Source organism: Mariprofundus sp. KV, assembly GCF_013387475.1.
GTDB lineage: Bacteria > Pseudomonadota > Zetaproteobacteria > Mariprofundales > Mariprofundaceae > Mariprofundus.
The window spans coordinates 173014-230684 of the sequence record NZ_VWNB01000002.1 but is presented as its reverse complement, the minus strand read 5'-3'; the positions used below and the strand labels follow the sequence as shown (position 1 = coordinate 230684).

51 protein-coding genes (2 of these 51 only partly in view) are annotated in these 57671 nt (G+C 51.1%); 21 read left to right on the top strand and 30 right to left on the bottom strand.

Features of this window, described 5'->3' with window-relative positions; translation table 11 throughout:
- The 9 genes from F3F93_RS02755 to F3F93_RS02715 all read left to right on the top strand — a co-directional run.
- A protein-coding gene (locus tag F3F93_RS02755) for an ATP-binding protein (RefSeq protein ID WP_176957620.1) crosses the window boundary here: on the top strand, positions 1-99 show its end. It extends 1749 nt beyond the left edge of the window; only the last 99 of its 1848 coding nucleotides appear in the window; its start codon lies off the left edge, out of view; its stop codon occupies positions 97-99.
- Between the two features lie 267 nt (positions 100-366).
- Complete coding sequence (locus tag F3F93_RS02750; protein WP_176957619.1) at positions 367-543, top strand: hypothetical protein; 177 nt, start codon at positions 367-369, stop codon at positions 541-543.
- Between the two features lie 244 nt (positions 544-787).
- Positions 788-1444 (top strand): RNA 2',3'-cyclic phosphodiesterase, encoded by a 657-nt coding sequence (gene thpR / locus F3F93_RS02745; RefSeq protein ID WP_347239173.1) that lies wholly within the window; start codon positions 788-790, stop codon positions 1442-1444.
- Complete coding sequence (recA, locus tag F3F93_RS02740) at positions 1437-2444, top strand: recombinase RecA (RefSeq protein ID WP_176957618.1); 1008 nt, start codon at positions 1437-1439, stop codon at positions 2442-2444. The genes thpR and recA overlap by 8 nt, the downstream gene beginning before the upstream one ends.
- A complete protein-coding gene (locus tag F3F93_RS02735) occupies positions 2422-2892 on the top strand; it encodes a regulatory protein RecX (protein WP_176957617.1) in 471 nt (156 codons plus the stop codon). Before recA ends, F3F93_RS02735 begins: the two co-directional genes overlap by 23 nt.
- A 55-nt stretch (positions 2893-2947) precedes the next feature.
- Positions 2948-5563, top strand: coding sequence for an alanine--tRNA ligase (gene alaS, locus F3F93_RS02730; RefSeq protein ID WP_176957616.1), 2616 nt, complete (start codon positions 2948-2950; stop codon positions 5561-5563).
- 54 nt (positions 5564-5617) lie between these two features.
- Positions 5618-7000 (top strand): DNA recombination protein RmuC, encoded by a 1383-nt coding sequence (gene rmuC / locus F3F93_RS02725; RefSeq protein ID WP_241696909.1) that lies wholly within the window; start codon positions 5618-5620, stop codon positions 6998-7000.
- Positions 6997-7491: a paraquat-inducible protein A gene (locus F3F93_RS02720; RefSeq protein WP_176957615.1), complete on the top strand. Its 495-nt coding sequence runs from the start codon at positions 6997-6999 to the stop codon at positions 7489-7491. Before rmuC ends, F3F93_RS02720 begins: the two co-directional genes overlap by 4 nt.
- 11 nt (positions 7492-7502) lie before the next feature.
- The gene (locus tag F3F93_RS02715) at positions 7503-7832 is read left to right on the top strand and encodes an ASCH domain-containing protein (RefSeq protein ID WP_176957614.1); all 330 of its coding nucleotides are present in this window, start codon (positions 7503-7505) and stop codon (positions 7830-7832) included.
- A 1-nt stretch (position 7833) separates the two neighbouring features.
- Here F3F93_RS02715 and F3F93_RS02710 read toward each other — a convergent pair whose 3' ends face one another.
- The 5 genes from F3F93_RS02710 to F3F93_RS02690 all read right to left on the bottom strand — a co-directional run bounded on the left by F3F93_RS02710 (position 7834) and on the right by F3F93_RS02690 (position 12292).
- A complete protein-coding gene (locus F3F93_RS02710; RefSeq protein ID WP_176957613.1) occupies positions 7834-8205 on the bottom strand; it encodes a YbaN family protein in 372 nt (123 codons plus the stop codon).
- 389 nt (positions 8206-8594) lie between these two features.
- Positions 8595-9047, bottom strand: a complete 453-nt coding sequence (locus tag F3F93_RS02705) for a peptidylprolyl isomerase (protein WP_176957612.1) — start codon at positions 9045-9047, stop codon at positions 8595-8597.
- A gap of 29 nt (positions 9048-9076) precedes the next feature.
- Positions 9077-10216, bottom strand: a complete 1140-nt coding sequence (locus F3F93_RS02700; RefSeq protein WP_176957611.1) for a sodium ion-translocating decarboxylase subunit beta — start codon at positions 10214-10216, stop codon at positions 9077-9079.
- 35 nt (positions 10217-10251) lie between these two features.
- Positions 10252-12033, bottom strand: a complete 1782-nt coding sequence (oadA, locus tag F3F93_RS02695; RefSeq protein ID WP_176957610.1) for a sodium-extruding oxaloacetate decarboxylase subunit alpha — start codon at positions 12031-12033, stop codon at positions 10252-10254.
- Positions 12034-12064: 31 nt separating this feature from the next.
- Positions 12065-12292 (bottom strand): OadG family transporter subunit, encoded by a 228-nt coding sequence (locus F3F93_RS02690; RefSeq protein ID WP_176957609.1) that lies wholly within the window; start codon positions 12290-12292, stop codon positions 12065-12067.
- 229 nt (positions 12293-12521) lie between these two features.
- Here F3F93_RS02690 and rraA point away from each other — a divergent pair, with 229 nt between their 5' ends.
- Together rraA and F3F93_RS02680 are read left to right on the top strand one after the other, a co-directional pair.
- Positions 12522-12998, top strand: coding sequence for a ribonuclease E activity regulator RraA (gene rraA, locus F3F93_RS02685; protein WP_176957608.1), 477 nt, complete (start codon positions 12522-12524; stop codon positions 12996-12998).
- 126 nt (positions 12999-13124) lie between these two features.
- A complete protein-coding gene (locus tag F3F93_RS02680) occupies positions 13125-14879 on the top strand; it encodes a Na/Pi symporter (RefSeq protein WP_241696908.1) in 1755 nt (584 codons plus the stop codon).
- Positions 14880-14884: 5 nt separating this feature from the next.
- Here the strand turns inward: F3F93_RS02680 and F3F93_RS02675 are convergent, their stop codons facing one another.
- Entirely contained in the window at positions 14885-15295 is a 411-nt protein-coding gene (locus F3F93_RS02675; protein ID WP_176957607.1) for a hypothetical protein, read from the bottom strand.
- Positions 15292-16230, bottom strand: a complete 939-nt coding sequence (locus F3F93_RS02670; protein ID WP_176957606.1) for a LysR substrate-binding domain-containing protein — start codon at positions 16228-16230, stop codon at positions 15292-15294. The genes F3F93_RS02675 and F3F93_RS02670 overlap by 4 nt, the downstream gene beginning before the upstream one ends.
- 172 nt (positions 16231-16402) lie before the next feature.
- Between F3F93_RS02670 and F3F93_RS02665 the strand changes: the two genes are divergently transcribed.
- From F3F93_RS02665 to F3F93_RS02655, 3 genes are all read left to right on the top strand, one after another.
- Positions 16403-17818, top strand: coding sequence for a ribulose-bisphosphate carboxylase (locus F3F93_RS02665; RefSeq protein WP_176957605.1), 1416 nt, complete (start codon positions 16403-16405; stop codon positions 17816-17818).
- A gap of 769 nt (positions 17819-18587) precedes the next feature.
- Complete coding sequence (locus F3F93_RS02660) at positions 18588-24122, top strand: transporter substrate-binding domain-containing protein (RefSeq protein WP_176957604.1); 5535 nt, start codon at positions 18588-18590, stop codon at positions 24120-24122.
- Complete coding sequence (locus F3F93_RS02655; RefSeq protein ID WP_176957603.1) at positions 24115-26133, top strand: response regulator; 2019 nt, start codon at positions 24115-24117, stop codon at positions 26131-26133. Before F3F93_RS02660 ends, F3F93_RS02655 begins: the two co-directional genes overlap by 8 nt.
- A 76-nt stretch (positions 26134-26209) precedes the next feature.
- Here F3F93_RS02655 and ppdK read toward each other — a convergent pair whose 3' ends face one another.
- Positions 26210-28969 (bottom strand): pyruvate, phosphate dikinase, encoded by a 2760-nt coding sequence (gene ppdK, locus F3F93_RS02650; protein WP_176957602.1) that lies wholly within the window; start codon positions 28967-28969, stop codon positions 26210-26212.
- 399 nt (positions 28970-29368) lie between these two features.
- Between ppdK and F3F93_RS02645 the strand changes: the two genes are divergently transcribed.
- From F3F93_RS02645 to F3F93_RS02635, 3 genes are all read left to right on the top strand, one after another.
- Entirely contained in the window at positions 29369-29626 is a 258-nt protein-coding gene (locus tag F3F93_RS02645; protein WP_176957601.1) for a hypothetical protein, read from the top strand.
- Between the two features lie 147 nt (positions 29627-29773).
- Positions 29774-30163, top strand: coding sequence for a PilZ domain-containing protein (locus F3F93_RS02640; protein ID WP_176957600.1), 390 nt, complete (start codon positions 29774-29776; stop codon positions 30161-30163).
- Positions 30163-31233, top strand: coding sequence for an adenylate/guanylate cyclase domain-containing protein (locus F3F93_RS02635; RefSeq protein ID WP_176957599.1), 1071 nt, complete (start codon positions 30163-30165; stop codon positions 31231-31233). Before F3F93_RS02640 ends, F3F93_RS02635 begins: the two co-directional genes overlap by 1 nt.
- A gap of 49 nt (positions 31234-31282) precedes the next feature.
- Here F3F93_RS02635 and F3F93_RS02630 read toward each other — a convergent pair whose 3' ends face one another.
- From F3F93_RS02630 to F3F93_RS02620, 3 genes are read right to left on the bottom strand one after another with little or no spacing between them, the layout of a single operon-like run.
- Positions 31283-32155, bottom strand: a complete 873-nt coding sequence (locus F3F93_RS02630) for a hypothetical protein (RefSeq protein ID WP_176957598.1) — start codon at positions 32153-32155, stop codon at positions 31283-31285.
- A gap of 17 nt (positions 32156-32172) precedes the next feature.
- Positions 32173-32988: a metal ABC transporter permease gene (locus tag F3F93_RS02625; RefSeq protein WP_176957597.1), complete on the bottom strand. Its 816-nt coding sequence runs from the start codon at positions 32986-32988 to the stop codon at positions 32173-32175.
- Positions 32985-33920, bottom strand: a complete 936-nt coding sequence (locus F3F93_RS02620; RefSeq protein ID WP_176957596.1) for a metal ABC transporter substrate-binding protein — start codon at positions 33918-33920, stop codon at positions 32985-32987. Before F3F93_RS02620 ends, F3F93_RS02625 begins: the two co-directional genes overlap by 4 nt.
- Positions 33921-34127: 207 nt before the next feature.
- Between F3F93_RS02620 and F3F93_RS02615 the strand changes: the two genes are divergently transcribed.
- From F3F93_RS02615 to F3F93_RS02605, 3 genes are all read left to right on the top strand, one after another.
- Complete coding sequence (locus F3F93_RS02615) at positions 34128-34931, top strand: CbbQ/NirQ/NorQ/GpvN family protein (RefSeq protein WP_176957595.1); 804 nt, start codon at positions 34128-34130, stop codon at positions 34929-34931.
- A gap of 51 nt (positions 34932-34982) precedes the next feature.
- On the top strand, positions 34983-37253 hold the full coding sequence (locus tag F3F93_RS02610; protein WP_176957594.1) for a nitric oxide reductase activation protein NorD: 2271 nt from the start codon (positions 34983-34985) through the stop codon (positions 37251-37253).
- 272 nt (positions 37254-37525) lie between these two features.
- Positions 37526-39700, top strand: coding sequence for a glutamine synthetase III (locus F3F93_RS02605; RefSeq protein WP_176957593.1), 2175 nt, complete (start codon positions 37526-37528; stop codon positions 39698-39700).
- Positions 39701-39762: 62 nt separating this feature from the next.
- On the opposite strand, the gene F3F93_RS02600 is transcribed toward F3F93_RS02605, so the two are convergent.
- The 3 genes from F3F93_RS02600 to F3F93_RS02590 form a co-directional block, all read right to left on the bottom strand.
- Positions 39763-43230, bottom strand: a complete 3468-nt coding sequence (locus tag F3F93_RS02600) for a hypothetical protein (RefSeq protein WP_176957592.1) — start codon at positions 43228-43230, stop codon at positions 39763-39765.
- Between the two features lie 254 nt (positions 43231-43484).
- Positions 43485-43754 (bottom strand): VF530 family protein, encoded by a 270-nt coding sequence (locus tag F3F93_RS02595; RefSeq protein ID WP_176957591.1) that lies wholly within the window; start codon positions 43752-43754, stop codon positions 43485-43487.
- Positions 43755-43878: 124 nt separating this feature from the next.
- Positions 43879-44553 carry a hypothetical protein gene (locus F3F93_RS02590; protein ID WP_176957590.1) on the bottom strand — a complete coding sequence of 225 codons (675 nt, stop codon included), beginning with the start codon at positions 44551-44553 and terminating at the stop codon, positions 43879-43881.
- Between the two features lie 198 nt (positions 44554-44751).
- Here F3F93_RS02590 and F3F93_RS02585 point away from each other — a divergent pair, with 198 nt between their 5' ends.
- Positions 44752-45351 carry a class I SAM-dependent methyltransferase gene (locus F3F93_RS02585; protein ID WP_176957589.1) on the top strand — a complete coding sequence of 200 codons (600 nt, stop codon included), beginning with the start codon at positions 44752-44754 and terminating at the stop codon, positions 45349-45351.
- Between the two features lie 12 nt (positions 45352-45363).
- Here F3F93_RS02585 and F3F93_RS02580 read toward each other — a convergent pair whose 3' ends face one another.
- The 16 genes from F3F93_RS02580 to rlmN form a co-directional block, all read right to left on the bottom strand.
- The gene (locus tag F3F93_RS02580) at positions 45364-45672 is read right to left on the bottom strand and encodes a hypothetical protein (protein ID WP_241696907.1); all 309 of its coding nucleotides are present in this window, start codon (positions 45670-45672) and stop codon (positions 45364-45366) included.
- A 99-nt stretch (positions 45673-45771) separates the two neighbouring features.
- On the bottom strand, positions 45772-46491 hold the full coding sequence (locus F3F93_RS02575; RefSeq protein WP_176957588.1) for a SprT family zinc-dependent metalloprotease: 720 nt from the start codon (positions 46489-46491) through the stop codon (positions 45772-45774).
- The gene (locus tag F3F93_RS02570; RefSeq protein ID WP_176957587.1) at positions 46475-47320 is read right to left on the bottom strand and encodes an Hsp33 family molecular chaperone HslO; all 846 of its coding nucleotides are present in this window, start codon (positions 47318-47320) and stop codon (positions 46475-46477) included. Before F3F93_RS02570 ends, F3F93_RS02575 begins: the two co-directional genes overlap by 17 nt.
- The gene (locus F3F93_RS02565) at positions 47317-47958 is read right to left on the bottom strand and encodes an HAD family hydrolase (protein WP_347239172.1); all 642 of its coding nucleotides are present in this window, start codon (positions 47956-47958) and stop codon (positions 47317-47319) included. The genes F3F93_RS02570 and F3F93_RS02565 overlap by 4 nt, the downstream gene beginning before the upstream one ends.
- On the bottom strand, positions 47955-48806 hold the full coding sequence (locus F3F93_RS02560; RefSeq protein WP_176957586.1) for an aminotransferase class IV: 852 nt from the start codon (positions 48804-48806) through the stop codon (positions 47955-47957). The genes F3F93_RS02565 and F3F93_RS02560 overlap by 4 nt, the downstream gene beginning before the upstream one ends.
- Before the next feature lie 2 nt (positions 48807-48808).
- Entirely contained in the window at positions 48809-50026 is a 1218-nt protein-coding gene (locus tag F3F93_RS02555) for a D-alanyl-D-alanine carboxypeptidase family protein (RefSeq protein WP_241696905.1), read from the bottom strand.
- Positions 50020-50898, bottom strand: a complete 879-nt coding sequence (locus F3F93_RS02550) for an RluA family pseudouridine synthase (protein WP_176957585.1) — start codon at positions 50896-50898, stop codon at positions 50020-50022. The genes F3F93_RS02555 and F3F93_RS02550 overlap by 7 nt, the downstream gene beginning before the upstream one ends.
- Positions 50898-51431 carry an LOG family protein gene (locus tag F3F93_RS02545; RefSeq protein ID WP_176957584.1) on the bottom strand — a complete coding sequence of 178 codons (534 nt, stop codon included), beginning with the start codon at positions 51429-51431 and terminating at the stop codon, positions 50898-50900. The genes F3F93_RS02550 and F3F93_RS02545 overlap by 1 nt, the downstream gene beginning before the upstream one ends.
- 1 nt (position 51432) lies before the next feature.
- Positions 51433-52212: a septal ring lytic transglycosylase RlpA family protein gene (locus F3F93_RS12535; RefSeq protein ID WP_176957583.1), complete on the bottom strand. Its 780-nt coding sequence runs from the start codon at positions 52210-52212 to the stop codon at positions 51433-51435.
- Positions 52213-52250: 38 nt separating this feature from the next.
- Complete coding sequence (locus F3F93_RS02535) at positions 52251-53312, bottom strand: lytic murein transglycosylase (protein ID WP_176957582.1); 1062 nt, start codon at positions 53310-53312, stop codon at positions 52251-52253.
- Between the two features lie 95 nt (positions 53313-53407).
- On the bottom strand, positions 53408-53929 hold the full coding sequence (locus F3F93_RS02530) for a hypothetical protein (protein WP_176957581.1): 522 nt from the start codon (positions 53927-53929) through the stop codon (positions 53408-53410).
- 84 nt (positions 53930-54013) lie between these two features.
- Positions 54014-54691 carry an rRNA adenine N-6-methyltransferase family protein gene (locus F3F93_RS02525; RefSeq protein WP_176957580.1) on the bottom strand — a complete coding sequence of 226 codons (678 nt, stop codon included), beginning with the start codon at positions 54689-54691 and terminating at the stop codon, positions 54014-54016.
- 80 nt (positions 54692-54771) lie between these two features.
- Entirely contained in the window at positions 54772-55683 is a 912-nt protein-coding gene (locus F3F93_RS02520; RefSeq protein WP_176957579.1) for a helix-turn-helix domain-containing protein, read from the bottom strand.
- Positions 55684-55685: 2 nt separating this feature from the next.
- Positions 55686-56468, bottom strand: a complete 783-nt coding sequence (locus F3F93_RS02515; RefSeq protein ID WP_241696904.1) for a tetratricopeptide repeat protein — start codon at positions 56466-56468, stop codon at positions 55686-55688.
- Positions 56465-57328: an S-methyl-5'-thioadenosine phosphorylase gene (mtnP, locus tag F3F93_RS02510; RefSeq protein WP_241696903.1), complete on the bottom strand. Its 864-nt coding sequence runs from the start codon at positions 57326-57328 to the stop codon at positions 56465-56467. The genes F3F93_RS02515 and mtnP overlap by 4 nt, the downstream gene beginning before the upstream one ends.
- 11 nt (positions 57329-57339) lie before the next feature.
- Positions 57340-57671: the 3' portion of a 23S rRNA (adenine(2503)-C(2))-methyltransferase RlmN gene (rlmN, locus tag F3F93_RS02505; RefSeq protein WP_176957577.1), read on the bottom strand. Its footprint extends 763 nt past the window's final position; the window shows 332 of its 1095 coding nt (coding positions 764-1095); its start codon lies beyond the right edge, outside the window; the stop codon is at positions 57340-57342.

Sequence of the window (57671 nt, the reverse complement as noted above, 5' to 3'; positions counted from 1 at the left end):
CAATCGACTTGTGAAATGGTTAGCGAATGGGAAAGTGTCCTGAACAAGCCGCTTATTGTTGATGAGTTGTGCAGGGCGATTCGCGACAAACTCTCTTGAACCATCTTTAGTAATATTAAGGATGCTCTGAATAACTACATCCGTGTAGATATTCAGCACGCAAATGAAAAAGCAGCCCAGGCTGCCTTCTCTGCCGCTTCGCGGCATTCACCTTGTGTTATTGTTTCTTTGCTCACAACATCAAGCACTTAGCGTGCATGATTTTAAATCTTCTGCGTGTGACTGGACTCACATCCGGCTCATTCTCGATCACTATGATTCGCTCTGTGAGCAGGTGATCTGGTGGTCGCCGGCAAGGAGGTCAACATGGGTTTTCTTAACAATATGATGGATAGCATTGCAATCAACAGCCTTAAGTATGAGAGCCAGGTGGTGGCTGCAACTGCAATTTGCCAGATATTCGGTGATGAACCTGCAGATGCCCATGGTTATGAAGATAGTTCCGGAGCGTGTTTTTACGCATCTTATCAGGTGATGGTTTAATCGCGATTTCGAACAACAGAGAGGAGATCAAATGAGTTTTCGCAAAAAAACAGTAATGATTCAGATGGACGACCGAAGTGATGCTGTATTTCAGCGCGCCTATAACGGTGTGATGTATGATGTGCCGGAGTGGCTGAACGGCGGCTTCTAAACGCCATCAACACATAAATCGTTAATTGGCTGCACAGTTGATGCAGTCTGATAGCAGAGTGACAGGGCAGGAGTGTAAACTTCTGCCTTTTTTGTGGCTCGAAATAAGTGGGTGTTTTATCTGACACTCTTCTATGATTCCGCTATGCGCCTGTTTGCCGGAATTGAGATCCCCACGCCTGTCAAAGATCAGATCATGCTCTGGTGGGCAGGGGTGGGTGGCGCACTGGATCCCGATTTGTGGCGACCAGTGTCACCGCACCTGTGGCATCTGACGCTGGCTTTTTATGGTGAGGTCTCCGGTTTTGAGGCCGACAATATTGCCGAAGAACTGCTCCGGTGCACATCTGATGTGGCGCCTCTCAGACTGAAAACGGCTGCATCCGGCCTGTTTCCCAAGCCATCAAAAGCACGCGTGTTCTGGGTGGGCGTTGAGGAAGACTCCGATTGCAATAGCCTTAAACATCTTGCCCGTTGTTGCAGACGGGCTGGGCATGCTACGGTTCGCAAACGCACTGCCAGAGAGGCGGCTTTTCAACCCCATATTACGGTTGCCAGATCCATCACGCACCATGAGGCTGTAGATCTGCAGCGGCTGCAGATGATGGCGGATGTGCCAGAGGTGAGCTGGCGTGCGGACAGGATTAACCTGTACCAGTCCATTTTAGGCCCGAAGGGGCCACAATACCGGCGGCTGGAAAGATTTGAATTGAACAGTTCGGGATTTCGAACGAGGGGAAAATATGTCTGATAAAAGTAAAGCACTGGAATCCGCACTGAGCCAGATTGAACGTCAGTTCGGTAAAGGCACGGTGATGCGTCTGGGTGATAATGCCAAGGTGCCTGTCGAGGTGATTCCAAGTGGCTCTCTGGCACTCGATGTTGCACTCGGTATCGGTGGTTACCCACGCGGTCGTGTCATTGAGATCTACGGGCCTGAGTCATCAGGTAAGACCACGATGGCGCTGCACGCCATTGCTGAAGCGCAGCGTATGGGTGGTTCGGCTGCCTTTGTTGATGCAGAGCATGCCCTGGACCCCAATTATGCTGAAAAGCTTGGTGTGGATGTGGATAACCTTCTGGTTTCACAGCCTGATTCCGGCGAACAGGCGCTGGAGGTGGTGGATATGCTGACCCGCTCAGGTGCGCTTGATGTGATCGTGGTCGACTCCGTAGCGGCCCTGACGCCGAAATCGGAGCTGGAAGGTGACATGGGCGATTCGCACATGGGCCTGCATGCACGCCTGATGAGTCAGGCGTTGCGTAAACTCACCGGCTCGATTTCGCGCTCTAAGACAACAATCATTTTCATCAATCAGATTCGTATGAAGATCGGTGTGATGTTCGGCAATCCGGAAACCACCACCGGTGGTAATGCGCTGAAGTTTTACGCCTCAGTGAGGCTTGATGTGCGCCGTACCGGTTCGATCAAGAAGGGTGATGAGATCCTCGGTAATGAGACGCGTGTGAAGGTTGTGAAAAACAAGATGGCACCTCCGTTCAAAAAAGCTGAGTTCTCGATCATGTACGGTGAGGGTGTGTCCCATGCCGGTGAAGTACTTGATATGGGCGTGCAGTACGGCTTCGTGAATAAGAGCGGAGCCTGGTATGCCAAGGATAATGAGAAGATTGGACAGGGCCGGGATAACACCATCAATTTCCTTAAGGCCAACCCTGAGATTCTGGCTGAGATTGAGAACAAGGTGCGCAGCGAGCTCGGTTTGATTGATGAGGTTGCAGGCGCTGAATAAAGAGCAGCTGGCAGCATACAGTTATGCTGTCCGATTATTGAGTCAGCGTGAGTTTAATACCCGTGAGATGCGTGAGCGTCTTGCCGCTCGCGATTATGATGAAGCGATCGTTGACGTGGTTATCAGGCAACTTAAGTCTGACAACTACCTGAGTGAACAGCGTTATGCCGAGGCTTTTCTGCGCTCGCGCATGAAACGGGGCGAAGCCCCATGGCTGGCGGCGCAGAAGGCCAGACAGAAAGGGGCTGAATCCTCTGCACTGCAGGCAGCGCTTGCTGAGCTTAGTGAGGATTACGATGATGAGCAGGCCTGTCGTGAACTGCTGGATCAGCGTGATCCGGGTGGTATAAGGTTTGAAGAGGAGCGGGTCTGGCAGCGTCAGGCCCGTTTTTTGCGGAATAAGGGGCATAACAGTGCTACGATTCTGCGCGTACTAAAACAGCGATGATGAAGAGCCAAGGCTTTGCACACAGCTGTTATTTGAATAAGGCGGAGGATTCCCGGTGAAAACGTCCGAGATTCGACAGAAATTTTTAGATTACTTTGCATCCAAAGGGCACGAGGTCGTGGCTTCAAGCTCACTGGTACCGCATGGTGATCCTACCCTGATGTTTACCAATGCAGGCATGGTTCCGTTTAAACATGTTTTTCTCGGTAATGAGTCCCGCCCCTATGTGACTGCCGCCTCGAGTCAGAAGTGTGTGCGTGCCGGTGGTAAACACAACGATCTGGAAAATGTCGGCCATACTGCCCGCCACCACACCTTTTTTGAGATGCTTGGTAACTTCTCCTTCGGCGACTATTTCAAGCATGATTCAATTCGCTATGCCTGGGAGTTCCTGACTGTTGAGATGAAGCTTGATGCCGATCGCCTGTTTGTCACCGTCTTTGAAGAGGATGATGAGGCTTACGATATCTGGGTGAATGAGATCGGTGTGCCTGTCGACAAAATTGCCCGTATCGGTGCCAAGGATAACTTCTGGTCGATGGGTGATACCGGCCCCTGTGGCCCATGTTCCGAGATATTCTTTGATCACGGTGCAGATGTCTGGGGTGGCCCTCCGGGCACACCGGAAGAGGATGGCGACCGTTTTATCGAGATATGGAATCTCGTCTTTATGCAGTATGACCGCAATGAAGCGGGGGAGTTGACGCCACTGCCTAAACCATCGGTGGATACCGGCATGGGACTGGAGCGCATCACTGCAGTGATGCAGGGCGTTCACAACAACTACGATATCGATCTGTTCAAAGCCCTGATTGCTGCTGCATGCAGAGAGACCGGTGTTCAGTTCGGAGCCAATGCAGAGGCTGACGTATCCCTGCGTGTTCTGGCCGATCATCTGCGCTCTGTGGCGTTTTTGCTTGCTGACGGTGTGTTACCCAGCAATGAGGGGCGCGGCTTCGTGCTGAGGCGAATTCTGCGCCGTGCCTGTCGTCATGGCCGCCTGCTTGGTAAGCAGGAAGCATTTATCTACAAACTTGTTGATGCACTGGTTCGTGAGATGGGCAACCACTATGTCGAACTGCGCGAAAGCCAGGGCAATATTGAGCAGGTGATTCGTATTGAGGAAGAGCGTTTTATCAAAACGCTGGATAAGGGTTTGAAGTTGGTGGAGCAGGCCGTAGCCGATGCAGGCGAGGGTGGTGTAATTCCGGGCAAAACCCTGTTTACCTTATACGATACCTTCGGTTTTCCGACCGATCTGACTGCCGATATTCTTAAAGGTTCGAATATTGCTCTTGATATGGCCGGTTTTGAAACCTGCATGGATGAGCAGCGTACGCGAGCGCGTGCGGCATGGGGCGGGAGTGGCGAAGCGAGTCTGCCCAAGGCGCTGTTTGAGTTGCGCGAGAAACATGGCCCGACCGAGTTCCTCGGTTATACCACCCTCAATGCCGAAGGTGTGATTACCGGCCTGATCAGAGATGGTGAAGCTGTTGAATCGATCGTTGAGGGCGAAGAGGCGTGGTTGATCTGTAATCAGACCCCGTTTTATGGCGAGTCCGGCGGTCAGGTGGGTGATACCGGTTTGATCATCTCTGCAGAGGCGGAGTTTGTGGTCACCGATACCAAGAAACTTCTCTCCGATCTGTTCGTGCATGTGGGCAGGGTGAGCCGTGGTTCATTTGCTGTTCAGCGTGTCGGGCAACTCTCTGTAGGCGGTGAGCGCCGTGATGCGATTCGTCGCAATCACACGGCAACACATCTGATGCATGCAGTGTTGCGAGATGTTCTGGGTGAGCATGTGAAACAGGCGGGTTCGCTTGTTAATCCTGAAAGATTACGTTTTGATTTCAATCACTTCCAGCCTGTTTCTAAAGAAGATTTGAAGAGGATTGAGGCGGCGGTGAATGCGGCAGTCTGGGCCAATGATCCTGTTGAGACCAAGTTGATGACACAGGATGAGGCGGTTGCTTCCGGTGCTATGGCACTGTTTGGCGAGAAGTATGGTGATGAGGTGCGTGTGGTCTCTGCAGGCTTCTCTACCGAGCTTTGTGGTGGTACGCATGTCAAACGTAGCGGTGATATCGGCCTGTTCCGTATTCTTTCGGAAACCGGTATTGCAGCAGGTGTGCGCCGTATTGAAGCGGTGACAGGACCAGCAGCCTATCAGAGTTTGATTGCCGATATTGATACGCTGAATGAGGCGGCCGGTGCATTAAAGGTACGTCCATTTGAGGCTGCTGATGCGGTTGCAAATCTGCAGAGCAAACTCAAAGAGAGTGAGAAAGAGCTGACCAGCCTGCGTGCCAAACAGTCTACCGGACTGCTCGATGATCTGATTACAACAGCTGTTGAGGTTAATGGTGTGAAGTTGCTGGCTGCTGAAGTGAGTGGCGTGAAGGATATGCGCGACTTCATGGATAAAGCCAAGGGTAAGATGAAATCCGGTGTGCTGGTGTTCGGTATGAAAAATGGCCCGAAGGTACAGCTGGTGGCCGGTGTTACGGCTGATCTGGTTGGCACGTACAATGCAGGCAATATTGTCCGTGAAGTGGCGATCATCTGTGGTGGTAAAGGCGGCGGTAAACCCGACATGGCGATGGCCGGTGGTACCGAGCCTGATAAACTGAAAGAGGCGCTGGCGGCTGTTTCAGGGCTTTTGAAAGGGTAACCATTGATTGATTGGGGAGTAGTTAACGAGCCTGTAGTCATTGGGCTACTTATTTTGACTGCACTACTCCTGCTTGGCTGGCTGCTTACCTGTCATAATCAGAACAGGAAGATCAACGAACTTGAAGCGGATTTGGCTTCGAAGGAGCTGCTGGTGGGCTCCCACATTCAGGAGTCCACTGAACTGAAGATGAACCGTGTTCAGCTCTCAGAACAGCTGCGCAACTCAGAGATGCATATTGCTGATCTTGAGCAGAGGCTGGCAGCGAGCAGTGCCGCTGTTGATGGGTTGAACCGGGAAATCTCCGACGCCAAAGCCAATATCCGTGAGCTTGAAACGCGCAGTAGCGAGGAGCGAAAAGCTGCTGCTGAGAAGCTGGCACTTCTTGAAGATGCGAAGAGTAAACTCGGTAACGAATTCAAAATTCTGGCTAACCAGATTTTTGAGGAGCGCGGTAAAACCTTCTCCGAACAGAACCGCAACAGTATCGATGAAGTGCTCAAGCCGATGCGTGAACAGCTCAGTGAGTTCCGCAAGCGCGTGGATGATGTCCACCTGACCGATTCCAAAGATCGCGCCTCCCTGAAAGAGCATCTGGCGCAACTGGAGAAGCTTAATCGCCAAATGAGTGAGGATGCCGTTGGTCTGACTCAGGCGCTCAAAGGTGAGAGTAAAGCGCAGGGTAACTGGGGTGAGATGATTCTCGAGCGGATACTGGAGACGTCCGGTTTGCGTGAAGGTCACGAGTTTCTGCGTGAGGATTCCACTACGATTGATGTGAACAGACGTCTGCGCCCGGATGTGATTGTTCGTATGCCCGGTGAGAAGCACATCATTATCGACTCCAAGGTCTCACTGACCGATTATGAGAGGGCGATCTCCGCTTCTGACACAAGTGAGCGAAGCAGGCATATAAAGGCTCTTGTGGGCAGCATGAAGAGCCATATCAAGGGGCTTGCTGATAAACATTATGCACATCTTCCCGGCCTGAATTCACCTGATTATGTGTTGATGTTTATGCCCATTGAAGGTGCCTACATGATGGCCATCGAGGCAGACCAGGGCGTATTCGAAGCGGCCTTTGAGAAGGGAGTGGCTGTGGTAACCCCCTCAACGCTCTATGCAACACTTAAGCTGGTTGAGCAGCTCTGGAGAGCGGAAAAGCAGAGTGAGAATATGGTGAGGTTGATTGATCGTGCCGGAAAGTTACATGACAAGATGGCCTCGTTTGTGGAGTCGTTTGAAGAGATCGGCATGCGTCTGGATCAGGCCCAGAAGGCCTTTGACACATCACTGAATCGTATCAAAACCGGCCCGGGCAATGTGATTAGCCAGATTGATACGTTGGGTAAGCTGGCAGGCAAGACCAAAAAAGAGCTGCCCAAACATCTGACTGAAACAGCAGCACTGCAGGATCAGCCAGAAGAGCAGTTGTGAACTCAGGCGCTTCTTCTCAAAGTGATTTGCCCGGATACCTGCTATGGCTTACGTCGTCACTGCTGTTGCTGGCCGGTATGGCTCTGCCGATGTTCTCCTTTCATAAGTTCTACATCTTTGATGACACCTTTTCTCTACTCGGCGGTGTGATCTATCTGCTTGAGGAGGGGGAGCTGTTTCTGTTTCTGATTCTCTTTGCATTCAGTATTGCACTGCCGATCTACAAAATGGTGCTCTCATTTCTACTGGTGAGTAACAGTATCAAGAATACGGAACGCAAACTAACAATTGTGAATCGTCTGGCTATTGTCGGAAAGTGGTCGATGACAGATGTGTTTGTGATTGCCATTCTGGCGGCTACGGTAAAACTGGGTTTGATCGCCACTCTTGAAGTGCATGCGGGGCTATTTGTCTTTGGCACAGGTGTTATCACCAGTATGCTGCTTGTACATCGCTTGTTAAAAGATTATGCATTAAGGCCCGTCTCATAGGTGGTTAAAATTTGAGTGGATTTCCTGAGAAAACATGTGAAACAGATCGACTTGTAAGGCATCCGAAGTTGGTGTCTGCTGCATTGGCAGACAGTAAAACCGAGCAGAGACGTGATGGCATATATGCCTATCCGGGTGAAGTGTTTGAGCTTGATGGTGTGCCATTTATTGTGACTGATCTGAAACGACAAAAGCTTGGTGACATGAGTGATGCGGATGCAAAAGCTGAAGGTTATGAATCATTTGAAGCTTATAAATCGCTGATTCTGAGGATGCATAAAGGTATGCAGTGGCAAAGTGATGCTCAGGTTTGGGTACACTGTTTTCAGCGTAAGGTCTAAATTATTCTGACTGCTCTACATCGCATAGTTTCATGCGCAGCAGGTAGGTGACGGTAAAGAGGATCAGGGCTGCACCAAAGGCGATGAGATAGGGGTTGGCTAGAGTAAATGCCACGGAGTAACCACCAAACAGAATCACCGACAGCAGTGCAATGCGCCTTGAATTACAGGAGATGCACTGGTGCTGCTGCCAGTTTCTGATCATCGGGCCGAAGGTTCGGTTGGCCAACAACCAGCGATGCCAGCGTTCGGAAGATTTTGCAAAGCAGCCTGCGGCCAGAAGGATGAATGGCGTGGTGGGTAGCAAGGGAAGAAAAGCACCGATAAAACCGAGTCCGAGAAAGAGAAAGCCCAATGCCTTGTAGAGTATCATGTGGGAATTATATTCGTTCTGAATATATAACCATATAGTTGATTGTTTATCGCACTCAAATACAGAAAAGCCCTCCGGCTTTTATTTAGAAGCAATCGGAGGGCTTTGTTTTTAGTTGTTAATTAACGTGGCTGTAAGGAGGAGATCCCGATTGATCTCTAGTTTTTCATCTCGCCTCAGACGTTTATTCATGGCTCTTTTCAGACGTCTTTTCTCCTGAGTATGCCAACTGTGAAGTTGTTTCCAGCCTACGGTGATCAGTGTGGTCTCCTCAGGGGAGGTGCGTTGGTGTCTACCTAGCATAAGCGTTCTCCTTATTGTGAGATCTACTCTCCAAGCAGGAATATTTATACCAGAATTGATCGTTTTTTGCAACCAGAAATGAGCTGTTATGAGACTGGAATCTCTTCCTCTTGTCCCTCTTCGACAGTAATGATCTCGACATCAAAGTTGAGGGTTTCACCGGCCATGGGGTGATTGGCATCAACGATAATATCCGACTCATTCACCTGCATCACGGTTACCAGCTCGATGCCACGCCCTGAATCAGCCTGAAAACGCATGCCGGGTACGATCTCACCATCAAAATGGAAGACGCTGCGTGGAATCGACTGGATCAGTTCATCGCTGCGCAGGCCATATCCCTCTTCAGGTTTGATGCTGACAGTGATCCGTTCACCGGCAGTTTTACCATGCAATGCTCTTTCAAGACCGGGGACCAGTGCTTCTGTACCGTGGGTATAGGTAAGGGGGGCACCATCACGTGAGGATTCAATGATATCGCCACCCGGGTGGGTTAACGTATAGTGAATTGATACGACTGCATTGGCAGATATTGGCATCTCAGAACGGTTCTGTGACTGAAGAGCGGTTAACCGCCGACAATGGCCAGCAGGATACCGGCGGCAACAGCGGAGCCGATGACACCTGCCACATTCGGGCCCATAGCATGCATCAGCAGGAAGTTGTGATGATCCGCTTCCAGACCAACCTTGTTCACAACACGTGCAGCCATTGGTACAGCAGACACACCTGCAGCACCGATCAGTGGATTGATTTTGCCGCCACTTAAGCGGCACATCAGTTTACCCATCAGGATGCCTGCAGCAGTGCCCACAGCAAAGGCCAGCATGCCGAGAATCAGAATACCCAGCGTCTCGACATTGAGGAACTTATCAGCTGAGAGTTTGGAGCCAACAGCCAGACCAAGGAAGATGGTGGTGATGTTGATAATCTCATTTTGTGATGCATTTGACAGACGATCCACAACGCCACATTCACGCAGCAGGTTACCGAAGGTGAGCATGCCGATCAGTGGTGCTGCAGTAGGAAGGAAGATCACGCAGAGCAGCAGCACGGTGAGTGGGAAGACGATCTTCTCTGTGCGGCTGACAGGGCGCAGCTGTTTCATTTTAATTTTACGCTCGGCCTCTGTGGTCAGCAGCTTCATGATCGGAGGCTGAATCAGTGGTACCAGTGCCATATAGGAGTAGGCGGCAACTGCAATTGCGCCAAGCAGATCAGGGGCAAGGCGGGAGGCAAGGAAGATGGCCGTTGGTCCGTCGGCACCACCGATAATGCCGATAGCGGCAGCATCAGCGAGACTGAACTCAAAGCCGGGTATGGCATTGAGTGCCAGGGCACCAAGCAGGGTGGTGAAGATGCCGAACTGGGCGGCAGCACCGAGCATCAGCGTTCTCGGCATGGCGATCAGGGCACCAAAGTCGGTGAGGGCACCGACACCCATAAAGATCAGTAGCGGGAAGATGCCGGTTTCAATGCCGACATGGTAGATCATGCCAAGCATGCCTTCAGGGCCTGAAATAGCTGCTACCGGAATATTACTCAGGACAGCACCAAAACCGATTGGTACCAGCAGCAGGGGCTCGAATTTCCTGACAATGGCAAGGTAGAGCAGTAGCAGGCCAACGCCGATCATCAGCAGCTGCCCCCATTCAAAGTTGGCAATGCCGGTGGTGACCCAGAGTTTGTCTAACAGTTCATTCTGCATAATGACTTCTTATCTCGCTTTGCTTATCGGAATTATCAGGCAATGGTGACCAGTGCTTGACCAACATCTACAGCATCACCCTCTCTGACTTCAACACTGATGATGGTACCGCTGTGGGTAGAGCGTACCTCGGTCTCCATCTTCATCGCTTCCATGATCAGAATGACATCGCCATCTTTAACCTGCTGGTTGGGGGTGACATTCACCTTGAAGATGTTGCCGGCCATAGGGGCGCCGACTGCGGTAGCTGGTGTGTTCACTGCCGGTGTGGCAGCAGGTGCTGGTGCAGAGGGTGCGCTCGCTGCCGGACTCAATGAGGTGACTTCACCATCCGGAGAGACCACAACACTGTAATCCTTGCCATTTACCGTGATGTTATAACGCTCAGCGACGGTAGGCGTGGCAGGTTTGGCAGCTTGCTCTTTCTCCAGCCATGGCTCCGGTTCAAAGGCTTCCGGGTTATCACGGTTTTTCAGGTACTTCAGGCCAACCTGAGGGAAGAGGGCATAGATCAGTACATCTTCGATCAACTTATCGGAGAGTTCAAAGCCTTTCTCATTGGCTATGGCACAGAGCTCAACGGTCAGACGATCCATCTCATCAGCGATCAGGTCAGCAGGACGGCAGGTGATCGGTTTGCCACCATCAAGCACCTGAATCTGAAGCTCTTTGTTCACATCTGCAGGTGTTTTACCGTACTCACCTTTGAGTACACCGGCAGTCTCTTTGGTGATGGTCTGGTAACGACCACCGGTAAGCACATTAAATACAGCCTGGGTGCCGACAATCTGCGAGGTAGGGGTTACCAGTGGCAGGAAGCCGAGGTCTTCGCGAACCTTGGGAATCTCTTTTAGCACCTCATCAAAGCGGTCGGAAGCGTTCTGCTGCTGCAGCTGGCTCTCAAGGTTGGTGAGCATGCCGCCGGGCACCTGGGCAACCAGAATGCGAGAGTCGATGCCGCGAAGGGAGCCTTCAAAGCTCTCATATTTAAGGCGAATCTCTCTTAAGTCACCGGCAATCTCTTCCAGCAGTTTCAGATCAAGGCCTGTTGCGCGTTTTTCATCTTCCAGGATGGCAACGACAGATTCAGTCGCAGAGTGACCATAGGTGTGGCTCATCGATGAGATGCTGGTATCAGCAACATCCAGGCCGGCCTCAACCGCTTTCAAGATCGTAGAGGTGCTCATGCCGGTTGTGGCATGGCAGTGCAGGGAGATTGGAATAGAGACAGACTGTTTCAGGCGTTTGACTATCTCTTCAGCGACATAAGGTTTGAGCAGGCCAGCCATATCCTTGATGCAGATCGAGTGGCAGCCCATATCTTCCAGCTGTTTGCCCATATCAATCCACATATCAAGCGTATGTACCGGGCTAACGGTATAGGAGATGGTGCCCTGAGCATGCTTACCTACATTCAGCGTGGCTTTTACGGCTGTTTCCAGATTGCGCATATCATTCATGGCATCAAAGATGCGGAATACATCCATGCCATTTTTGGCGGCGCGCTCAACAAAGGCATTTACAACATCATCGGCATAGTGACGATAACCGAGAATATTCTGGCCTCTGAACAGCATCTGTTTACGGGTATTAGGCATCGCCTGGCTTAAGATGCGCAGGCGCTCCCAGGGATCTTCACCGAGAAAGCGGATGCAGGAGTCAAAGGTGGCACCACCCCACATCTCCACAGACCAGAAACCAACACGGTCCAGCTTCTCTGCGATAGGTAGCATGTCGTCAATGCGCATACGTGTGGCAAGCAGTGACTGATGGCCGTCACGCAGGACGAGTTCTGTTATTCCCAGTGGTTGATTCATCTGAAAACTTCTCCTAAATATCCTATTCGGCTTATCGGTGGTGATCGGCGCGATAGCGCTTTACAGCTTCTGTAACCACTTCAATCAAATCTTCGTCATTACCTGTAGCGGAACTGGCAGCAGCGGCAGTTTTGGCTTCAAAGTTCTGGATGAGGCGGGAAACCAGTGAAATGACAGCTACGAGAAGACCGAGAAACAGGAAGACAACTCCCATTCCCACGCCCATTAACTGAAAGCCTGCTGCTAATAGTTCATTCATTACTGACAACGCTCCTCATACTGCTTGAGACCGGAATCTCTTAAAATTAAAAACAGAGGACTCTATGTTAAGAGGCTCTGAATTTCCACTTCTGATATGGTCTGCCTGATATGAACAACAATGTTTACTGTCCCGATCCGGATTGGAGGCGCATGATAATGCTTCTGGGCTGTGCAATAAAGGTGGAACTGGCTATCGTTCCAGAAACTGCAGTGCTGGAGAGGGCCCAATGTTTAAAACCACTGATCTGTACGATGTGCATCTTGAAAACCTGCAGGTGGCGGCACCCATATTCAGGGATTTTGGCGGTAAACAGCGGTTTTATGGCCAGATTGTTACGCTGAAAGCGTTCGAGGATAATACTTTTCTCAAGGCTGCATTTGAGGCCGACGGCAGGGGTAAGGTGCTGGTGGTTGATTCGGCAGGCTCCATGCGTTGCGCCATGATGGGCGATGTGATGGCGGCGCTTGGTGCCTCTCATGGTTGGGAGGGGGTGGTTATCAACGGCTGCATTCGTGATTCTGCAGATGTGGCCGGGGTGAATATCGGCGTCAAGGCACTGGCAACGACTCCCCGGAAAACGGTTAAGCGGGATCAGGGGGTCATGCATGTGCCGCTCGGTTTTGCTGATGTGCTGTTTGTTGACGGAGAATATATCTACGCAGATGAAGATGGCATTGTTATCTCCAGAGACGCTATTCTGTAAAGATTGTATGTGATTTACTCCTTATTAAATGGGCATATAGAAAAAATAGTTAATGCTACACATTTCTATCTGTGTCGTGCTATTATAGGGAGGTTAAAGCCCGTTAAGGGTGTTTAGAGGTGCCTATTGAGCTGGCAGATTATTACCGGATTGGCTGGTGGCGTTGGACTTTTCCTGCTTGGTATGGAGTTGATGACCGATGGTCTGAAGCTATCAGCGGGTAAATCTCTGCAGCGCATCCTCAGAAGCTCCACCAGTACACCGCTGCGCGGTGTGTTGTCCGGTGCTCTGATCACCTCGCTTGTACAGTCCTCCAGTGCAGTCACAGTGGCAACAATTGGTTTTGTGAATGCAGGCCTTCTCAAACTCAAGCATGCCATTCGTGTCGCATATGGTAGTAATCTTGGTACCACCATGACCGGCTGGCTGGTGGCGATTATCGGCTTCCATGTCAATCTGAAAGCCTTTGCCCTGCCTGCAATCGGTGTCGGTATGTTGATGACCCTGCTGATTCAGAATGGTCGTTATGCCGCTATCGGCAAGGTGATAGCCGGTTTTGGCCTGTTTTTCCTCGGTATTGATATGATGAAAGCAGGGTTTGAGGGTCTTGAAGGTGTCATCTCGCTTGAAGCTATTGAAGAGGGGGGGCTGCTAAGCCTGATTATCTTTATCGCTGTCGGATTTGTGATGACGCTGATGATGCAGTCATCGAGTGCGGCGATTGCCATTACCCTGACCGCGGCTGCCGGTGGCGTGATTACCATCGCATCTGCTGCCTGCATGGTGATTGGTGCCAATGTGGGGACAACCTCAACAGCTGTGATTGCGGCGATCGGTGCAACGCCCAATGCGCGCCGGATGGCGGCAGGCCATGTGATCTTCAATGTGATTACCGGTGTGGCTGCACTGCTGCTGCTGCCGCTACTGCTATTTGGTATCAACTGGTTTCAGGCGTTCAGCGGCATGGACGGGGGGCCAGCAACCTTCCTGGCTCTGTTTCACACCACCTTTAATCTTATGGGCGTGCTGCTGCTCTGGCCATTTACCGGCAGATTGGTGAAGTTTCTCAAGCGCTTGTTTGTGGCGGCAGAAGAGGATGAGGCACAGCCGAAATTTCTTGATAATACGCTGATCGGAACACCACAGCTGGCTCATGAGGCGCTGGTTAAGGAGTTGCAGCGTATTCAGGCGATAGCGATTCGCATGGCTGAGGATGCGATCAATACCGAAGCGAGTCTAAGTCCCCGTCTGAAGGTCGATCTGGAGGTGCTGCATAAGCTCTCGGATGCTGTAGGTCTGTTCTGTTCCAAGTTGCGTAGTCAGGGGCTGCCTGAAGAGATTGCAGATGCTCTGCCTATGGCATTGGCATCGATGCGCTACTTTATAGATGTGGCTGAGATGGCTGAGGAGATCGATCAGCTTCAGAGTAAAGAGGTGACAGGAGTATTTCAGGAGTTGGAAGAGGCTTTGGCGGATATGCGTCGTCAGGCCATTGCGATTCTGGAGGATGTCAGGCAGTCACCCTCCAGTGAGGAGTCTTTAGCTCGGGAGAGTGCCGCTATAGCGGCACTTGAAAACAACTACAATGCCATCAAGGCACAGCTGCTGCGTGCCGGTGCTACGGGTAAACTGACCGCCAGACATATGGTTTCATTGATTGAATTGATGAAAAATATTGAGCGGCAGGCAAGCCACTGTGTCAAAGGGCAGGCTACGCTGCAGCTGTTTTCACAGCAGTCTGTGGATGACGCTAAACCGGAATATGGTGTTGAAACGGAGCAGGAGCAGGCCGCTGAGCAGGCGGATGTCAGCGAACTCACTCGGGATGAGGTAGTAGAGGATGCCCTGCCGGTAGAGTCTGAGTATTCAGAAAAAAACTGAAGCAGCTATTTGGACGGGTTTTTCTGCCCTGCCTGATAGCACTCGATGAGGGCGGCTTGAAGTTCTTTATGCTGTGAGAGGTCCGATATCTTCAGATGCTTTTCGGCAATCGGTCGAATCGATTCAATAATCTGTTGTTGTGCCCATTGCAGGGCGAAGTTGTCAAAATCGAATTTGCCATCGCTGACGAATTCGCAGGCAAGTCCTGTGGGGGCTGAATAGGTGATCTCCTGCATCACCAGGACATCGTACTCATAACTGTAGGAGTCCAGGCCAATCGATGCGGCCAGCATGTCGTAGAGGTTGTCCAGATGGCCACCTCTGATGATGAGTTGATCCAGGTCAACGCTGATACTGGGGGTGAATCGCTCACCGCGAAAGTCGAACTCAAGAGTGGCCTGCAGACTGTTTTTCATGGGGTATCCTTATGATTGATCTCTAGGGGCACGATATTGATCAATGCTTCGGCATGTTCAAGCACATAATTTTTAAATGCTTCCGGAATAGCGGCAAAACGTTTGCCTTTACGGTAGACGATGTGCCACTGGCGCATAATCGGGAAATCTTCGATTTTTAGAACCACAACCCTTTTCAGTGCCAGCTCCATCTCTATGGTGTGCAGAGAGACAATGCCGAGTCCGAGTTCTGCCATTACAGCCTGCTTGATCGCTTCAGATCGGTTCATCTCCATGCCGGTCTTCAGTTGCATCTCATGTACTGCAAAAAACTTTTCGGCAGCCATACGTGTGCCGGAGGCGCGTTCACGGACAATAAACGGCTCATCAGCCAGATCCCGCAGTGGAATCACCTTCTTCTGTTTGGCCAGCGGGTGCGTCGGCGCAGCAATAACAACCAGTGGATTATCCATAAAGCGGATGGCGGTAACATTGTGCCCCTTGGGTGGTTTGCCCATGATCACCATGTCGGTGGTGTTATTATCGAGAGAAGCAAGCAGGCCACTTCTGTTGGTTACATCCAGCGTGACCTGTGCGCCGGGATAGTCGTGATGAAATGCTGCAATCAGTTGCGGGGCAAAATAGTTGGCGGTAGAGGCCATGGTCAGGTGAAGTTTGCCGCGTTTGAGTCCTTTGAGCTCTTCCAGCATCAGCTCTGCTTCATCCAGTTGCTGGCGGATATTGCGGGCATAGTGTAGCAGTTCACTGCCTGCTTCGGTCAGCGTTACCTGCTTGCCATCTCTCTCAAATAGCGGCAGGTCGATCTGCAGCTCCATCTGTTTAATCTGCATGGAGACCGCCGGTTGAGTCATGAACAGTGCTTTGGCGGCATCGGTGTAACTGTTGTGTTCGACGACCGCTTCGAGAATCTTCAGCTGCTTGAGGGTAATATTCACAAAGTCCACCTATAAGTAAAATTTATGATGCGCATTATAACCTTTGATTTTACATTATGGAACCCGATTCTATACTTCACATCGTCGCCAAAGAGGACTAAAGTGCTCTACCGCGAAGGAGGGGGTCTTATAGCCTCCTTGTTTTATAAATAAATTTGGAGGGTACACTCTAATGGATCAATCGAATCGTTACGCCGATCTTAGTCTTAAAGAAGAAGATCTGATTGCAGGTGGCAAGCATCTGCTTGTTGCTTATAAACTTATTCCAGCCCCAGGTTATGGCTTTCTGGAAGTAGCTGCACACGTTGCTGCTGAATCTTCAACAGGTACCAACGTAGAAGTGTCTACCACTGATGATTTCACCCGTGGTGTTGACGCACTGGTATATGAAGTAGACGAAACCGCATTTGGTGATCATCCTGTGAAGGGTGGCGGCCTGATGAAGATCGCTTACCCTGTTGATCTGTTCGATCCGAACCTGACTGATGGTCACTTCAATGTTTCTCATATGTGGTCTCTGATTCTGGGTAATAATCAGGGCATGGGTGACCATAATGGTCTGCGTATGCTCGACTTCATGGTTCCAGAAGTAATGATCAAGAAATTTGATGGTCCAAGTACCGGTATTTCTGATATGTGGAAAGTTCTGGGCCGTCCTGAAGTAGACGGTGGTTACATCTCCGGTACTATCATCAAACCTAAATTGGGCCTGCGTCCTGAGCCTTTTGTTAAGGCATGTTACCAGTTCTGGCTTGGCGGCGACTTCATCAAGAATGATGAGCCTCAGGCTAACCAGCCGTTCTGCCCAATGGAAACTGTTATTCCTATGGTTGCTGAGACCATGGATCGCGTTCAGCAGGAGACTGGCCAGGCCAAGATCTTCTCTGCTAATGCAACAGCTGACTGGCATACAGAGTGCATCAAACGTGGTGACTTCATTCTTGAGTCTTTCGCCAAGTACGGCAACGAAAAGCATGTTGCATTCCTGATTGATGGATTCGTAACAGGTCCTGCTGGTGTTACCACTGCACGTCGTGCATTCCCAGATACCTTCCTGCACTTCCACCGTGCCGGTCATGGCGCTCTGACTTCTTATAAGTCGCCAATGGGCATGGATCCACTTTGCTACATGAAGATCTCTCGTCTCTCAGGTGCTTCAGGTATCCACACTGGTACCATGGGCTACGGTAAGATGGAAGGCCACGGCAATGAGACTGTTCTGGCATACATGCTTGAGCGTGACGAGTGCATGGGTCACTACTTCAACCAGAAGTGGTATGGCATGAAGCCAACTGCTCCAATCATCTCAGGTGGTATGAACGCACTGCGTCTGCCAGGTTTCTTCGAGAACCTTGGTCACGGCAACGTCATCAACACTTGTGGTGGTGGTTCATTCGGCCATATCGACAGCCCTGCTGCTGGTGCTAAGTCTCTTAGCCAGGCATACGAGTGCTGGAAAGATGGTACTGATCCAATCGAATACGCCAAGACTCATAACGAGTTCGCACGTGCATTCGACTCATTCCCAGCCGACGCTGACAAGATCTACGGCGCTGACTGGCGTGAGAAAATCGGCGCTCATAAGTAAGCTCCGACCTCACAGTCGAAAAAATGAAAAGGCCTCCGCGCAAGCGGGGGCCTTTTTTTTGGTTCATCGCGCAATTACGGGAATGATCCTCATAGGAACTGAGTTGCTTCATTCAAACCAAAGGCAATGTAAGTGAATATATATTCACTTGTCCTTTCTTTGATGGCAAAGAAAGAACGAAAGAAAGCCACCCGGAACCAGCCAGCCCTTCGGGTTCCCGATCCTGCATATTAAAAATCGGCCGCGGCTCCGCCGCTCTTCTCCGATTTTGAATATTTGTCTCGGCAGCCTGCTAACGGGGGATCAAACGACACTGTTCCAGCCGCAAGATTGAGTTGCCTTTTAATCCCGCTCCAAGATGCGCCGGAGTATTTATTGTTCAATGGAAAGAGGCGAAAATAGTTTCGCCCCATTGAACGATAAATACGCAGGGAGAAGCAGATTGCCGGGCTTTCTTTGGTTCGTTTCTTTTCTGGAAAAGAAATGAACAGATAAATCTACCATTATAGCAGGAGAGGATACGCCTCCAGTTTTGATTTACTAAGACTGTTTTCCCGGACTTCCGCGAAGAACCTTTTTTTTGCCTGTTCTAGAGTTTTTGACAGTTTTCAACTACAGTAACGTAGTCATCCTTCTTTTTTTGTGACCCGTGGGAGTTGTTGATGGGGAGTGCTTCTAATATCGTAGCTTATGACGTTAGTAGGTTGATCTATTTTATGGTTTTTATGTTGGTGTGGGATGCTGAGCAGCGTGCAGAGAGAATATAACCTTGAATAATGGCGTATTGAAATCAGCTCTGAAGACGTTGTACATGCTTACGCTGATCTCCATAGCAGCAAGCGTCACGCTGGCCGAAGTGAGTGGCCAGATGGTAAAAGATGCAGCAGCAGAGAGTAATCTGATAGAGCTGAATCAGAAGCAGCGTGCATGGCTTGCGCAACACCCCGTGATAAGGGTGGGTTTAGATGCTGATTTTCCCCCTTATGAATTTATTAATCAGTACAATACACACAGCGGCATATCCAGTGACTATCTCAAAGAGATGTCGAAGGTTTTGGGTATTAAATTTGAGGTTGCAACGAATCTAAGCTGGTCAGAGGTTCTGAACCGGGCAAAAGATAAACAGATTGATTTATTACCACTTGTTACGGCCTCACCGGAACGTGGCAATTATCTCTCCTTCACAACCCCTTACATTCGCTATCAGTTGGCCATTGTATCATCGCCCACAACTGTTGCTTCTGCACAGACGCTTGCCGATCTGGCAGGAAAGAAAGTGGCATTGGTTCAGGATTATGCGGCCAGTAAGCAGGTGCTTGAACGCCAGCCAGAGATTCAACCCTATTATGTAGCCACGGTGATTGAGGGTTTGAACGCAGTGTTGGACGGGAAGGCTGTGGCAATGGTGGCCGACGCGGGCACCATGAGTTACAAAATCAGGGAATTTGGCCTGACTCCCTTGCGCCTTTCCGGCTTTGTAGAGATACCCGTTCAGGGTTTTTCCATGGGGGTGCGCGATGACTGGTCTGAATTGACTGGTATTTTAGATAAAGCATTGAGCGCTATACCTGAGTATCGGCATCAGCAGATATTAGAAAACTGGATAAGGCCTGTTGAGGTAGAAGATCAGACCATTCAACTCAGCGACAGTGAAAAAGCGTTTATAAAAAATCACCCGGTTATTCGGGTTGGTGTTGATCCGGATTTTGCACCGTATGAATTCGTCGATGCACAAAATAATCATGTCGGCATTTCAAGCGATTACCTCACCGTGCTTGCGAAACTTCTGGGGGTGACATTTGAGGTTGTTCCTGATCTCAGCTGGACGCAGGTGCTATCTGACGCCAGAGATAAAAAAATTGATATGCTGGCTGCAGCAACACCAACACCAGAACGACAAGCTTTTCTCACATTCACCGATCCTTATATTCAATATCAGGTTGCCATTGTTACCCAGGAGGGTGAGAACCGATTCCAGACGTTAAAGGACCTGGCAGGAAAACAGGTCGCCCTGGTAAAGGGGTATGCCTTTACAGAGCTTGTGTTGCAGGCAGGGCCAGATATACAACCCTACTATGTTGACACCGTACTTGACGGGCTTAAAGCTGTTGTCCAGGGCAATGCTGTGGCGATGGTGGCTGATGTAGGCTCCATGGCCTATAAAATAAGAGAGTTCAGTATGGTCTCTCTTAAAGTGTCAGGGTTTACCGATATTGATGCCAAAGGGCTTGCTATGGGCGTGCGTGATGACTGGCCTGAATGGGTTTCGATTCTGCAAAAGGCTTTGGCCGCCATCTCCTACCCGCGCCATCAACAGATAGTGCATAGCTGGATAAAACCTGATCAGAGCGAAGATAAAACCATTCAACTCAGCAATGATGAAAAGGCATTCATAAAGAACCATCCCATCATTCGACTGGGCATTGACCCTGAATTTATCCCGTTCGAATTTGTTGATGAGGCTGGCCAATATAGCGGCATGGTTTCCGATTATATCAAGTTGCTTAATGAGCGTCTCGGAACGAATATGGTGATTGCTCATCAAAGCGGGTGGAAAGAGGCCGTGGCAAAGGCCAAGGCCGGTGATTTAGACGCCTTGCCCTGTATCGGCCTGACCCAGGAGCGTCAAAAGTTTTTTGATTACTCCGATGCATATATTCAATACTACCGGGTAGCTATTACCCGTTCGGATGCGCCCTTTGTCGTGGATTTAAGCGATCTCGAAGATAAGCGGGTTGCTGTGCAGGCTAATAGCTCGCACGAAGGCTACCTGCGCGATCATTCTTCCATTGTTCCGGAAATATTCCCGACGCTGCAGGAGACGATTCTCTCCGTATCCTCGGGAAAAAATGACGTGATTGTGGGTAATCTGGCATCGGCGATGTACTGGATTCGAAAAATGAATCTGACCAACCTCAAGGTTGCCGGTGCGCTTTCGCATGAGCCTGGAAACCTCCATTTTGCAGTCAGGAAGGATTGGCCGGAATTGACCAGCATGATTAACAAAGGACTGGCTACCATCAGCAAGGCAGAGCGAAAACAGATTTCCGAGAAATGGGTCAACGTCAAATATGAAGCCGTCACTGACTATGCGCTGGTCTGGAAGCTGGTGTTGGCCTTTGTACTGATTATTCTGGCTGTGTTGATCTGGAACTATAAGATAAACCAACAGAAACGTCTGGCACAGTCTGCTCGCGATGAGGCCGAAGAGGCCAAAGAAAAACTTGAACAGGCCAATATGCAGATGCATGCCATCTTCGATTCAGCCAGTGCTGGCATCGTGATGATTAAAGAGAGAATGATCACCAGTTGTAATCGTCGCATGGATGAGATGTATGGCTGCGAATCTGGTGAGCAGATAGGGCAGTCTACGCGCATCTGGTACACCGATGATGAGACCTATGAAAAGGTTGGAAGAGAGGCGTATGAACACATTTCCCGTAATGAGACCCATGTCGGTGAGACACTGGCGGTGCGCAAGGATGGAAGTCGCTTCTGGGCCAGAGCGAGCATTCATGCTATTGATCATCATGACCTGAGCAAAGGCTCTGTTGCCATCGTTGAGGATATCAGCAGAGAACGGGCAATCATGCAGGAGATGGAAGCATCCAGAGTGAAGATTGAGCAGGCCAATATGCAGATGCATGCTATCTTTGATTCAGCCAGCGCCGGTATTGCGATGATTAACAACAGGGTCATCATCAGTTGTAACCGACGCATGGATGAGATGTATGGTTACGAAGCGGGGGAGCAGGTGGGGCACTCCACCCGCATGTGGTATGAGGATGATGAGATCTATGCACGAATTGATCGTGAGGTGTATGAGAAATTAGGCATGAATGAGACCCATCGCTGCGAGCGGTGGGCTGTGCGAAAGGATGGCAGTCGCTTCTGGGCCCGTTCGGGCATTCACGCGCTTGATCATGATGATCTTAGCAAAGGTGTTGTGATGGTTGTTGAGGATATCTCCAGAGAGCGTGAAATTATGCTGGAGATGGAGCAAGCCAGAGAGCAGGCTGAAGAGGCAACGCGAGCAAAAGCAGATTTTCTGGCCAATATGTCGCATGAGTTGCGTACGCCCATGAATGCCGTACTGGGCATGCTCTATCTTGCCCTCAGGTCCGAGATGCCTCCGGCTCTGCATAATTATCTTACCAAGGCTCAGGGGGCAGCCAACTCACTGCTCTCCATTATCAACGATATTCTTGATTTCTCCAAAATTGAGGCGGGCAAGCTGGATGTTGAGTCGATTGAATTTTCTCTCGATAGCGTGATTGAGCAGTTAACCGATGCCATCGGTTTTCAGGCTGAGCAGAAGGGGGTTGAGTTTCTCATTCGCTATGATGCCAATATCCCCATTACGCTGGTGGGTGATCCACTGCGTCTGGGGCAGGTGCTGCTGAATTTGTGCAGTAATGCCATCAAGTTTACAGAAGCGGGTGAAGTGGAGCTCTCATTCCATTGCCTGAAGAGAAGCAAGAAAGGTATGACACTTCAGGTTACAGTTCGCGATACAGGCATCGGCATGGCCGCAGGGATGCAAGAACTGATATTCCAGAAATTCACCCAGGCCGATGACAGCACCACCCGCCAGTTTGGTGGAACAGGCCTTGGTCTGGCGATCAGCAAGTTGCTGGTCGAGTTGATGGGGGGACGAATCTGGGTTGAAGATTCGGTGCCCGGAGAGGGGAGTACCTTCTGCTTTACGGTGAAACTTGATCTCTCCCGTAAGGCGCAGGTGCATCAACATGCGTTGGCCGAACAGGCTGGGCCTCTGCTCAAAGGGGTGCGCGCACTGGTGGTCGATGATAATGAGACCTCGTGTGAAATTCTTGGTGAGATGTTACGGTTTTTCCATATCGATACCCAAAGTGTTCATACTGGCGCGGCTGCCATTGAGATGCTGCAGCAGAGTGGCGAGAGGCCATTCGATATGGTGTTGATGGATTGGCGAATGCCCGGCATGAACGGTGATGAGGTGACCAGGCGCATTCATGCCGATAGCAATATTCAACCTCAGCCGAAAGTGGTCATGGTAACCTCATTCGGCCGTGAAGAGGTAATGAGTCTGGCTGCGCAGGCTGGTGTGGATGGATTCCTCCTTAAACCGGTGTCACCATCCACCCTGCTGGATACAACGCTCTCCGTATTGGGGCGGGGCCGGATCTTCACTGACAGCAGGCATGACGTGAGAGAGAACCTCTCTATGGACTCTCTTAGCTTTTCAGGGGCTCATCTGCTACTGGTTGAAGATAACGATATCAATCGCGAATTTGCCAGAGAACTGATGCAGAGTATGCATGTGACTGTTGATGAAGCGGTCAATGGCAAAGAGGCGCTGGCGATGGTGCAGCAGCGTACCTACGACGGTGTTTTGATGGATATCCAGATGCCGGTCATGGATGGGTTAGAGGCAACACGAAAAATCCGCGCGCTGGCAGATGCGTTGGGGGAGAAGCGTTTTGCTGATCTGCCTATTATCGCAATGACCGCCATGGCGATGGTGAAAGATGCTGAGAAGTGCCTGCAAGCAGGCATGAATGACCACATCACCAAGCCGGTCTCGCCGGAGCGATTGACTCAGGCGTTAAGCAAATGGTTGCCGGTGACAGATAAAGCTAAATCGGCCACTGCGGAAAGTGCTGTTGATGCAGAACTCACCGACTACCCTGCCGATCTGATGGCCCTTATGCATTTTGATGCCGTAGCGGGAATCCGCCGCATCGGTGGTAAAGCGCAAGCCTACCGCAAGCAGTTGCACCGCTTCCGCGATCGTTATCCCGATGCCGTAGATGAATTGCAGCTGCTGATCAACAGCAAGGGGATGCAGGCTGCCGAAGATTATTGCCATGCTATCAAGGGTGTATTTGGCGCGCTCGGGGCGGATGCGCTGTTTGATAGTGCAACCAGTATAGATATGTTGCTCAAAGAGGGTGTAATGCCTTTGCCTGAGCAGTTTGAAGGTATGCGAGTGCTGCTTCAGCAGGCGATGCATGAGATTGATGGATTGACCATTTCAGCATCTGTACAGCCGCTGGCAGCAGAGGAGTTGGGCCGGGAAGAGTTGCTGGCCAAGCTTGCAGCATTGAAAGTCCTGCTGAAACGTGATGTGGGTGCTGCAGAAGACCTGCTGGGTAAAATTCGTGCAGGAGTCACCGGAACGGTCGTAGAGCAAGCCGTGTCTGAGATGAGCGCTGGCATGGAGTTGTTTGAGATCGATGATGTGCTGAATCAGCTCGACAGATTGCTCGAGCAAATTGGTGAAGGTGAGCTGGTCAGTAGTAAGGGGGTTGGAGATGGGTGAGGGCAATAAAAAATACAGGCTACTGATTGTTGATGATGTGGCTGAAAATCTGCATGCCATGATGAATATATTGCGTGATCACTACTCCCTCCTTGTGGCAACCAGTGGTGAGAGAGCGTTGGCGCTGGCAGCCAACGAGCCGCAACCCGATCTGATCCTGCTGGATATCAAAATGCCGGGCATGGATGGCTATGAGGTGCTCAAGAGGCTCAAGAGTGACCCTGCTACGGCCATGATTCCGGTTATTTTTGTCACGGCGCTGTCAGAGGCTACGGATGAGGCCAGAGGATTGAATCTGGGAGCTGTTGACTATATCACCAAGCCTGTGAATGCCGATCTGCTTAAAAGGCGAGTGCTCACGCAGCTTGAACTGAAACACTATCGCAGAACGCCATTGGTGTTTGGAATCGATGAGGAGCAGATGCCACAAACCTCTCCGGGAATTCTGGTGGTTGATGATATGCCGGAAAATGTACATGGACTGGTCAGTGCCTTGTCAGATGAGTATCGCGTTATGGTGGCTGAGAGTGGCGCGAGAGCGATAGAGGTCGTTAACAGTGCCAATGCTCCCGACCTGATTCTTCTGGATATCAAGATGCCCGGCATGGATGGATATGAGGTGTGTCAGCGTATCAGGGCAGATGAGAAGGGGCGCAGTATTCCCATTATATTTCTTAGTGTTCTGGATGAACCCATTGAAAAGGTGCGTGGTTTTGCCATTGGTGGCGCTGACTATATCACTAAGCCATTCGATATTGATGAGGTGCACGCCAGAGTTCGGACGCATCTGGAGTTAAGGCAATACCGCCTCCATCTTGAGGATCTGGTAAAACTGAGGACGGCAGAGTTGACCGAGAGTGAGAAGAATTTTCGCCAGGCGCAGAAGATGGAGGCGCTCGGCACGCTGGTCGGCGGTATCGCCCACGATTTCAATAATATTCTGGCCGCCATGCTGGGCTCGATCTATCTGGCTAAAAACTCATCAGATGATTCTGAAATGGTAAATAAATCGCTTGAATCTGCTGATGAGCTTGGCTTTCGTGCGGCTGATATGATCAAACAACTGCTCACGTTTGCCCGTCAGGAGGAGGTGAACAAAAAAATATTCTCGCTTGTGCCATTCTTTAAGGAGGCCAACAAACTGGTAGGCAGAGCGTTGGAGGAGAATATCCGGTTCACCACCAGAATCAATTGTGGTGAGCTCTTAGTTAACGCCAACTCCACCCAGTTGCAACAGATCCTGTTTAATCTGGTGAATAATGCTCGTGATGCCCTGCACGGCAGTGAGGCTCCTGAGATTATTGTAAGTCTGGAGAAATTTGAGGTTGATGCTGCTTTTAGAGAGCGGCATCCGGAGATAAAAGGTGAACATTTCGCGGTGATTGAGGTTCAGGATAGTGGTGAGGGAATTCCTGATGAGAACCTGCCAAAGTTGTTTGATCCGTTTTTTAGTACCAAAGAGGTTGGCAAAGGAACGGGATTGGGTCTGGCGATGGTTTATGGCTCTGTCAGGGATCATGGTGGTGTTCTTGAGGTTGAGAGCGTAGAGGGAGAAGGCAGCCGGTTCAGGGTCTATCTGCCTTTAGAGGAGGGGGCTGTAAGCCATGCTGATCACGAAGATGATAATATTCACAAGGGCAGGGGTGAAATAATTCTGCTGGTTGATGATGATATGCATTTGCGAACAACAAACAGTGCTATTCTGACAAGTCTGGGTTATCAGGTGCTTGTTGCCAGCGATGGCAGGGAGGCTGTTGACTGTTTTGCTGCCAATCCCGGCAAAGTCGATCTGGTATTTATGGATGTGGTAATGCCGGTGATGAGCGGGCCTGCGGCTGTAAGAAAGATGCGAGAGATCGATCCCAGGGTAAAGGTGATCTATCTGACTGGATATGACTCCAAAGGTGCTTTGACATCACAGCTGGATCGCAGTCGCGAAGTGGTGATTAATAAACCCTGTCCCATCAGTTATTTGAGTCGAATTGTTAGGGAGCAGCTGGATTTGCCATAGAGTCGACCTGTTCGCCAGACACAAAAAAAGGGCAGCGAAATCGCTGCCCTTTTTTTTAGCGTTTACCCTGTGCTGATCAGGATGCCAGCAGAGCTGCCTGCGCTGCTGCCAGACGTGCGATAGGCACGCGTGGGCCTGAGCATGAGACATAGGTCAGGCCGATGCTGTGGCAGAAGCGGATGGAGGCTGGATGGCCACCATGTTCGCCACAGATACCGATCTTCATGCCCGGTTTAACACCGCGACCCCAGTTTACGGCCAGCTCCATCAGTTTGCCGACACCATTGGCATCGAGCACTTCAAATGGATTGTCCTGAAGGATTCCTGCTTCATTATACATCGGCAGGAATTTGTTCTCGGCATCCTCGCGTGAGAAGGAGAATGTGGCCTGCGTCAGGTCATTGGTACCAAAGCTGAAGAAGTCAGCTTCCTCGGCCAGCTGTTCAGCACGCATGCAGGCACGAACCACCTCCATCATGGTGCCGAATTTGAAGATTGGTGCGATACCTTGTGATTCTTCAACCTCTTGCCTGATGGTTTCAACGATGGCCTTGATTGCGATGAGCTCTTCAGATGTACATACCTGAGGAATCATAATTTCAGGATGAACTTCGGTGCCGGCTTTCTGGCATACACAGGCAGCTTCAAGTACGGCACGAATCTGCATAGCGTAGATTTCAGGGAAGGTGATGCCCAGGCGTACACCGCGATGACCAAGCATCGGGTTGACCTCAAACAGTGCACGCACCTTTTTAAGGATCGCCTCTTTCTTCTCAATCGCCTCATCGACCAGGGATGAGTCAGCCAGCTGCTGAATAGGTGCCAGGGTACCATTGCGGGTGGAGAGCAGACTCAGTGTTGCAGTCAACACCTCTGAACCACGCATGGTATCTTTCAGGTGCTTCAGCTGTACCAGATCATCGATCAGCTGATTCTCTGAAGGCAGGAACTCATGAATCGGAGGATCAAGAAGACGTACAGTCACAGGATTTGGTGACATGGTTGTGAACAGTTCAACGAAATCCTGACGCTGGATAGGCAGCAGCCGGTCGAGGGCTGCCTGACGCTGCTCGAGTGTCTCGGAGACAATCATCTCCAGTACGATGGGCAGACGCTCTGCGGCATTAAACATGCGCTCTGTACGGCACAGTCCGATGCCCATAGCACCATATTTCAGTGCCCGTTCTGCATCTTCAGGGATGTCGGCATTGGCCATTACTTTCAGGTGTGCACGTTCATCAGCCCAGGAGAGCAGGGTTTTAAGCTCTTCTGAGAACTCAGCCTCAACGGTTGCCACTGCACCGAGATAGACATTGCCTGATGTGCCATCGATGGTGATCAGATCACCCTCTTTAATGACAACATCGCCGATATGGGCGCGACGGGACATAACGTCCACTTCGATACCATCAGCACCGGCCACGCACGGTTTGCCCATGCCACGAGCCACAACTGCTGCATGACTGGTTTTGCCGCCACGGCTGGTCAGGATCGCTTCAGATACAAAGAAGCCGTGGATATCTTCCGGTTTGGTCTCTTCACGGAGCAGGATCAGAGGGCGGTCGTGTGCCGCTTTCTGTGCTACCGCCCGATCAGCATCAAAGACAACATGACCACATGCTGCGCCCGGACTGGCTGGAAGGCCCGTGGCCAGTGCCGTTACTTTGGCGTTGGGGTCGAGGCGGGGGAAGAGCATCTGCTCCAGTGATTCAGGTGCGATACGCATCAGAGCCTGCTCTTTGGTGATCAAGCCTTCTGCTACCAGTTCAACTGAGGTACGAACCATCGCCTGCGTGTTCATCTTGCCGTTGCGGGTCTGCAGGCAGTAGAGGATGCCCTTCTCAATGGTGAACTCAAAATCCTGAATCTCGGAGTAGTGGGTCTCCAGTTTGTTACGCAGCTCTTCAAGCTGGCGGTAGAGGTCCGGCATCTCATCGGCCATCTGGGCGATCGGCTTAGGTGTACGGATTCCTGCCACCACATCTTCACCCTGAGCATTGACCAGATATTCACCGTAAAAGATGTTTTCACCGGTACCCGGGTTGCGGGTAAAGGCCACGCCGGTTGCACAGTCATCACCACGGTTACCAAATACCATAGTACAGATATTTACAGCCGTACCATTGGCCTGATCCGGGGTGATGTTAAATTCACGGCGGTAATCCACTGCGCGTTTACCTGACCATGAGCCGAGAACGGCTTTGATCGCCAAATCCAGCTGCTCGTAAGGGTCTTCAGGGAAGGCGCGGCCAGTCTGTGCATGTACGACATCCAGGAATACAGCAGAGATCTCTTTCAGGTTTTCAGCGGAGAGGCCGACATCTTCTTTGACGCCTTCGCGCTTTTTGATCGCTTCAAACGGCTCGTCAAAGTGCTCATCAGCAATGCCGAGAGCTACTTTTCCGAACAGCTGGATAAAGCGGCGGTAGGCATCGTAGGCAAAACGTTCGTCGCCAGTCTGTTCGATCTCACCCTGCAATGTATCACGGTTCATGCCGAGGTTGAGAATGGTGTCCATCATGCCGGGCATCGACATTGCGGAACCTGATCGTACAGATACCAGCAGAGGATTGTGCGCATCTCCAAAGCCCTTGCCGGTCAGCTTCTCAAGGGCTGTCATCTGCTCCTTCACCTCCTGCATGCAGCCATCTGGCAGGACATTGCCCCCCTCAATATAGGCCAGGCATGCCTCTGTTGTGATGGTGAAGCCCGGAGGGACATTCAGTCCGATCTGTGTCATCTCACAGAGGTTGGCACCTTTGCCACCAAGAAGTTGTCTCGCTTTGCCGTCTCCCTCCATAAAAGAGTAGACGTATTTCTTTTGCTCATTAGTCATTATTACTTTCCCTGAAGTCCATCGAAACACGGTTGGTGTTCATGGTTATTAAGTGTATTGGGCAAGTCAGAATTGGCTTACGCCGAACACGAGCATCATACGCCTGAAAGGCTTTTCTGAAAAGGGAGTATTTCTGATCAGGGACATTTTGCATCAATCTGCAGTACCTCATATTTAAATTTGATTCATAACGCTTTCGTCGCTGCTCGAATATGGCCGAATATATGCAGTAAGGGTGTAAATGTTGTTGTATGAATTTTTGGAGGTGGGCTAAAAAATATAATTAAAACAGGTGGATATGTTGCTTTGTTAATGCCCTATATGGATCGTGATTCGATTTGGAGCGGTAATGTTTGCCGCTGCTAAAGGGAAAGTTTTGCCTACTCTCCGGGGTGATCAATGAAACTGACTGTTGCGTTGGGGCTGCAGTACGACAGCAGTAGACCACATGCTCATGCTGTTATGCCGCTCGAAGATGAGAGAGGTGTGGTTATTCCCGTCAGTAAAGATACCGTCATTGATCTGCAAGCCGCCTCGCAACCTGCTCAGGGGTTTGAGTTCAGCTACAGGCATAATATCTTCTTTTTAACCTATAACCTGCAGGGGCTGCCAGCACCTATCGCAGAGAATCGGAGCAGCCTGGATATGTTCGCCTGATTTGATCTGTTCAATATATGTCATGCGTTATGGGTTGCTGACAATCTTACACTGCTACTGTTTTGGCACAGATATTGATAGTAGTATGGTAAGCTGATTTGTTTGCGATATCAGAAACCGGTTTCTGCCGGTAAATATTGAGGTGCTATGCCGGATCAGGATTATAGTGAACACAGGAGTTTTGAGCGTTATCCCATCGACTTTGATGCGGAGATTGGCGGGGTTTCTCCGGCCGGTGATGCCTTCGTTGACAAGAGTGTGTTACGTAATATCTCCGGCGGTGGTGTCTGCCTGTTAACGGATTACCCTGCCTATTATGCACTTGGGCAGGAGGTTCACTTAAGAATTCGCCTGCCTGATACAGACAGACTTGCAGCATATATGGTCTGTAGTGCTACTGTGGCATGGGTTCACACTGCTGAGGCAACAGAGTCTGAAGGCAGGGTCGTTTTCATCGGTCTCTCTCTGAACGATCCGTTTACCTTTGAGAGTCACAAGTTTTCTGCAACTGACGATATCAAAGAGTCCGGGCTCTGATGATGAAAAAAGGGGTTCGATTCAGAGATATTGAACAGGCCAGTTACAGCCTGATTGGCTTTATTCCCTATCTGTTGGCCTTTTATCTGGTGATCTATCTTGATGCCGAGATCACCCCGACGCTGCTGCTGATAGCGCTTTCCGCGCTTATTGCGCATCTGATTGGATTTTCAGTGATCCGGAAATTTGGCAGGCAACTGCGTAATGTGCACGATATTACCGGTCAGGCAGCCATGTCTGACCAAAAACAGTCGATTCAAATCCATGAGAATACCCCCGATGAACTGGTTGGCATTATTGAGCATTTTAATACGGTATTGGCTGAATCAGAACGTTCATCGCGCAATTTTCAGGAGATGACAACCAAGCTACTGCTCTATACCCGTGAAATTGAGGGTTATCAGAAGAAACTCAGGGAGGAGAGTCTGTCGCGCAGCCGTTTGAGCCGTTATGTCGATAAGAGCCTTGTCGAAAAGATCATCAGTTCAGAAGAGGATATTCCTCTGCAGAACATGCAGCACGAAGTAACAGTGTTGTTTGCCGATATTCGGTCATTCACATCGATTTCAGAGCATATGAGTCCTGCCGAGGTGATCGGCATGCTCAATGACTATTTTGATGCGATGGTGAAGATTATTTTCAAACACAACGGCATTCTCGATAAATTTGTCGGTGATGAGCTGATGGCGACCTTTGGTGTGGTCGGTGATCAGGAGGAGGGGCCTCTCAACGCTCTGCAGGCAGCCATTGAGATGCAGCACTGTGTGAAAGCACTTATGCCCGAATTCAGATTGAAAGGTTATCCGGTATTTGAGGTTGGTATTGGTGTGAATACGGGTGATGTTGTGATGGGCAATGTCGGTTCAAAGAACAGAATGGATTATACGGTGATCGGTGACACCGTGAATGTTGCAGCCCGCCTTGAGCAGATGGCAGAGGGTGAGGTGATTCTTGTTGGCGAAGAGACATATAACCGTTGTCATCATCTTATTGCCATGCAGCCCAGAGGTGATATCAAGGTGAAGAACCGTGGTGCGCTGGTGAAGTGTTATCAGATGAATCTGAGTTAAAAAAGGCAGATTATCTCGTCGCAAGTTATAGTTATCAGCAAGTTTTTTATCACTCTTCTGCAAATACAGAGACAGATCTAATGGTATAATCACCTCCGCGATTGCTCATGATGAAACCACTGAAGGGATCCCTGTAGCTTCTGTCGCGTACGCGGATAATCTCTTTGCCATCAACCTGAATGGTCATCACTCCACTGTTAGCGCGTAACCAACTGATATTGTGCAACTTGCCATCAGCAAACAGTGGAGTCTGGTCATAACGCTCAATTACTGCCGACATGCCTGAGCGATAGCGGATAACTTTAATAGCAGGGCGGTCGCCGCCCTCGTAGGCGATACGGTAACCGGAATCACGCTGCCGGCCCTGATAGGCTCCCCATTCAAAGCTGCCCTCTCTACTTATGCCGCGCAGTCCGAATTCGATCGTAATCGCAAAGGCGTTGCTGATCTGAGTGGTGGTGAAAAGATCGGCCTGATCAGGATGCATGGTAGCTGGCGGAGTATCCGTTCTGCCATTGGGCTGCAGTACCCCCTCCAGCAGTATGCCAAGAATCGCCTCCTGACTGGACTGGCGAGGTGGGTTTGTTGATGCCGGTTGCTGACTGAGATCAAGGCGGGAGCGCAGCATGCCTGAACGGCTAAGGCGAAAATAGTCCATGTTGCCTTGCCAGCCGGGGTTTCTGGTCAGTTCGCCATCGCTGAAATCATCATAGAGAACCTGCTTGCGCCAGGGGGCATCGTAGCGTGAGGAGAGATCGCGAAGTTGATCAATAAAGCGGTAACTGGCAGACCGGTCACGCTCTGCCTGATCGGTTAACTGCTTGAGCTCTTTTATCAGTTGTTGAGTCTGCTGCTGATCCGACTGTGCCAGCAGCGGGGCTGGCAGCCAAAATATAGATAGTAATATCCAGACTGCTTTCATGAAAATCTCCCTGGTTATCAATCTGTCAGGCTGCCTCTCTCCGGGCCATCCTCTTCTTCGCTCTCATCATCCTCTTCTTCATCTTCCTCAACCTCTTCGGGGTTGTTTCTATCGACAAAGTAGATGATCAAGCCTGTGATGACGGCGATAAAGGCCAGTGTTAGTACAACAGTGGCAGAAGGGGGGAGGTCGAGAAAGTCAGCCAGAAGTGTTCCGGCGGTGCTGGCAATAACGGCGAGCGTGAGCGCCTGCCATGTCGGTCCGTTATGGCCGCGTCGCCAGACTGAGAGTGCAGGCATGACCAGATAGGCGAATACCAGCAGTACACCAATAGCATAGATGGCAGGCACAATAATCAGGCTTAAACCGGCATAAAAGCGCAGGCGGCCAGTGAAGGTGTTGCTGTGCTCCGGCAGGGCGAGCAGTAGCCCGAGTCCGGCAAATACAGAGAGTTCAATAATGCCTTGCCAGTCGATGCCCAGTACGCTGCCGAACAGCAGTCCCATGAGCTGCCCCTCTCCATAGGGGAGCAGGGAGAGCAGCACCATGCCCACTGATGCTGCAAAGGCGTATACCGCACCCATCACAGCCTCTTTGGGTAGCGGCGTATCCTCATCCATCAGTGCCATCAGAACCAGTGCAATAGAGGTGGTTGCCGCAGCGGCATACACACCAGGTATTTGCAGCGCCATGCCCATGGCATACCCGGTTGCTGCCACCTGAGCCAGAGCGAGATCGACAAATACGATGCGTCGCTCAAGTACCCGTTGGCCAAGCACCGGCAGGGTGATAGCGATCACCAGTGTGGCAATTAAAACAGTCAGTAAAATCATTGGCTCCACCTCGCTACGCGCTCTACCATTAAATCAAACATGCCGATGTACCCTTCTGTACCATAGCCCTCAACGGCATCTGGCAAGACCATCATTTTAATACCTGCCGCACCGGCAAGACGCTGGGCGATAGCTCTGTTGTTGTAGGGTTCCACCCAGATCAGCTTGACGTTTTTCTCTCTGATGAGAGTGAGAAGGTCATCCATATAGCGTGTTGAGGGCTCGATGCCGGATCGCGGTTCAATGAAACCGCCCAGCTCGATATTCATCGCTTCCATGAAATAGACATAGGTATTGTGATAGGTGATGACAACGCCGGTATGAATATTCATATAATCACGCCACACCGGCAGTCTCTCTTTGACTGCCTTTTCAAACGCAGTGGCCCGCTGCAGATAACGTTCAGCATTGACGGCATCAAGTTCACTCAGGCGAATAGCCAATGCATGGGCAACCTTGATACCCATCTCGGGATCCAGCCACCAGTAGGGGTTTTTGTCAGGTGACCACTGGCTGATCTGTTGGCTGCTCATGCCGCGCGGTACGCCAATGGCTTCGATAGCATCACCGCCGCTGAGATAACCATCACTGCCGGGGATAATCTTGAAGTTGCCTGAGCGTTTGATCAGTGAGGGTAGCCAAGAGGCCTCCAGTCCAAAACCTACGCTGAAGAGCAGCGTTGCATTGCTCAGTGTACGGGCATGGCCGGGACGCGGCGAGAAGACATTGGGATCGTGGCCGATGCTGGTGAGTGTTTTAACATCAATATCTATATCGCCAACTGCCTGTGCAATCTGAGCAAGGGCCGGGACTGTTGCGACCACAACAGGTCTGGCATTGGCAGGGGAGTAGGATGAAAGAAGGAGCAGCAGCAGGATTGCTGCTGCTGTACAGATCGACTGAAGCGGTGCTGACTTTTTCAGCAGGGCCATGATTTTCCATTATGCTTAGGCTTTATCATTATTTTCCCCGGCAACGATCTGGTTTCATCATCTGTTTCCCTATAAATAAGCAGGTTTAGTGCCAACTTACCACAACGAGGTATATAACTATAGCTTATGTAATCTATAATTTTTATAAGTTAGTTATTTTGTAAAGATCGGCTAGACTATCCCCAAGATTTATATGTGGGGGCAGTTATGACCGATAAAGATCAGTACAAGATTCACGAAGAGCCATTTTACCAGGCACAGGACGACGAGGTCGAGCTTTATGAAGCCGCGTATGCCGCACGATTGCCGATCATGGTAAAAGGGCCAACAGGTTGTGGTAAATCACGTTTTATTGAATATATGGCCTGGAAGCTGGCTAAGCCGCTTATTACCGTTGCCTGTAACGAAGATATGACAGCATCGGATCTGGTCGGGCGCTATCTTCTGGATGCTAATGGTACCCGCTGGCTGGATGGCCCGCTGACAACTGCAGCACGTATTGGTGCGATCTGCTACCTCGATGAGGTGGTGGAAGCGCGCCAGGATACCACTGTTGTGATTCATCCGTTGACGGATCACCGCCGTACACTGCCGCTGGACAAGAAAGGCGAATTGATCGAAGCCCATCCCGATTTCCAGCTGGTGATCTCCTATAATCCGGGTTACCAGAGCCTGATGAAAGATCTCAAGCAGTCGACCAAGCAGCGCTTTGCCGGCTTTGAGTTCGATTATCCAGCCGCTGCAGTTGAGACCGGTATTGTTGCCACTGAGACCGGTATTGATACCGAACTGGCGGCCAAACTGGTCAGCATCGGTGGTACAGCCCGCAATCTCAAGGGGCATGGTCTGGATGAGGGTATCTCTACCCGTCTTCTGACCTATGCTGCTGCTCTGATTAAGGGTGGCGTAGAGCCAAAGGCTGCATGCCGCATGGCACTGGTACGTCCGATTACCGATGACGTAGACATCCGCGATACACTTGATCACGCCATTGATGCGGTATTCGGTTAATTGCATATTTCACACAGGCTTACGACTCTGCTGAGAGGTTAAGGTATCCCTATGGTTGAAACAGTTATAAGAAGAAAGATGGACGTCGAGATGTACTGGCAGCGCCTGAACTGCAAGTTTGCTCAGGTTGATAAGGTCTTTGATGATTGCATGGTGGAAGCCAAAGCTCGGCTTTCGAAGCAGGGACTGGTCAGTTATATCGAACATGCAGGTTTTCTTGGCAAGCTGGGGCGTGGCCCTGAGCCTGTTCTGGTCTATCTGGAAGAGGCTCCGGTTGTTGCTTCCGAGGTGGGTGAAGAGGCGCTGGCGGATCTGCGCGATTTTGCTCACTACCTCTCGACCCATACCAACTTCAAGGCGATGGTGCCTTTTCTGCAGACCAGCAGTGCTGTAGCACGACGCCTGAAAACCCATGAACTGTTTCGTCAGTATATTGAAGTGTTACGTGATATGGTGGAGAAGACTTCTGTCTCTGTACTTGGTCATCACACAACATTCCCGAGCCCGGGTTTGCCCGACCTTCTTAAGCAGGCACCAAGGCTGTTGATTGAGCTCTCTCTTGAAGGGTTCAGGAACTGGGTAGAGTATGGTATCAACTACTATAGCACCCATCCCGGACGTCAGGTGGACTACTTCAGTTTCCAGTCACCGGATGCACATGCTGTGATGCAGCGCGAGCGTCACGGCACGCTGTTGATGGATCATGAGCGTAAGCTGGATTCATACATGCGTGGTTTGTGGGGTGATCACGATTATCTGGTGCCATATTCGCTGGCCTTTGATGAACTGCGCAAGCCGATGCCTTACTACGATGATCTGGGTATCCGTATTCCGGATGTCTATGATGATGATCGTGGTGTCTCTGGCATCAACCGTTATCGTGCCGCACTGGCCCATATGGCGGCGCACCGTCGCTGGAGTCAGAAGATGGTGGTGGATAACTGGAGCCCGTTCCAGCGTCTGGCTGTTGAGACCTTTGAAGACTCCCGTGTTGAATATCTGGCCATGCAGCGCTTCCCTGGTCTGAGAAAGATATTCCTTGCCCTGCATCCGATCCCGGATGAGAAGGCGTTGCAGCTTGAGGATACTTCCCTGATCAATTTGCGTCTGGCGATGGTTTCAAGGGCAATCCTTGACCCTGATTACCAGTATGAGAATGCAGATGTGCGTGAGTTTGTCGGTCGCTTCTTTGCCGAGATGGAGAAGGATGGCTCCAAGAGCATGGATATGGCGATGATTGCGCTCTCTTTTATCGGCCGAACCCGCAAGCAGTCGGATGCTCTTCCCAACACCTATTTCGAAAATACAGAGGTCGATTATCGTGATGATAACCGTCATCTCTGGATCTATATCGAACAGGGTGATGATGAAGAGACCACCTTTGAGCATCTCGACAAAAAACAGCAGGATAATGAAGAGCTGAAAGGTCTTCCACCGCGTCATTATCACGAGTGGGATTACAACGCTGCCCACTATCGTCCGGATTGGGTAAGTGTCTATGAGTCACTGCACCCGCGTGGCAATGCAGCAAAAATTGATAACCTTCTTGCCAAACACAGTGCTCTGGCCAAACGCCTGAAAGCGATGCTCGATATGCTTAAGCCTCAGGATAAGGTGCGTATCCGCTATCAGGAGGAGGGCTCTGAGCTTGATCTGGATGTGGCTATTCGCTCATTGATTGATTTCAAAGGTGGCTCACAACCCGATACACGTATTAATATGAGTCATAAAACCGATGGGCGTGATGTGGCGGTGATGTTGCTGCTTGATCTGTCGCAATCGCTCAATGAGAGAGCGGAGGGGTGTAATCAGACCATTCTGGAGCTCTCTCAGGAGGCGGTTTCACTGCTCTCCTGGGCTGTAGACCAGGTGGGTGATAAATTCTCTATTGCGGGCTTCCACTCTGATACACGTCACAACGTTCGTTATTTCCATATGAAAGGTTATAACGAGCCTTGGAATGATGAAGTCAAATCACGACTGGCGGCGATGGAGGCGGGTTTCTCTACCCGAATGGGTGGAGCGATGCGTCATGCAGGCCACTACCTGAAAGCGCAGCAGGCTGATAAAAAGCTGATGCTAATCCTCACCGATGGTGAACCGGCCGATATTGATGTTGATGATGATCAGCTGTTGATTCAGGACGCCAAGCAGGCAGTGAAAGAACTGGGTGGTGACGGTATCTATACTTACTGTATCAATCTTGATCCCAAGGCGGATGAGTATGTGGCAGATATCTTTGGCAAGCAGTACACCATTATCGATCATGTTGATCGTCTTCCTGAGAAGCTACCCGAGCTGTTTATCTCACTGACCAAATAGATATGTAAACAGAGCCCCCCCGCAGGGGCTCTCTCTTTTGCTGCTTCTGAGAGCAGCGCATGATTCATCGCGTAAAGTTGAAAAGTTGCCTGCCGGCCAGGAAGAGGCTATTTGTATTTATTGATTACAAAACAGGCACCGTGTGCTTAATATGTAGTCACAACCTTTCCTGTTCGGCCTGAAAAACGTTGCAAAATATAGGCCCTCAATCTGGCACTACTATTGCTCAGTCAATTTTGATTACTAATACCCATAACCAGAGGAAATCACTAATGAGTGGAAACGAATCAAGACTTCAAGCAATTCATCAGATCATCAATCGTCAGGCTACACCTGTAGCGCAGCCTGAGCCATTGAGCAAAATCTGGGCAACTGATGTATTTAATCTGGCAAAGATGGAGGAGTGCCTCTCCAAGAATGCCTTCAAAGCAATCAAGAAAACCGTGCAGACCGGTGCACCTCTTGATCCGGCCACAGCCGAAGTTGTTGCTGCAGCCATGAAAGAGTGGGCGATGGGCAAGGGTGCCAAATTCTTCTCTCACATCTTCTATCCGATGACCAATGCCTCTGCTGAAAAGCATGATGGCTTCATCGTCACCAACTCAGAGGGCAACGCAATTACGGAGTTCTGCGGTAGCCTGTTGATCAAGGGTGAGCCTGATGGCTCCTCATTCCCCAATGGTAGTATCCGCATGACCAATGCTGCGCGTGGTTATACTGCCTGGGATCCAACCAGCCCGGCCTATATTATGCAGACCGAGAATGGTGCTACCCTGACGATTCCGAGTGTCTTTATGTCATGGACCGGTGAAGCACTGGATAAGAAGATTCCGTTGCTGCGCTCCAATGCGGCGATGAACAAGGCTGCGCAAAAAGTACTGAAATTGATGGGCGAAACCGATATTGCACCGCTGAACTCCAGCTGTGGTGCCGAGCAGGAGTATTTCCTGGTTGATGCCAACTTTGCCGCTGCACGTCCCGATCTTCTGCTGGCAGGGCGCACCCTGTTTGGGGCTCCCTCAGCCAAAGGTCAACAGTTTGATGACCACTATTTTGCCGCTATTCCTCAGCGCGTGCAGATCTTTATGCAGGATTTGGAGGAGTACCTTTACAGACTCGGTATTCCGGCTAAAACGCATCACAACGAAGTTGCCCCGGGTCAGTTTGAGATCGCTCCCTATTTCGAAGCGGCCAATGTTGCTGCCGATCATCAGCAGCTGCTGATGACCGTTTTGAAGAATACAGCCAAGAAACACGGCTTCCTCTGTCTGCTCCATGAAAAACCATTTGCCGGCATTAACGGCTCAGGCAAACATGTGAACTGGTCGGTTGGTAATGCCACACAGGGTAACCTTCTTGATCCGGGTGATACCCCGCATGATAACCTCAATTTCCTGCTTTTTTGCGGCGCTGTCGTACGTGGTGTGCATCTGCATGGGCCGCTGCTTCGTGCTGCAATTGCTACCGCCTCTAATGATCACCGTCTGGGTGCGAATGAGGCTCCACCTGCGATTATGTCTGTCTACCTCGGTGATCAGCTTGAAAAGCTGTTTAAGGATATTAAAGAGGGAAAACTCAGTGTGACAGAAGAGGGAGGGGTGATGGATCTCGGTCTATCCCAGATTCTCAACTTCAAACGCGATCCCGGAGACAGGAACAGAACATCTCCTTTTGCCTTCACCGGCAACCGTTTTGAGTTCCGTGCTGTAGGTTCTGGCCAATCCGTTTCCGGTCCTTTGGTGGTAATGAACACCATGCTGGCTGACTCTCTTGAGTGGGTTGCAGGCAAGCTTGAATCTGAACTGGCAACAGGTAGTGATCAGGCGACTGCAGTACTGGCGGTACTTAAAGAACTTATCAATGAACATGGTAACGCCATATTTGGTGGCGATGGCTACTCGTCGGAGTGGCATACTGCAGCTGTTGATGAGCGTGGTTTGAAAAACATTCCGACCACTGCTGATGCACTGCCTGCACTGCGTGAAGCGTCTGTCAAAAAGCTCTTTTCATCGACCGGTGTGCTCTCACCTGTTGAGCTGGAGAGTCGTTTTGAGGTCTACTCTGAGCAGTATATTCTGGCCATTGAACTGGAAGCCAGGCTGGTTGTGGAGATGGCAAAATCGAGCATCTATCCCGCTGCAATCTCCTATCTTTCGGAACTCGCAGCAGCCAGTGTAAGTATGGTTGAGATGGGTATTGAACTGGATAGTTCAACAGCTAAAACTGTTGCTGCTCAAACCAATGCGATGATGGCAGCGGTAGGCAAACTCAGTGCCGCGCTTGAGCTGCACGATTTTGCATCAACTGAAGAGCATATGCAGTTCCTTGCCAAAGATGTACGTGCCCTGATGGATGAGGTGCGTCTGCATGCCGATGCACTTGAGGGAGAGGTCTCTGATGAACTCTGGCCTCTGCCTAAATATCGCGAGATGCTGTTTATCAAGTAATAATTGATCTGCAGGTGAACAGAAAAAAGGCCGCTGAGAAGCGGCCTTTTTTTTTGTTTGGTTTAGTCCCGGTGAATCCAGTCAGCACCGAGGGTGCCCTGCAGGCGTTGCAGATAGTCAACACTTGTTACCCGCTCAATCATACGATCAGTCTTGCTGATGCGTTCGGCAAGATGAGCGCGTCTCTCATGTTCATCTTCATCAAGCGCTGCGATCTGACCATTGAGGTTCTCGCGATGCTGCAGCCAAACCTTTGTGTCACGAGCCTGTTTTATGTTCAGACGCTCCTTGTACCAGTCACTCTTCAGCAACTCCTCGCGGTTGAACATCTGGCGGATGGATGGATCATGTATATCACGCCCCTGATAATGACCATGTGCCATGATATGCAGAAGTGCATGCAGTGGCGGGCATGCATCATCAATTGAGCCATCCTCGAAGTAGGAGAGGGCAACACGTTTATGCGCCTCGCAGATGTTGTTGATGCCATCGACATAGCTCTCCATATCCTGCGTTTCCGGCTTCAGCATCGCTTTGTCGAACACCGCTACCGGTGTATCAAACAGTTTACCGAAATGGTTGCGCACGAAACGCTTGGTGATGCGATAGCCGAGTCGGCTGGCAAGCACGGTTTTGCCGTTGTATTCAAAATCCTCCAGTTTTTTCAGATAGCCCCATTTGATCATATAGGCGGGTTTCTGAACCTTGGCTGGAAGGCGACACCAGATCTCGGGTATTAACATGCTGATATCGTGATCGATACGCCGCTTTGAGCCGATAAAGCCGGCAGCAGTGGAGAAGCCGTCATAACCACAGAGAATAAAGGAGACCAGTGCCGTGTTAAGATCGGCTGTAGCGGCAAGTGGATTGAAAGGTCCCTTGGTGAGTGCGCCCTCTGAACCGGCACCGGTGGTTGAGGGTGATTTGCCGGTCAGGCTGCAGATGAAATCCATGAACAGCTCGGGAAGCTCCTGATAATGGATCGGGTTGTAGACCGCCAATGGCCGGATGCCCGGCTCTGCAGGGTTATTGCGGCGTCCGGTCAGTACCGCATTGACCGGGAAATAGACCGGTTGCTCAGGCTTTAGTCCCCGGTGTAGGCGGGTGCTGACTTCAGCAAGGTATTTCGAGCGCGGATCGGCAAGATCAGGGCGGTGCTGAAGGTAACGTACATTCAGGCTCGGCTTGCCATCGACAATTCTCGGATGTGCTGAGGAGATGAAGTAGAGTGACTCATCCATTTCTGAGGCGTGACGGATCAGCGCCTGCATAGGTTCGCTGAACTCCTCAAAATGCATCACATCTTCCATCAGTTCGCGGGCATCGTTCCGCTGCATGGGCTGGAAGTTGGAGATAAAGCTGTTGCCACTGGAGAGATCAGACTCAGTCTGCGTATCCGAGCCTCTGTTGACCGCCTCATCCGGGCGCTGGAAAAGTCTCATCTCACAGTTATCCACCAGTTTGATGCAGGGGTGGTTATACTCCGGATTGAGTCCGCTGACATAACTTGCAGGGATAACAATCGAGGCACTGATATCATCCTCCATCTGGATTTTATCCGATGCGATAAAGTCCTGACGCAACTTGAACAGGCGCCAGCTGCCATCATCGGCAAAGCCGACTCGCAGATAGCTGGCCATCAGCTTACGGCCATTGTATCTCAGTTCATGGCCGGGACTGCCGTTGACCGTATCAACAGAGAAGTGCTCGTGCCAGTTCTCACCCCAGGTAGTTCTGTAGAAGCGCTTGATCATGAAGACCAGTGCGAGGATATGGCTCGGGATGTTTTTCAGCCACTGATTGTACTCATCGGTGTAGTCGAGAACGGAAGGGGTCAGCAGTTTGATGACAGATCCAAGACTGCGCTCCTTGCTCAGCAGCGTTCGCGAATCACGCTTCTCCGATTCAGGATGACGGAAGCGGTCACTATAGTTGCGCTCAAAGATGGCTCGTACCTGTTTCAGGTCCTCTTCAAAGTTATCCACGTAGGTTGGCCCGGAAATAACCGCACCGGCAATCGATTTGGATATTTCAGACTTACCACCGCCGGATACTGTGCTTGGCTTGTGACAGAAGGTGCCTTCACCAATGGTGCCGATCAGTCGCCAGCTTGGTGAATGGGCATGGCGCGCCATATGTACCCTGAAGCCACTGGGGTAGATAAAGGTGTTAGAGGCCAGCAGTTTGATCTGTGACGGCCCATTTGGGCCCTGCCAGCAGATCTGCAGGTCATGCATGCTGATCTGTGCATCTTCGGGCAGATAGATGATGTCAGGATACTGCTTATCAACTGCATAACCTTCCGGTTTAAGCTCTATCTTATTGTTCAGTCGATGAGAGAGATCTGCAAAGGTGTGGTTCTCCAGCATATCACTGGCACGCGGGATATAGACCTCACCGAGATTGTAGCGTGGAAACGCCAGCGCGCCGCCGGCATGCTCCTCTTCGCAACCTCCGAAGAGATTGGCTGAATAGCTGATCTGGGATTTAATCTCTTTCTTGCTGTAGCCGAAATAGTTGTCGGCAATGATGGTGACGATGACACCGCGTTTGTCACGGCAGACCACTTTAAATGCCTGGCCATCATTATACAGATCATCTTCATGCTGCCAGCACATGCCGTCACGGCGCTGGCGGTCGCTGGCCTCATCAATATGTGGCAGGCCAAGATCCATCTTCTTCAGCTTCACCAGATGCGGGGCGAGAATGATGCAGCCACTCTGGCCGGTCCAGTGCTCGATATCGGCAGCGGCATCATTTTCAGTCAAAAACGGGTCACCGGCATTGCCGAAGATCGACTCTACAAAATCAAGGTTGGAGACCAGACCGCCGGGGGCAAACATGCGCACCTCCAGACTCTTTTCAGACAGTAGTCCTGCAACACCGACAACACCCGGTACACCCGGACGCACTTTCGGCCGCAGTAGCAGTGATACCCACACTTCCGCCTTCTTCTCCTCCTCACTGGTAGCAGGCAGTTCAAGCAGAGAGCGGGGGGGATCAAGCGCCTCTTTGAGCAGAGCGCCGAAGGTGGCAACCGGCACCTCAAGTTTGTCGGCCGGCACAGGCAGACCGCCGGCAGCAATATGGAACACACCCTTGGTAGTGCGGCGGTCGCTTTTCGGATTGTGCAGCACGCCCTGCAGCAGACGGTAGGAGTCAACCAGGTCGGAGTGGAAATGGGTGCCGTTGAGCGGCAGAGATACTTCACGGGCCATGCCAGGACGATCAAGAATGAAGGTCGTGCCGGGCAGTTCCACCTGCTGCTCTACGCCGTTCTCACGCAGATAGGCGTTGAGAAAGTTCTGAATGCGCTGATCGGCAGGGCAGCGATAAGCCGATAGCAGACGGCGCTGGCGTGCGTAGTGTTTAAGCAGGCTGTCAGCGATGGTCAGATAGGAGTGGTCACCACCTTCCAGTTTGCAGGTCGGCTGACCCAATGCGGCCAGCTTGAGATTGATATGCTGATGCCATACATGCGGAGGAGCCGCATGCTTGTCATTGTCGTTTGATGATACAGTCTCATTCATTGAGCACACCCACTATTCGTGATTCATAAGAGATTTTGTCTATCTTTTGTCCGATGGTCTCCATCAGCGATTGCAGATACTACCACATCTCTTTAACTAATATGCCAGCTTTGTGAAGCTGGGCAGGCCGTTTATGGGGTAAGATTCTGCATTTGTAAAGTGTCCCGAAGAGGTGGGCGATTGGGGCTAAATACTGCAACGCTTCTCACAGCCTGCAGCCCGCAATTAGGCCTGCATTGAGGAAGAGAAAGAGGCTACTTTTCGACGCTGTTTGTGTAAGGCCAGCGGGGTCTGTTTTTATCCTCTATCTCTTTAAGCATATCGAGATAGAGGTTCTCCACTTTGCTTCTTGCCCACGGATTTCTGCGCAGAAATTTCAGACTGGATTTTACTGATGGGTCGTTGTTAAAGCATTTGATTCTGACGTAGATACCCAGTTCACCCCAGCCATAGTGCTCAACCAGTGCATTGAGAATCTTCTCCAGGGTCATGCCATGCAGTGGGTTGTTGGGCTGTTCATTCATAAACCGGGCTCTCTCCTCTGATGATCGTTACCATTATTTGCGGATGCGTGGAATAGGATGGGAAGTATACGAACAAACAGGTTTAAGTCTCGTAATGCCACAGGCTGGAGGGGATTCACCTCACTTAACCCGGACGGATGCCAATCCAGATGGTGTGGTGCACGCCATGTGTGGGGGAGAGCGAGCGCACCTGTTTCTGATCCACCTTGAAACCGACCTTCATCATGCGCTGGGTAAATGCCTGATCTTTGGAGGCCGACCAGACAGTGAGTACACCACCGGGTTTAAGTGCATCATAGGCGTTGTTCAGTCCACGCAGGCCGTACAGCGCATCATTGTCATCACGGGTAAAGCCATCCGGGCCATTATCGACATCGAGCATAATGGCATCAAAACTGTTTTTGTTCTCAAACATCACCTTGCCGACATCCTGCTCCAGAATATGAACGCGCTCATCTTCAATCGGGCAGCCGGCCAGAATCCCCAGATACTCCCGATTCCAGCGAACCACTGCTGACATCAGTTCAGAGACGGTAACCCGTGCGCAATCGGTTGTGTTGGCAAGTACCGCAGCCAGCGTATATCCCATGCCAAGACCGCCCACCAACAGATGCGGCTTTTTGCGTCCGCTGATTGCTTTGCAGGCCAGCTCTGCCAGCACATCTTCGGAGTAGTGCAGTCGGCTGTTCATCAGGTCTCCGGCTTTGTCCACACGAATCGAATAGTCGATACCACGTTTATAGAGGCGCATGGTTGTACCGTGTTCAGTGGCTTCATCAATCAGTCTAAACGGGATCATAGCTAACTTCCTTTCGTCAGCCTTAAATCTGCTGAATATATTTATATCGAGAACACTGCCCGTAGAATCAGTAAAACAAAATAACAGCTATGTGGCGGTACAATAGTAGACCTGACCCCGATGTCCCTGTTGTCGTACAATCGGGGAATCCGTAAGTTTCATTATCCGGAGAACAAAGCTTTGTGATACTTTTCCGCAATGAAAGAAGAGCAGCGTAAACGCATCGTCGACAAACATCGTGATAGCCTTACAAGGCATGGCTATCACCCCAATGCGCTCTACTGGTCGAGCCGTGAGATTCAGGAGATCCGTTTCAGGGTGCTGGCCGATATCGGCATCGGTTGTGGTGATTCTGTGCTTGATGTCGGTTGCGGCTTCGCTGATTTCAAATCCTGGATAGAGGGGCAGGGAGTGCCTGTTCACTTTACCGGTGTCGATATCTCTCCCGATCTGATCTATACGGCACGCGAGCGGCATCCTGAGTGTGAACTGTTGTGTGGTGAGTTGAGCGATTTTGAACTTGAGAATGGTGCATTTGACTGGGTGGTTCTATCCGGTGCGATGAATGAGCAGCTTCATGATGAGGGGGAGTATGCGCGCAGACAGATCGCCCGCATGTATGCCCTGTGCCGCAAGGGTGTTGCCTTTAATATGCTTGATGCTCGCCATCTCAGGGCACATGACCTGCAGAGTGTTGATCCACTTGAGATGCTGGCGTACTGCAAAACACTCTGCCCCAATTGCGAGTTGCATGACGACTATCTTGCTAATGATTTCACCATCTATATGAGACGTTGAAGCAGGGGGCGATTACGCCTGTTCGGATTCTGTTTCGATAAATGAGAAGCGCTGACCGATGGTGTCGGCACAGGTAATCAGGGTGCCAATGCCCGGAATCTCCAGTTTTGAGCGGACAATATCACCACCTCCTTCAATAAAACGCTCGGCAATTTTATCGATGGAACTCACTTCGGTGATCGCTTTGGAGGCTGTGGAGATATGGATGAAATCGAAAGGGGCATCATACACATCAATATGCCAATCGTTCTGGGCTTGATGGTGGACTCTGTTCTCAGAGAAATAGCGATGCTGCCTGTCGGTCAGTTCTGATAGATTCATAGTCCTCATGTCACTACCTCGCATTTTTTATTTCATCTCACCTCACACAGATATCTATCGCATATATTGAGCCAGAGTTGAGTTTTCGACGTCAGCTGTTTATAGATCAAGTGTGTTGCAATTGGTTTTTAACCACACTTTGGCATGGCGATAGTCGGGCATAACAGACTCCACCAGAGCCCAGTAATTTTTTGAATGGTTGTGGTGAATCAGGTGGCAGAGTTCATGTAGAATCACATAATCGATAACCCATTCAGGAGCCATGATCAGACGCCAGTTAAAATAGATACGGCCATCAAGATGACAACTTCCCCAGCGGCTTCTGTAACCTTTTACACCGACATGGGTGGGGCTTTTACCCAGCACTTTAGCCAGTTGCTCGGTTCGTTGCTTGAGATGGATTTCAGCCTGCTGGCGATACCACTTTTCAATCACGCGTCTGATGAGCGCTGTTTTTTTCTCGACAGCGGTGGAGGCGGGTAGGGTAACAGTCAGTTTGTTTTCGACGATAGCAACAGCTCTTCGGCCAGTTTGAATATCAAGATTTACTGTATTACCCTTGAACAGAAACGGTTCATCCCGGGTGAATGTTTTCAGTTTAACGCTAGGCCGTATCTCGCTGTTAAAATGAAGTTTTTTCTTGATCCATGCTGACTTGCTGCTGACAAACTGCTCGACAAATGCGATAGGGGTTCTGGTTGGCACGAGCACATCGACATCACTGTTGGCGCGAATGATGATGCTCAGGGTTTTTCTCTTCGCACTGCGGATCAGGTTATAGGAGAACCCGTGATCCGTTAGCTCACGCTGTAGCTTCACCAATATCCAGCGCGTAACTGTTATCGCAGTACTGGCAGGAGAGGATGACTTTACCATGCTCATCTGCAAGTTCGCGCAACTGCTCATCTGAAATGCCCTGCAGTGCCAGCTTCATCTTCTCCTGTGTGCAGTCACAGCGATAGGCATAGGCATCACTACCGACGGTTTTGCAGTTCAGAGAAGAGAAGTAGCTCAGGATCGATTCAGTGGAACCGTTTTCAAGCAGGGTGTCAGGAATCTTTGCCATCGCCTCCACAGCCTTGAACCACTTCTCCTCATCGCAGCCGGGCATCGCTTCGATCAGGATGGCCAGATCGCCCGTGAGGATAACATCGGCTCTGATCTGTACCGACTGATGCAGGTAGTGAATGATATGGTCAGCAAGAAAATCGGAGTGGTGTTCAATGGTGGAGATATAGGGTTGACCGACCCCCATATCTCGTACAGTAGAGAGGCGAATCGGGTTACCCATCCAGCTGCTTAAACCTTCGTGCTGTTCGTAGCGCAGGGCGGTCTGCTCCTCCTGCCAGCTGACCAGGCCGCGCACAGCCCCTCCGCGTGCTTCAGAGAGCAGGCGCTGAAGCGGGGCAGATGATGCGTTTGCTGCATCGATCTGCAGCACCTGCCGTACACCGCTTTTACTGATGCTGAGAAGAAGAATGGAGGCAAGCAGTGTCTGCCCGAACAGTTCGGCAACCGGGCCATTAAGGCCGTGAAGGCGCTTGGCCTCAGCGATGATGCCACTGCCGCGAATGATGGCGCCACGAGTCGATGCATCTGGAAGCAGAAAACGGGTTAGAGTGTCTGGTGCTGTAGCTGATGTTGTCATATCTCTCTTGTTAACCAGTTCTGGATTTCAGCCAGTGAATCAAAGCAGTGGCTGGCACCTGCTTCACTCAACTCCGCAGTGGAGAAGGCGTCACACAATCCCAGGCCACGACTTCCTGCACGCGATGCCGCTTTCATATCGGCAATGCCATCACCGATCATCACCGTGGATTCGGGTTGAACCTGGAGGGCTTCACAGGCCAGCAGAACCGGGGTTGGATCAGGTTTCTCAGGGCGTCCGTCAATTTTACCGATAATCGCCGCAACATGATGGTTCCAGCCCAGCGCAGCAAACTGCGCCTCAGCACGTGACTGACTCTTACTGGTTACAATGGCACACGGAATAGCCTTCTCTTTAAGCCACTCAAAGAGGTTTTCGGCACCGGGTAGTGGATTGATATGCTCAAGGTAATCCTCATCGTGGATTTCAAGAAAGCGCTTGCCTGCCTCTTCACGGCGATCACCAAAGAGTGAGATCATACTGCAGTCACCACGGCCAGTGTGCCGTTTAACCTCTTTTGCACTCATCTGTGGCAGACCATACTCAACAAAGGTCTGGTTCAGGGCGCGAATAATGGGGGGGAAGGCATCAACGATGGTGCCATCCATGTCCAGTAGTACCGCTTTTACGTTGCTCACTGTCTCATCGCCTCAAACGCATCGAGCATCCACTGCCGCAGTTTTATTGATACCGGGCCAGCTGTGCCATCACCGATGGTGATGCCATCAACATGACTGACTGCAACCACAGCGTTGGTGGTGCTACTCATCATACACTCTGTTAAGCCTTTCTCATCCAGTTTCCAGGGACGTTCTACTACTTTGATACCATGTTCACGCGCCACCTTCAGAGCCAGATAACGGGTGATGCCACCAAGTACCTGATGATCAAGCGGGTGGGTGACAATCTCACCGTTAATGACAGCAAAGCAGTTGGTCGCACACCCCTCAAGAAGGTGTCCCTCATCATCAAGCCAGAATGCTTCATCAACGTTTTGCCGTGCGGCCTCCTGTTTGCCGATCACACTGGCCAGCAGTGCGATGGATTTGATATCACACCGTTTCCAGCGGATATCCGGCAGTGTGATCGCCGAGGCTCCGGCACTGAGTTTCTCCGATGAGGGGAAGGGGAGTTCACGGGAAGTGATCACCAGTGTCGGTTCAATCTCCTGCATTATCAGGTGGCTGCGCGGGGCTACACCACGGGTGGCCTGCACATAGATCATGGCATGATCAAAGGGGTTGCGCCGGTAGGTTTCATGAATCAGTTCGATCAACTCAGTACGGGATTTCAGTAGTCTGATGCCGATCCCTTCACACGAGCGCTGAAGACGATCAATGTGCGCGTCAAGTTCAAGGAAATTGCCGCCAAAGCAGGCAATCACCTCATAGACACCATCGGCAAACTGAAAACCGCGATCCTCAATGTGGATGGTTGCCTCATCCAGTGGCAGAAAGCGGCCATTAACCCAGGCCGTTAGTGTCATACTTATTCGATACCTTCTGCAGCCACTTCATCGCTACTGTCACGCCACCATAGGCGCAGACCATCCCACTGACGGCTGACCCATGAGGCGCGTTCCACTGCGCGCGTGGCGATCATATCGACCGATTTAAGCACTTGTCCATTATCCCGCTGATCACCGAAAACGGCATCAATCGTACCCAGTTTCTGGGCTTCACTGATCGGTGCTTTCAGCGGTGCATCGTAACGCAGACGGAAGGAGAGAGAGGCCTCATTACCTTTTGGAACAGTAACCCAGATTGGATCGGCCGGCTTCAGCCATAGCTGCGACTCAGTACCTTCAAACACCTCAACCTGACGGCGGATTTCACGCTCGCTAGGGCGCACGGTTACAAAGTTACGGAAGCTGAACTGCAGCAGGGTTTTGGTCTGCTGGGCACGAGAGCGATCTGAATCAGTGCCGAATACAGCTGCGACAAAGCGGGTTGAGTTCATCTCAGCTGAACCTACCAGACAGTATCCGGCCTCTTCGGTGTGGCCGGTTTTGATGCCATCTGCTTCAGGATAGCTCCAGAGCAGGCGGTTGCGGTTGGGCTGGTGGCGGCCATCGAAGGTATAACCCTTTTCACCAAAGATCTCATACATATCTGGGAAATCACGCCACAGTGCTGCGCCAAGGATGGCCATATCCATCGCTGAACTGTAGTGCCCCTCTTGCGGAAAACCGGTTGCGTTGAGGAAGTGTGAGTTGCGCATACCCAGCTGTTTGGCCTTCTCATTCATGCGCTGGGCAAACCCCTCTTCAGAGCCGTCAATATGTTCAGCCAGCACAATACAGGCATCATTGCCGGAGAGGGTGGCGATACCGTGCAGCAGCTCTTTTACGGTTGGTTGCATGCGTGGCTCAAGGAACATGGTGCTGCCACCGATTTTCCACGCCTTTTTACTCACCGATACGCGGGCATTGGTGTCCAGTCGCCCCAGTTTGATCTCTTCAAAAGCGAGGTAGAGGGTCATCATTTTTGTCAGACTGGCCATCGGCAGCTGTTTGTCGGCATCATTGGCGGAGACAACCTGTCCTGAACGGGCATCGATCACAGCCCATGAACTGGCATCAACCTGTGGCGCTTTCGGCCATGAGACACCTGTGGCCTGAGCCGGTGAGATCATCAGAAGGGCGGCTGCCAATAATCCAAGTAGAGCGCGCACTCCTGTGCTGCGAATCATTTCACTGTTTACCATTGCCAATTCTCCTCAGGTTGGGCTTCCCACGTCTGACTGGTTGTCAGTGCAGGGGGATCCAAACGTAACTGTTGGGCGTGCAGCATCAGGCGGCCATACGATTTACCACCGTAGCGCGCATCACCAAGAATGGGACACCCTAATGCGGAAAGATGGACACGCAATTGGTGAGTTCTGCCGCTATGCGGGATCAATTCAATCAGCGCCCGATTGCCGCGCCGCTCAACAATCCGCGCCTCACTGTCACATGCACGTCCGGCCTCCGAGACATGGTAGCAGCCTCTGCTATCGCGGTTTTTACCGATGGCCAGGGTGATGCGCTGTTCGTCCCACTCCGGAGCCGGTTCAGTGACCGCCAGATAACGTTTAAAAGCCGACGTTTTCCACAGACTCTGAATATGATTAAGCACGCGGGGATCGGATGCGAAGAGCATCAATCCGGAGGTGCCTTTATCAAGTCGGTGTACAGGTCTTAGATTCTCGGCATCTTTCGGATGCAGTTGAAGGTGGCGGGCAATCTCATCGGGCAGTGTGCCGCGACTGCGGTGCAGCGCCTCCTGCGCATACTGGCCACTGCGCTTGTTGATCAGATAGAGCGGTGGCTGTTGCCACACCAACTGCGCCGGATCAAATGGTGTCAGTGTCTCATTTTCAAGGATGACAAGGCGCAGTTTATCCCCGGCTTTAAGTGTCCTGCCTGCTGTGCGGCAGCGTTTACGGTTAAGATAGACACCACCCTCATCAATAGCTTTGCGTGCCCTGCGTCGGGAGAGGGAAAAACAGGATGCCAGAGCCTGATCCAACCGGTTGCCTGCATGTTCAGCGGCAACGGTGACATTGATATCCTGGTAATCGTTTTGACTGCTACTCATCAGCGAAACGGCTTGAGGGCTGAGAGTACATCCTCATGGCTATGGCAGATCTGAATCGAATCGAAGGCTTTATCAGCAGATAACACCAGCTCTGAGGAGAGTATTTCAACAATAGGCTCCCACATCTGCCCATAGAGAAGCAGAGGCCTTGGCTCCAGTACCCGTATAGCCAGCAGATCCCAGGTCATGGCCACTTCAGCCAGTGTGCCAAGACCACCGGGCAGCACCAGCCAGGCCTGTGCCTCCTCAATCAGGGTGCCCATGCGATCAAAGAAATTTCGTGAACGAATCTCTTCACTGAGGCTGTTGTCGGGTGGAGTAGGGAAGCGCTCAAGGGTAATGCCGCGAATCTGACCACCACCGGCGTGAATACCTTCAGAGAAGGCGGCCATCATGCCCTGATGTCCTCCGGTCATGCCATCCCAACCCTGCTCGGCAATGGCCCTGGAGAGTGAAAATACATCCGCATACTCAGGGTTGTCCGGGCCGAGCCTGGATGAGCCGAAAGCGGTCAGGCGAGGACGAGTGCCCATCTTACTCAATCACCACAACGGTCTGATTATAGCCGTTTTTCTGTAGTGAAATCACTGTCTCCTCCACCTTCTGCATGCTTTCAAACGGGCCGATACGTACACGGTAGATGGTTCGATCCACCACCAGCTTCGGATGCAGCCGAACTGTCGGATAGAGGGGGTGCAGTGACTGCTGCAGACGATTGGCATTGGCTTCAGATCCGAAGGCACCCAGCTGCACGAAAATACCCGCCTCTTTTGCGCTTGTTATAACGGCAGGGGCAGGAACAGGTGCTGCAATGGCATCAGGTACAGTGGTGGTTGCCGGTTTGGCCTGAAGATCCGGTTTCTGATCCAGTGTCTGCACACGTACATGTGTGGTGCCCTTGTCCATAAAGCCCAGTGCATTGGCGGCAGCATAAGAGAGATCGATCAGGCGATCTTTGACAAAAGGGCCGCGATCATTGACGCGTACAACCACGCTGCGTCCGTTCTCCAGATTGGTGACCCGGACAAGGGTAGGCAGCGGCAGAGTCTTATGCGCAGCTGAGAGACTATACATATCATAGGACTCACCGTTGGCGGTCAGCTTGCCGTGAAAATCATCGCCATACCATGAGGCGATGCCACTCTGATCATATGAGGTGAGCTGTTGCATCGGCGTATACCAGCGCCCGGCTACCATGTAGGGGTTGCCGGTTTTGTAGGTGCCGCCTTTGCCATCAGGTAACTTGGCTACACTGCCGGGTTTGCCCTGAGGCGTTCCTGTTTGGCTGCTTTTCTGATGGTTGCAGCCTGTCAATGTAGCGATCGAGAAGAGGGTAATCAGGGTTAGGGTAATTAGTCGACAGCGAATTTTTCACTCTCCCACATGGCTGCAATTTCAGTAACTGCCATGGCATAGTTAAACGATGGATTATAACTCATGATGACCCGGAAGTTATAGTGTACCAGCGCCAGCTGATTACCTTTTTTCGTCTGCATCTCAATGATGCTGACTTTATCACTTTCTAACCATGGCAGTGGAATCTTGTTGAAAACCTTTGGCATCTCACGACGTAGCTCAGCCAGCGTGACCCAATGTTTTGGTTTGCTATCTTTAATATTTTCTTTCCAGGCTTTATTCAACTTGGTGCGTGGCGGCAACCAGTGCGCAACAGGCCTGCCGTGCTGCCATCCATGTTTCTGAAAATAGTTGGCAACACTGCCGATAATGTCCGCTTTGGAGTTGAACACATCGCGAATGCCATCACCATCATCATCCACAGCAAAATCGCGGAAGGAGGTGGGGATAAACTGAATGGCACCGAAGGCACCGGCATATGAACCTTTGAGTTCATTGAGTTTAAGTTTATCCTGAAGAGAGATCTGAATGATGGCAGCAAGCTGGCTGCGGAAAAACTTTGCCCGTCTGGGGAAACCTGTAGAGAGCGTATAGAGTGAATCAAGAATGGGTTTGCTGCCATGAGATTCACCAAAGCGTGTTTCAATGCCCAGAATGCCGGCAATAATGGCGCTGTCCACCTGATACTTCTGCTCAGCCGATGCGAATGTTGAACGGTTCTCTTTAAGGAATGCCTTGCCCTTATCCGACATGCTCTGCTTGATAAACAGTGGTCGATATTTGGCGTAGGGCTGTGCTTCCCACTGTTTGTTCATGCTTTCGATGATGCCGGGTTTAAATACCGCATCCTTAATGATTTCAGTTAAGGCATTAGCAGGAAGTCCGGTTTCACTGGCAAGCAGGGTGACAAGCTCTTCACGGCTTACATGTTGCGTGCCATCAGGCGCCTTGCCGGCGGCTTGTGATGCCTGAGGTGCTGAGATTAAAAGCGCGAGCAGCAGCAGTGTTGTATGTACAACAGTGTTGAAGTGATAGATGGAGCTATAGGAAGAAATCATCTGCGAACCTTAGCGGCGAATGAAGCTTTCAGATAGTGCCAAAAAGGGGGATTATTCATCTCTCCGGGGTGGAAAAGGTGATGAGTCGTATTAGTTTATTCAAGCGCATCATCATTGCTGGAGTAACCGAAATAGTAGGCGTCATCAGCCATGCTTTCAGTAAGTCTGGCACGCTCAAGTGTCTCGCGTTGAGCCTGCTCGGCAATATCAGGCAGGAAGGCCGGAGCCATCCATACGTTGGCAGTTGCTGAGCCGGGTGAGATCAGCAACCAGAGCGCCCGCGTTGGTGCTGTCAGAGCAAGTGGATAGGCAATGGCAGGTGAATGGAGGGTAAATGTCTGATCAGGATGCACCTCAATACCGGCCTGGGTTGTAATCTTCAGATGATGCTGCAGGTGCAGGCCTGTATCACGATAGCCGGGGATAGCATAGCTGCTGAATTGCCATGTCGTTGCGCTACCTTCAGTTGGCAGCAGGGAGCGTGCAAAACGGATGCGATGCTGTGGCTGTTCTGGTTCTATGCTGGTTGCAGCAAAGAAGTAGGTTGTCTGGTTCTGCTGCCATGGCTCGTCAGCTTGCTTCTCCTCACCACTGCAGGCTGCCAGCAATAGCAGCATGAGAAGAGCCGGGGCTCTGCGTGTCAGTTGCAAAACAGTATTAATTGAGCCGGATGGCACAACAGTTTGAAGATGTTTGTAGCCCTAGAAGACGAATTCGCGGCACTCCGGAACGCCTTCCATATCCTGCAGCAGGGTTTCAAACATGCCCACGTCCTGACTGCTGGCGCCGACTTTGCGACGGTGAATCAGTGAAACCACAGGATTGGAGCCGATAAAGGCCATCATCTGGCCATTCTCTGCCAGCAGGGCGTTGATATGGGCGGGAACCTCTTTCACTGATGCACCAAGAACAATTACATCAAAGGGTTGCTGCATCTCTGAGAGTGCAGCCATCGCATCAGCATCCATGGCATTGACCTGTAGTACCTTGGCATTGTTGACGCCGTGGTTGCTGATGTTATCGCGGGAGAGATCGGCAAGGGTGGCATGGATCTCACAGCCGACCACTTCAGCAGCCTGCATGGCCAGCATGGTAGTCAGGAAACCTGTGCCCGTGCCAATCTCAAGCACACGCTCATGACCCTCAAGCATCAGACACTGCAGAATCATCGCCTCCTGCAGCGGTGAGAGCATCTCCTGATTGGCGGGGAGTGGCACGTGGCCCTCCATATAGGCAAGGCTGCGCAGATGTTCAGGCAGGAAATTCTCACGAGGCATCGACTCAATCAGATCAAGTGTTGTTGGATCCAGTACTTTGCAGCAGCGAATCTGGTACTCGACCATGTTGCGTCGTGCGGATTGAAAGTCTGTGGCGGTCATAAAAGCTCCCCTCGTAAGCGTTTATCAAGGCTCAGCAATATGCAGCAGATGGTTGGAAATGGCAAGGCTGTTTTGCCGGTTTAAGGTTTTCCTATGCTGAACAGGTGATCACGCAGAATCTTTCTGTTGTTGCTCAAGCTGCCCGTATCAGCTGCGATTTTTCCATCTACTTTGATACGCAGGCTGAGTGCATTGCCACAGGTGATCCACAGCTTCTCTGAGCTGCTGCTGACATCGACGTGATAACCCTGCTTTAATAGCGCCTCACGATGCGGTTTGGCTCTTTTAATACCACCCTCATCAGGCAGGAATATCTGTAGCCAGACATCACCATCAACCGCTTCGAAACGGTAGAGGTGTTGCTGCGCGCTGGCGGGAGCTGCCTTTTGTGTGGTTTCTTCTGCTGCTGTTGTTGTTGCAGCGCTTTCTGTTGGCCTGTCGGCAACAGCGGAGGTATCGGCTTCGACGGCCGGTGTCTGTTCATCACTGGCAGGTTCAGTTTCATCGACTACTGCTGTCTCCACCTCTGTCTGCATGGCCGGCGCAAATTCGACCTCTGCATCGGGCGTTTCGATCTCGCTATTGCTGCTGTTAAGGATATTGAACAGGATGAAAAAAACGACAAACGCAATGCCTGCGATCCAGGCCCATTTTCTTGAGGGTGCAACAGCAGGGTCGGGGAAGGTGAGTGGCTTGGTCAGCTGGTACTGATCGTTCTTAAGCAGCTCCAGCTCATGCGTGATATCAAGCTGCAGATACCTGCTGTACTGACGCAGGAAACCGAGCGCGTAAACTTCATCGGGAAGATCGGCCCAGTCTCCCGACTCCAGAGAGGCAAGATTGGATCTGCTGAGTTTTAGCAGGCGAGCCGGTGCGTCAATGCTCTCACCACGTCGCTCTCTTGCTTCGTTGAGTTTTCTGCCGATCTCAATCAGCAGTGCCTGACGTGGTGAGCTCTGCTCTTCAGGTATCATCGTGGCCTCATTGTTCATGGTTAATACAGCCGTTCCATCTCATCCAGTGCCCAAGCCTGATCCATCACGGAGGCAGCATTCTGGTTGAAATCCTCGAGTATCTGTCGTGCCTGAGATTTGGATCCCTGTTTTTTCAGGATGGTAAGAAGACCTTCGACAATGCTGCGATTGCTTTTGTTATTATTATATAGGGCCTGATAGAGCAGGCGTGCCTCATTCAGCCGGTTATCCTCAGCATAGGCATTGGCTGTCTTGATCTTAGGGAGCAGGCTCTCAGGACTGAATGTCTGAGCCTGATTGTAAGCTTTGACGGCTTCAGCGATCCGCTTCTGGCCGAGCAGGGCATCACCAAGATTAATAAAGGCAAAATCCTGATTAGGGTAGCGCGGATCATCCAGCGCAGCGCGCGCCATCACCTCAGCCTCCTTAAAGCGACCGCTTCGATTGAGCAGGTTGGCATAGTTGTTCTTTGTCGCTGAGCCAGCGTCATGGCGCATGGCGCGCTTATAGTAGGCTTCCGCATTAGCGAAGTTTCCACGCAGCAGCCAGGCATAGGCCAGTGCATCGAGGACCTCGGGTTGATTCGGGCGCAGGGCATCAGACTTCATCAGCTCTTCAAAGGCTTTGGGCAGCATGCCCTCTTTACTGAGTGCATCCAGTCCCAGTTTGTAATGGGTTTCAGCCAGCTTCTGGTTCTGCTCACTCTGCTTGGGATTACCTGCGCAGCCAGTTACTGCAATGGCAATGAGCATCAGCAGGGCTGTCGTAAGTTGCCTGCCGGTCATCATCTGTGGTCTGATCATAAGAATCTCTCCACCAGTGCATGGACAGGCCTTATCGCCGAATCACTCTGGGCTTTCAGGTCAGCAAAAATACCGTGCTCCAGAGCAGTGGGGCAGCCGCAGCTGCATCTCTCATCTTTCGACAGGTTGCTGAAATAGCTTTGCAGCATCGCCTGTGCTTTCATGCCGTTACCACGCATGATATCAAGGATCGACTGTACCGAGACATCCTCCTCCTCTTCATGCCAGCAGTCGTAATCGGTACTCATGGCCACTGTGGCGTAACAGATCTCAGCTTCACGGGCGAGCTTGGCCTCCGGCATGTTGGTCATGCCGATCACATCCATGCCCCAGCTGCGATAGAGTTCTGATTCAGCACGTGTGGAGAATTGAGGTCCCTGCATCACCAGGTAGCTGCCGTTTTCATGCGTGGTGATCCCGGCGCTGGTGCAGGCTTTCAGCAGCGATGATTTCAGGCAGTTGCATACCGGATCAGCCATGGAGACATGGGCAACAACCGGACCATCAAAAAAGGTCCCCTCTCTGCTGTGGGTGCGATCGACAAATTGATCAACAAGCACAAAATGGCCGGGTACAATCTCCTCTCTCAATGAGCCGACTGCAGAGATGGAGATAATGCGTTTCACACCTGCCAGTTTCATGGCATAGATGTTGGCGCGGTAGTTGATCTTATGGGGTGGAGTGGCGTGATTGCGGCCATGGCGGGGCAGGAACACCACTTCATGGCCATCTATTCTGGCCAGTAGCAGTTCATCTGAAGGTTTTCCGTAGGGCGTATCGATATCAAGTGAGTCGATCACCTCGATGCCCTGAATGTCATATAATCCGCTGCCGCCAATAATGCCCGTGCGCGCTTGCATCTGTTCTCCCATCACTCTTTCGAGGTCTCCGCTTTCAGCTGTCCGCAGGCAGCCATGATATCCTGTCCTCGCGATCGCCTTACAGTGGCACGAATTCCTTTTGAAATCAACTGTTGCGCAAATTTGCTCATGTGTTCCTTCGAACTTCCATCGTAGGGGCTGCCGGGATAGGGGTTGAACTGGATGAGATTGACCCGCTCACGCTCAGGGTTAACAAAATCGATCAGTGCCCGGATATCCTCTTCTCTGTCGTTGGTCTCTTTGAGTAGCACATACTCCAGTGTGATATGGCGCTGTTTGCCCAGAGAGTACCGGTTCAGGCAGTCGCGCAGTTGTTTGAGCG

What these genes read in the sequence shown, in the direction of transcription:
- F3F93_RS02750 (WP_176957619.1), top strand. Translation starts at nt 367, where the DNA reads ATGGGTTTTCTTAACAATATGATGGATAGCATTGCAATCAACAGCCTT.
- recA (WP_176957618.1), top strand. Translation starts at nt 1,437, where the DNA reads ATGTCTGATAAAAGTAAAGCACTGGAATCCGCACTGAGCCAGATTGAA.
- F3F93_RS02735 (WP_176957617.1), top strand. Translation starts at nt 2,422, where the DNA reads ATGAGGTTGCAGGCGCTGAATAAAGAGCAGCTGGCAGCATACAGTTAT.
- F3F93_RS02710 (WP_176957613.1), bottom strand. Translation starts at nt 8,205, where the DNA reads ATGATACTCTACAAGGCATTGGGCTTTCTCTTTCTCGGACTCGGTTTT.
- F3F93_RS02705 (WP_176957612.1), bottom strand. Translation starts at nt 9,047, where the DNA reads ATGCCAATATCTGCCAATGCAGTCGTATCAATTCACTATACGTTAACC.
- F3F93_RS02700 (WP_176957611.1), bottom strand. Translation starts at nt 10,216, where the DNA reads ATGCAGAATGAACTGTTAGACAAACTCTGGGTCACCACCGGCATTGCC.
- oadA (WP_176957610.1), bottom strand. Translation starts at nt 12,033, where the DNA reads ATGAATCAACCACTGGGAATAACAGAACTCGTCCTGCGTGACGGCCAT.
- F3F93_RS02690 (WP_176957609.1), bottom strand. Translation starts at nt 12,292, where the DNA reads ATGAATGAACTATTAGCAGCAGGCTTTCAGTTAATGGGCGTGGGAATG.
- rraA (WP_176957608.1), top strand. Translation starts at nt 12,522, where the DNA reads ATGTTTAAAACCACTGATCTGTACGATGTGCATCTTGAAAACCTGCAG.
- F3F93_RS02675 (WP_176957607.1), bottom strand. Translation starts at nt 15,295, where the DNA reads ATGAAAAACAGTCTGCAGGCCACTCTTGAGTTCGACTTTCGCGGTGAG.
- F3F93_RS02665 (WP_176957605.1), top strand. Translation starts at nt 16,403, where the DNA reads ATGGATCAATCGAATCGTTACGCCGATCTTAGTCTTAAAGAAGAAGAT.
- F3F93_RS02655 (WP_176957603.1), top strand. Translation starts at nt 24,115, where the DNA reads ATGGGTGAGGGCAATAAAAAATACAGGCTACTGATTGTTGATGATGTG.
- ppdK (WP_176957602.1), bottom strand. Translation starts at nt 28,969, where the DNA reads ATGACTAATGAGCAAAAGAAATACGTCTACTCTTTTATGGAGGGAGAC.
- F3F93_RS02645 (WP_176957601.1), top strand. Translation starts at nt 29,369, where the DNA reads ATGAAACTGACTGTTGCGTTGGGGCTGCAGTACGACAGCAGTAGACCA.
- F3F93_RS02640 (WP_176957600.1), top strand. Translation starts at nt 29,774, where the DNA reads ATGCCGGATCAGGATTATAGTGAACACAGGAGTTTTGAGCGTTATCCC.
- F3F93_RS02635 (WP_176957599.1), top strand. Translation starts at nt 30,163, where the DNA reads ATGATGAAAAAAGGGGTTCGATTCAGAGATATTGAACAGGCCAGTTAC.
- F3F93_RS02630 (WP_176957598.1), bottom strand. Translation starts at nt 32,155, where the DNA reads ATGAAAGCAGTCTGGATATTACTATCTATATTTTGGCTGCCAGCCCCG.
- F3F93_RS02625 (WP_176957597.1), bottom strand. Translation starts at nt 32,988, where the DNA reads ATGATTTTACTGACTGTTTTAATTGCCACACTGGTGATCGCTATCACC.
- F3F93_RS02620 (WP_176957596.1), bottom strand. Translation starts at nt 33,920, where the DNA reads ATGGCCCTGCTGAAAAAGTCAGCACCGCTTCAGTCGATCTGTACAGCA.
- F3F93_RS02615 (WP_176957595.1), top strand. Translation starts at nt 34,128, where the DNA reads ATGACCGATAAAGATCAGTACAAGATTCACGAAGAGCCATTTTACCAG.
- F3F93_RS02610 (WP_176957594.1), top strand. Translation starts at nt 34,983, where the DNA reads ATGGTTGAAACAGTTATAAGAAGAAAGATGGACGTCGAGATGTACTGG.
- F3F93_RS02605 (WP_176957593.1), top strand. Translation starts at nt 37,526, where the DNA reads ATGAGTGGAAACGAATCAAGACTTCAAGCAATTCATCAGATCATCAAT.
- F3F93_RS02600 (WP_176957592.1), bottom strand. Translation starts at nt 43,230, where the DNA reads ATGAATGAGACTGTATCATCAAACGACAATGACAAGCATGCGGCTCCT.
- F3F93_RS02595 (WP_176957591.1), bottom strand. Translation starts at nt 43,754, where the DNA reads ATGAATGAACAGCCCAACAACCCACTGCATGGCATGACCCTGGAGAAG.
- F3F93_RS02590 (WP_176957590.1), bottom strand. Translation starts at nt 44,553, where the DNA reads ATGATCCCGTTTAGACTGATTGATGAAGCCACTGAACACGGTACAACC.
- F3F93_RS02585 (WP_176957589.1), top strand. Translation starts at nt 44,752, where the DNA reads ATGAAAGAAGAGCAGCGTAAACGCATCGTCGACAAACATCGTGATAGC.
- F3F93_RS02580 (WP_241696907.1), bottom strand. Translation starts at nt 45,672, where the DNA reads ATGAATCTATCAGAACTGACCGACAGGCAGCATCGCTATTTCTCTGAG.
- F3F93_RS02570 (WP_176957587.1), bottom strand. Translation starts at nt 47,320, where the DNA reads ATGACAACATCAGCTACAGCACCAGACACTCTAACCCGTTTTCTGCTT.
- F3F93_RS02560 (WP_176957586.1), bottom strand. Translation starts at nt 48,806, where the DNA reads ATGACACTAACGGCCTGGGTTAATGGCCGCTTTCTGCCACTGGATGAG.
- F3F93_RS02555 (WP_241696905.1), bottom strand. Translation starts at nt 50,026, where the DNA reads ATGGTAAACAGTGAAATGATTCGCAGCACAGGAGTGCGCGCTCTACTT.
- F3F93_RS02550 (WP_176957585.1), bottom strand. Translation starts at nt 50,898, where the DNA reads ATGAGTAGCAGTCAAAACGATTACCAGGATATCAATGTCACCGTTGCC.
- F3F93_RS02545 (WP_176957584.1), bottom strand. Translation starts at nt 51,431, where the DNA reads ATGGGCACTCGTCCTCGCCTGACCGCTTTCGGCTCATCCAGGCTCGGC.
- F3F93_RS02535 (WP_176957582.1), bottom strand. Translation starts at nt 53,312, where the DNA reads ATGATTTCTTCCTATAGCTCCATCTATCACTTCAACACTGTTGTACAT.
- F3F93_RS02530 (WP_176957581.1), bottom strand. Translation starts at nt 53,929, where the DNA reads ATGCTGCTATTGCTGGCAGCCTGCAGTGGTGAGGAGAAGCAAGCTGAC.
- F3F93_RS02525 (WP_176957580.1), bottom strand. Translation starts at nt 54,691, where the DNA reads ATGACCGCCACAGACTTTCAATCCGCACGACGCAACATGGTCGAGTAC.
- F3F93_RS02520 (WP_176957579.1), bottom strand. Translation starts at nt 55,683, where the DNA reads ATGAACAATGAGGCCACGATGATACCTGAAGAGCAGAGCTCACCACGT.
- F3F93_RS02515 (WP_241696904.1), bottom strand. Translation starts at nt 56,468, where the DNA reads ATGATCAGACCACAGATGATGACCGGCAGGCAACTTACGACAGCCCTG.
- mtnP (WP_241696903.1), bottom strand. Translation starts at nt 57,328, where the DNA reads ATGCAAGCGCGCACGGGCATTATTGGCGGCAGCGGATTATATGACATT.